The sequence below is a fragment of the Paucibacter soli genome (assembly GCF_037482845.1).
GTDB classification, from domain to species: domain Bacteria; phylum Pseudomonadota; class Gammaproteobacteria; order Burkholderiales; family Burkholderiaceae_C; genus Paucibacter_B; species Paucibacter_B soli.
Genome location: NZ_JBBHJW010000008.1, coordinates 1 through 53,468, shown reverse-complemented (window position 1 = coordinate 53,468; position 53,468 = coordinate 1). Strand labels below are relative to the sequence as shown.

The following is a 53,468-nucleotide window of genomic DNA, read 5'->3' as shown; positions in this document are numbered from 1 at the left end:
GCGGCCGAGCCCAGGGACGACCCGGCGCTCTCGCCCGAGGGCAAAGAACGCGCGGCCTTGCTGGCCGAGCTGCTGGCCGCTGCCGATGTGCGCACCATCCTCACCACGCCCTACCGGCGCACCCGCGAGACCGCCGCCGCGCTGGCCCAGCGCCTGGGAATAGAGCCTACCGTGATCGCGACGCGGCCGGTCGACAACACCGCCCATATCGCCGCGGTCGCGGCGCAGGCGCGCCAGGCCTCCGGCGCGGTGCTGGTGGTGGGCCACAGCAATACCGTCGCGGGCATTGTCGCGGCGCTGTCCGGCAGCCAGCCGATGCCGCTGTGCGATACCAGCTATTCGAACCTGTTCATCGTCACGCCCGCCGCGCCGCTGCTGCCTGCGATCCAGCTAAAGTTTGGCCGGCCCGATCCGGCGGGAACGGCGCACTGCCAGTAAGTGAGTGGCCGGGCGCGTGGCGGGCGCAGTACCGTCGCCCGCGCCCCTACACTGCGCCGATGGACTCAGCCGCCACCACCGCCCCGCCCATCGCCGCCAGCAAACCCCAGGAACGCCCCAAGGGCAGCCCCAAGGCGCTTTCGGGCCTGCTGCCCTTTCTGCGCCCCTACCGCTTGCGCATCGCGCTGGCCGGTTTGTTCCTGCTGCTGGCCGCGCTCAGCACGCTGGCATTGCCGCTGGCCCTGAAGGTGCTGATCGACCAGGGCATCGTCGCCGCCGACCCGGGTGCGCGCGTGATGGCGCTGCGCGAGCATTTCCTGGCGCTGTTCGGCGTGGGCGTGGCGCTGGGGGTGTTCTCGGCCGCGCGCTTCTACATGGTGACCTGGCTGGGCGAGCGCGTCACCGCCGACCTGCGCAATGCCGTCTACCGCCATGTGCTGAAGCAGAGCCCCGAGTTCTTCGAGACCACCCAGACCGGCGAGGTGCTCAGCCGCCTCACCACCGACACCACGGTGGTGCAGACGGTGGTGGGCTCCAGCCTCTCGATGGGGCTGCGCAATATCGTGATGGGCCTGGGCGCGCTCATCATGCTGGTGGTCACCAACCCCTATGTGATGACCCAGGTGCTGGGCATTCTGGTGCTGGTGGTGCTGCCGGCGCTGTACTTTGGCCGGCGCGTGCGGCGCCTCTCGCGCGCCAGCCAGGACCGGGTGGCCGATACCAGCGCGATCGCCGCCGAGGTGCTGAACGCCGTCACCGTGGTGCAGAGCTACACGCAAGAAGGCGCGGAGGCGGGGCGCTTCAGCGCCGCCAGCGAGGCCGCCTTCGACACCGCGCGCCGCCGCACCAAGCTGCGCTCGGGCATGGTGGCCTTCATCATCAGCGCCACCTTCGGCGCGCTGCTGTGGGGCCTCTACCAGGGCACACAGGCGGTGCTGGCCGGCCGCATCACGCCCGGCCACCTGGGCCAGACCGTCGTCTACGTGACCCTCTTGGTGGGCAGCGTGGCGGTGCTGGCCGAGGTCTGGGGCGATGTGCTGCGCGCCGCCGGCGCCACCGAGCGCCTGATGGAGCTGCTCTCGAGTCGCTCGCCGGTGCTGGACCCGGCGCGGCCCCAGGCGCTGGCGGCCGTCCAGGGCGGCTCCAGCCTGAGCCTGCACGGCGTGCAGTTCCACTACCCCTCGCGCCCCGACCATGCGGCGCTGGCGGATTTCGATCTGGAGCTGAAGCCCGGCGAGACGGTGGCCCTGGTGGGTCCCAGCGGCGCCGGCAAGAGCACGGTGTTCCAGCTGCTGCTGCGCTTCTACGAGCCCCAGGCCGGCGAGATCCGCCTGGACGGCCAGCCGCTGCCGCAACTGGCCCTGCAGGCGCTGCGCCAGCGCATCGGCCTGGTGCCGCAGGACAGCGTGATCTTCTCCAACAACGCGCTCGAAAACATCCGCTACGGTCGCCCCGAGGCCAGCGATGCCGAGGTGATGGCCGCGGCCAAGGCCGCCTTCGCGCACGACTTCATCATGAAGCTGCCCGAGGGTTACCGCACCTTTCTGGGCGAGCGCGGCGTGCGGCTCTCGGGCGGGCAGCGCCAGCGCATCAGCATCGCGCGCGCCATCCTCAAGAACCCGCCGCTGCTGCTGCTGGACGAGGCCACCAGCGCGCTCGACGCCGAGAGCGAGCGCGTGGTGCAGGCCGCCCTGGAAGCCGCGATGCGCGACCGCAGCACCCTGGTGATCGCGCACCGCCTGGCCACCATCCAGCGCGCCGACCGCATCGTCGTGATGGAGCATGGCCGCATCGTCGAGCAGGGCAAACATGCCGAGCTGCTGAAGCGCGGCGGGCTGTATGCGCGCCTGGCGGCGCTGCAGTTCGAGGCCTGAGCGCCGGGCCGGCTCGTTCAGCGCGCCGCCGCCAGCTTCTCGGCCCAACGCTGCCGGATCTGCGCCAGCAGCCCCTGCGCCTCGATGCGCTTGTAGCCGGCCAGGTAGCTCTCATGGGCCCAGCGGCCGCGCGGGTGCTTGAGGCTGAAGCCAATCGACGCCGTCAGGCGGCCGCAGCGGAACACAAAACCCAGCTCCTTGCCGACCTGGGCGGCCAGCTGCTCGCGCGGCAGCAACTCGTTGTTGATGACCATGGCGGCATCGACGCGGCCGGCCGCCAGCATGCGCAGGCTGCGCTCATGCGAGGGCGAGGCTTCGAACAGCGCGCCGCTGCGGGCCAGCTCCAGGGTCTCGGCCGGGTAGTCCTGGCCGTCCGCGATCGCCACGCGGGTGCCGGCGGGCAGGCTGCAGCCATGCTCGGGCCGGGGCAGCGGCCGCCCACGGTGCTCGTAGAGGTCGGCGTCCAGCACCACCAGCGGCGGCTCGGCCAGCACGATCAAGTCCTGGTACTCGGGCAGCCAGTCCATGCTGAAGCAGGCCGCCACCTGCCCCTCAAGAACGCTGCTGAGGCAGGTCGCGCGCGGCACGACTCTTAGCTTGAACTGCACACCCGCGGCACGCAGTGCGGCGATCACCACCTCGTTGGCATAGCCACTGCCATCGGCGTATGAAAACGGCGGCGCGGCGTCCTCCACCATGATGTCCAGCGGGGGCGGCGGCCCGGCCCATGCGGACATGGTCAGCAGCAGTAGTAGGGCGGTGGCGATGGCGTGCATGGCGTCCCTCCGGCATGGCTCCGGCCTGCGCATTCTAGAATCCGCCCCCATGAGTGACCCATCCCATTCGCGCCCGCTGCGCAGCCAGTACGAAGACCTCATGCGCCATGTGGCCGAACATGGGGTACACAAGGGCGACCGCACCGGCACCGGCACCAAGAGCGTGTTCGGCCACCAGATGCGCTTCGACCTGCGCGAGGGCTTTCCGCTCGTCACCACCAAGAAGGTACACCTCAAGTCCATCATCCTGGAGTTGCTGTGGTTCCTGCGCGGCGATTCCAATGTGCAATGGCTGCAGGAGCGCGGCTGCACGATTTGGGACGAATGGGCGCGCCCCGACGGCTCGCTGGGTCCGGTCTACGGCGTGCAATGGCGCAGCTGGCCCAAGGCCGACGGCAGCCATATCGACCAGATCGCCGAGGTCGTGAAGCAGCTCAAGCACAACCCCGATTCGCGTCGCATCATCGTGAGCGCCTGGAACGTCGCCGAGCTCGACCAGATGGCGCTGATGCCCTGCCATGCCTTCTTCCAGTTCTATGTCGCCGAAGGAAGACTCTCCTGCCAGCTCTACCAGCGCAGCGCCGACATCTTCCTGGGCGTGCCCTTCAATATCGCCAGCTACGCCCTCTTGACCCATATGCTGGCCCAGCAATGCGATCTCGAGGTGGGCGACTTCATCTGGACCGGCGGCGACTGCCATATCTACAGCAACCATGCCGAGCAGGTGCAGACCCAGCTGGCGCGCGCGCCCTTCCCCTACCCCACGCTCAAGATCAAGCGAAAACCGGCCAGCATCTTCGACTACGAGTACGAGGACTTCGAGCTGCTGGACTATCAGCACCACCCGGCCATCAAGGCGCCGGTGGCGGTATGAGTTCGCTGACGCTGATTGCCGCCGTGGCACGCGGCGGCGCCATCGGTCGTGGCAACGAGCTGCTGTGCCGCCTGCCCGAAGACATGGCGCACTTCAAGGCCCTGACCCTGGGCCACCCGGTCATCATGGGGCGCAAGACCTGGGATTCGATCCCGGCGAGGTTCCGCCCCCTGGTCGGGCGCCGCAACATCGTGCTGTCACGCCAGCCGGGTCTGACGCTGGAAGGTGCCGAGGTGTTTGCATCTCTGCAGGACGCGCTGGCGGCCTGCGCGGACGACGCCCAGGTGTTCGTGATCGGCGGTGCGCAGATCTATGCGCTGGCCCTGCCGCTTGCCGACCGGCTTGAACTGACCGAGATCGACGCCAGCTTCGAGGGCGCCGACGCCTTCTTCCCCGCCTGGCGCGCCGAAGACTTCAGCGAGGTCTCGCGCCAGACGCAGCTATCTACGCAGGGCTGGCCCTTCCATTTCGTGCGCTATCAGCGCTAAGCAATTCGAGGAGTTTTCAAGATGTCCGGACATGGTTTTCACGTTCACGGCCCGCATGACCACGAGCTGGAGCATGCGGCCCAGCACGAGCCCAAGGGCCTGGCCGGCCAGCTGGCGGTGATCACCGCCATTCTGGCCACGGTCGGCGCGATGTTCTCGTATATGGGCGGCGCCACGCAGGCGAATGCTGGCCTGTACAAGAACGATGCCGCGATCAAGAAGACCGAGGCCTCCAACCAGTGGAACTACTACCAGGCCAAGAGCAGCAAGCAAAACCTTGCCGAGCTGGCCGCGGTGCTGGTGAGCGAGGACAAGCGCGCCAAATACCTCGACGAGATCGAGCGCTACAAGAAGGAAAAGGCCGAGATCAAGGACAAGGCCGAGGCGCTTGAGAAGGAATCGGCCGAGTTCGACCACCGGAGTGCCGAGCAGATGCACCAGCACCATCGCTGGGCCCAGGCCACCACGGCGCTGCAGATCTCGATCGCGCTGGCCGCGATCGCCCTGCTGACCAAGAGGCGCTGGATGGAGGCCGCCACCATCGGCGTGGGCGTGCTGGGCGTGCTGGTGGGCGTGGCGGCCTGGTTCCATCTGTAGGAAGGCCTGCCCCGGGCGCTAGCCTCAGCGCACCGGCAGGCCATGGGCGCGCCAGGCGCCCATGCCGCCGGCCAGATTGCGCACCCGCGTATGGCCATTGTGCAGCAGGTATTGCATGGCCTGCAGGCTGCGGCCGCCGGCGGCGCAGGCCATGATGAGGTCGGCGTCGCGCGGCAGCTCGGCGTGGCGGCGCTCCAGTTCGCTCAGCGGCAGGTGGATCACCCGTTCATGGTCGTAAGCGGCGCGCGCCAGCTCATGGGCTTCGCGCACGTCCACCAGCCAGCAGCCGCCGGCCTGCAAGGCCCGCAGGGCCGCGAGTGCATCGAGTTGCAGAAGAGGGGCATGGTTCATGGTCTTTTCTTGCCGGTGGCGGTCGGCTTGCTGGCTTGGAAAAAGGCGGCACGCTCGTCGATGAGGCGCGCCGATTGCCGGGCGATCTGGCCACAAACCAGGTCGCAGAGTTCGTAGACGGTGGCGTCGGCAATGCGGTAATAGGCGCTGGTGCCGCGGCTCTCGCGCAGCACCAAGCCGTGCTGCTGCAGCATGCTGAGATGCCTCGACACATTGGCCGCGGTGGAGCCGCACAGCTCGGCAATCTCGCCCACCTTGCGCTCCTGCTGACGCAGCAGGTTGAGGATCTGCAAGCGCGTCGGCTCCGAGAGCGCCTGGAAATAGCCTGCCACCTGTTCAAGCGCGGCCGCGGGCAAGCTTTTCATCGCTGCTTGAGCGGCATCATTTGAGTTTGGGGGCATGGCTGTCACCTTGTGGACTTGCTGCAATGTCTGTTTGACTATTTGCGTGACTGGTTAAATAATACGTTAACGATATTTGGTTGTCCAGCCATCCGGCTGAGCAGGAAAGAAGCCGCACCATGAAGAGCAACGCCACCCGTCACTCGCCGCGCCAGCAGCGCTGGCTGCTGCTGGCCAGCCTGGCCACATTGAGCATCGGCGCCGCGGCCGCAGACGCGCCGCTGGCGGCCATGCCGGCGCTGCGCAGCCTGACGGTGGCCGCCGCCAGCGCGAGCCAGACGCAGAGCCTGGACGGCGTGGTCGAGGCCCTGCGCCAGACCGTGGTGGCCGCCCAGGTGGCGGGCGCGATCGTGCAACTGGAGGTGAAGGCGGGCGACCGCGTCAAGGCCGGCCAGGTGCTGATGCGCATCGATGCGCGCGCGGCCGAACAGGCGGCCAATGCCAGCGAGGCCCAGGCCCAGGCGGCGCGCGCCGCGCTGCAGCTGGCCAGCCGCGAGTTCGAGCGCCAGCAAGCGCTGCACAAGCAGCACTACATCAGCCAGGCGGCGCTGGACCAGGCCGAGGCCCAGTACAAGGCCACCCAGGCCCAGGTGAATGCGCAGCTGGCGCAGCTGGCCGTGGCGCGCACGCAGAGTGCTTTCAATACCGTGCGCAGCCCCTATGACGGCGTGGTGGCCGAGCTGCCCGTGAGCCTGGGCGACATGGCCATGCCGGGGCGTGCCCTGGTGACGGTCTACGACCCCAGCGCGCTGCGCGTCAGCGCCAATGTGCCGCAAAGCGTCGCCGCTGGCCTGAACGCAGGCGCTGCGCCAGCGCTCGAGATTCCCGGCCTGGCTGCCGGCATGCTGGCGCCCACGCGCGTGCAGCTGCTGCCCATCGTGGATGCCGCCTCGCACACCTTGCAGCTGCGCCTGGATCTGCCGCCCAGGCTGAGCGGCGCGGTGCCGGGCATGTTCGCACGCGTCTGGCTGCCGGGTGCCGCCGCTGCCGGCGCCGCTTCACCCATGGTGCCGCGCACCGCCGTGGTCAAACGCGCCGAGCTTACCGGCCTGTATGTGCTGGACGGCCAGGGCAAGCCGCTGCTGCGCCAGGTCCGGCTGGGTGCGGTGCGCGGTGATCAGGTCGAGGTGCTGAGCGGGCTGAGCGCGGGCGAGAAGATCGCGCTGGACCCGCAAGCCGCCGCGCGCATCCGTTGAGGTCTGACCATGCATGCATCGCACACCACGCCGAAGCACCTGGGCGCCTCCGGGCGCATCGCCGCCTTCTTCCAGTCGGCACAGATCACCCCCCTGCTGGCCCTGGTGGCCCTGTTGCTGGGCATCTTCGCGGTGCTGGTGACGCCGCGCGAGGAGGAGCCGCAGATCAACGTCACCATGGCCAATGTGCTGATTCCCTTCCCGGGCGCGAGTGCCCGGGACGTGGAGCAGATGGTGGCGACGCCGGCCGAGCAGGTGCTGGCACAGATTGCCGGCATCGAGCATGTGATGTCGGTATCGCGCCCCGGACTGGCGGTGCTGACGGTGCAATTCAAGGTGGGCGTGCCGCGCACCGAGGCCTTGGTGCGCCTGCACGACACCGTGGCCGCGAATGCCGACTGGCTGCCGCCAAACCTCGGCGTGCTGGCCCCCATCATCAAGCCCAAGGGCATTGACGATGTGCCCATCGTGACGCTGACCCTGTACGCCAGGCAGGCCGGCTCCGATGCCGTCGGTGCCTTCGACCTGGAGCGCGTGGCGCACAGCATGGAAGCCGAACTCAAACGCGTGCCGGGCACGCGCGAGGTCACGACCATAGGCGGCCCGGGCCGCGCGCTGCGCGTGCAGATCGACCCGGCGCGCCTGAACGGCAGCGGTCTGACGGTGGCCGAGCTGCGCCAGGCCTTGCAATCGGCCAATCTGGGCCTGCCGCTGGGCGACCTGCTGCAGAACAACCAGGCGATTGCGCTGGAGGCCGGCCCTTTTCTGCGCGATGCGCGCGATGTGGGCGAGCTGATCGTTGGCGTGCAGGGCGGCAAGCCGGTGTTCCTGCGCGAGCTCGCCACGCTGGAAGACGGGCCGCTCACGCCCAGCCGCTATGTCTGGCACGGCGAGAAGGTGGACGGCAAGGGCCAGGAATACCCGGCCGTGACCATCGCCATCACCAAGAAAGCGGGCGAGAACGCCATCGATGTGGCGAATGCGGTGATGCAGCGCGTCGAGGGCCTGCGCAACACCGTGATCCCGGCCGAGGTGTCGGTGGCCGAGACGCGCAACTACGGCGCTACCGCGAATGACAAGGCCGGCAAGCTGATCCAGAAGCTGCTGTTCGCCACCGCCTCGGTGGTGGCCCTGGTCTTCATCGCGCTGGGCCGGCGCGAGGCCGCCATCGTCGGCAGCGCGGTGATGCTGACGCTCACCGTCACCCTGTTCGCCTCCTGGGCCTGGGGCTTCACGCTGAACCGCGTCTCGCTGTTCGCGCTGATCTTCTCGATCGGCATCCTGGTGGACGACGCCATCGTGGTGGTGGAAAACATCCACCGCCACCAGCAGCTCTTCCCCGGCCGCAGCCTCAGAGACATCATTCCCGGCGCGGTGGACGAGGTGGGTGGCCCCACCATCCTGGCCACGCTGACGGTGATCGCCGCGCTGCTGCCGATGGCCTTCGTGTCGGGCCTGATGGGCCCCTATATGAGCCCCATCCCCATCAATGCCAGCATGGGCATGCTCTTGTCGCTGGCGATTGCCTTCGTGGTCACGCCCTGGCTGGCCGGAATCTGGATGAAGGCCCTGCCCGCCGCCGCCACGCAGGCCGACCCGCATGCGCTGCACGGCCTTTCGGCCAAGCTCGCGCCGCTGTTCGAGCGTGTCTTCAAGCCGCTGCTGGACGTCCAGCGTGGCGCACGCAACCGCAAGCTGCTGGGCCTGGGTATTGCCGGCCTGATCGCGCTCTCGCTGGCGCTGCCGGTGGCCGGACTGGTGCACTTGAAGATGCTGCCCTTCGACAACAAGTCCGAGTTCCAGGTGGTGCTGGACATGCCCGCCGGCACGCCGCTGGAGCAGACCGCGGCGGTGCTGCACGAGCTGGGCGCGCAGCTGGCCACGGTTCCCGAGGTGACCGACTACCAGGCCTATGCCGGCACCGCCGCGCCGATCAATTTCAACGGCCTGGTGCGCCAGTACTATCTGCGCGCCGGCAGCGAGCAGGGCGACATCCAGGTGAATCTGCTGGACAAGCATGCCCGCCATGAGCAAAGCCATGCCATCGCCACCCGGCTGCGCTCGGCGCTGCAGGAAATCGGCAAGCGCCATGGCGCCAACGTCAAGCTGGTGGAGGTGCCGCCGGGCCCGCCGGTGCTCTCGCCCATCGTGGCCGAGATCTACGGCCCCGAGGCCGAGGGCCGCCAGCAGGTGGCCAAGGCGCTGCGCGCCGTGTTCGAGCGTCAGACCGGCCTGGTCGACGTGGACGACAGCAGCATCGCCGCCGCGCCGCGCAAACTGCTGCTGGTGGACCGCCGCAAGGCCGCGCTGCTGGGCGTGCCGCAGCAGGCCATCGTCAGCACCTTGCGCACGGCCCAGGCCGGCGAGGCGGTGAGTTATCTGCACGACCAGAGCAAATACCCGGCCGCGGCCACGCTGCAGCTGGCGCCCGAGTCGCAGGGCGATCTGAACGCCCTGCTCTCACTCACGGTGCGCGCCAGCAGCGGCAAGTTGGTGCCTATCCGCGAACTGGTAACGGTGAGCGACACGCTGCGCGAGCAGCCCATTTACCACAAGGACCTGCTGCCGCTGAACATGGTGGTGGCCGACATGGCCGGCAAGATCGACAGCCCGCTCTACGGCATGTTCGGCATGCGCAGCGAGCTCGCCAAGATCAAGGCGCCCGACGGCGCCTCGCTGGCCGAGCATTTCATCAGCCAGCCGGCCGATGCCTACCGCGGCTACGCGATCAAATGGGACGGCGAATGGCAGATCACCTACGAGACCTTCCGCGACATGGGCGCGGCCTATGCGGTGGGCCTGGTGCTGATCTACCTGCTGGTGGTGGCGCAGTTCGGCTCCTACCTGACGCCGCTCATCATCATGGCGCCGATCCCGCTCACCATCATCGGCGTGATGCCCGGCCATGCCCTGCTGGGCGCGCAATACACCGCCACCAGCATGATTGGCATGATCGCGTTGGCCGGCATCATCGTGCGCAACTCCATCCTGCTGGTGGACTTCATCAACCTGCAGCTGCGTGAGGGCATGGCGTTCGAGCGCGCCATCGTCAGCTCGGCCATCACGCGCGCCCAGCCCATCATGCTGACCGGCCTGGCCGCCATGATGGGCGCCTTCTTCATCCTCGATGACCCGATCTTCAACGGCCTCGCGATCTCGCTGATCTTCGGCATCTTCGTCTCCACCATCCTGACCCTGGTGGTGATCCCGACCCTGTACTACATGGCCTACCGCAAGCGCCTGCACTTGCTGTTGCCCGCCTGATCCCGCTCTTCTTTCTCACAACCACTCAAGGAGTACACCATGAGCACTTGGCAAGTCGTCCGCATCGTCGCCGGCGCATTCATCCTGTTGTCGCTGGCCCTGGGCATTCCTGGCAGCCCGCTCTATATGTCGCAGTGGTGGCTGGCCTTCACCGCCTTCGTGGGCGTGAACCTGCTGCAAAGCGGCTTCACGCGCTGGTGCCTGATGGAAAGCATCTTCGCCAAGCTGGGTCTGAAGCGCGCCAACTGACGTCCCTCCATCCAGCGCGCCGGCTCTGCCGGCCTCAGACAGGAGACAGACATGGCCCATATCGTCATCCTCGGCGCCGGCATCGGCGGCATGCCCGCGGCCTACGAGCTGCGCGCGGCGCTCGACAAGAGTCACCGCATCACGGTGGTGAACGCACTGGACTATTTCCAGTTCGTGCCCTCCAACCCCTGGCTGGCGGTGGGCTGGCGCGAGCGCGATGGCATCAGCTTTGCGCTGCGCCCCTTTCTGGAAAAGAAGGGCATAGAGTTCGTGGCGCAGCGCGTCACGCGCATCGATGCCGAGGGTCAGGCGCTGGAACTGGCCGACGGCGAGCGCCTTGCCTACGACTATCTGGTCATCACCACCGGCCCCAAGCTGTCTTTCGACGAGGTCGAGGGCGCCGGCCCCGGCGGCCACACGCATTCGATCTGCACCATCGACCACGCCGAGCAGGCGCGCACCGACTATCTGCGCTTTCTCGACGATCCCGGCCCGGTGATCATCGGCGCCCTGCCCGGTGCCTCCTGCTTCGGCCCGGCCTACGAGTTCAGCTTCATCGTCAACACCGATCTGCGCCGGCGCAAACGGCGCCACAAGGTGCCCATGACCTTCGTGACCAGCGAGCCCTATATCGGTCACATGGGCCTGGGCGGGGTGGGCGACTCCAAGTCCATGCTGGAAAGCGAGTTCCGCAACAACGACATCAAGTGGATTTGCAATGCCAGGGTCAGCAGGATAGAGGCAGGACTCATGCATGTCAGCGAGCTCGACGAGTCCGGGCAGCTGAAGAAGGAGCACCAGCTACCCTTCAAGTTCAGCATGATGCTGCCGGCCTTCAAGGGGGTGGATGCGGTGGCCGGCGTGGAGGGCTTGTGCAATCCGCGCGGCTTCGTGCTGATCGACGAATTCCAGCGCAGCAAGAAGTACCGCAACATCTTTGCGGCCGGCGTATGCGTGGCCATACCGCCGGTGGAGGCCACGCCGGTGCCCACGGGAGCGCCCAAGACCGGCTACATGATAGAGACCATGGTTACCGCCATCGTGCACAACATTGCTGCTGAGCTGGCCGGTCAGCCCGCCGAAAGCAAGGGCAGCTGGAACGCCATCTGCCTGGCCGACATGGGTAACACCGGCGCCGCATTTGTGGCCCTGCCGCAGATCCCGCCGCGCAACGTCAACTGGTTCAAGAAGGGCAAGTGGGTGCACCTGGCCAAGATCGCCTACGAGAAGTACTTCATGTACAAGATGAAGACCGGCAGCTCCGAGCCCATCTATGAGAAGTATGTGCTGAAGATGCTGGGCATCAAGCGATTGGAAGACAAGTCATGAGCAGCGACGAGTTGATCAGCATCGAACTGCGGCAACGGCAGGACTACTGCTTCCAGGCCAGCTTTGGCGCCGGCTTGCCCGAGCTGTTATGCGACGAGCCGCCGCCCATGGGTGGCGGGCTGGGCCCCTCGCCGGTGCAGCTGCTGTGCGCGGCGGTGGCCAACTGCCTGTCCGACTCACTGCTGTTCGCCTTGCGCAAGTACAAGCAGGCAGCCGAGCCGCTGAGCTGCCGCGTCAGCGCCGAGATCGGCCGCAATGCCGAGGGGCGCTTGCGCGTGCTGGCCATGCAGGCGCGGCTGCAGCTGGGCGTGCCAGCCGCGCAGCTGCAGCATCTGGACCGCGTGCTGGCGCAATTCGAGAGCTTTTGCACCGTCACGCAGAGCGTGGGCCAGGGCTTTCCGGTGGCGGTGCAGGTCTGGGACGCCGACCAGCAGCGCCTGCAATGAAGCGAGCCCGCTGAGCCCGAGATGTACGCCGCCGCCTTCTCGCTGCATCGTCAAGGCCGCACGCATCCGCAGGCGCTGGCCTGCGCGAGCTGCGAGCTGCGGCGCCTGGCGCTGTTCGGCACGCTGACCGAGCAGGCACTGGACTGCATCCATGTGCATATCGCCGCGCAGCGCCTGGAAGCCGGTCAGACCCTGTACGACATCGGCCAGCATGCCGAAGCGCTCTTCACCGTGCGCGCGGGCGTGGTGCGGCTGGAACGTGTCAATGCCAGCGGCGAACGCCGGGTCGTGAGGCTGGCCGGGCGCGGCGATCTGATCGGGCTGGAGGCATTGCTCAAGCAGCCCTATGGCAGCAGCGCACTGGCCAGCACAGCGCTGGAGGTCTGCCGCATTCCGCGCGGCCTGGTGGCCGAGTTGAGCCAGTCGCACGTCGGCCTGGCGACCGAACTGATGCAGCGCTGGCAGCAAGCATTGGCCCAAGCGGAGGAATGGCTGGCGGAGCTGTCGATGGGCCCGGCGCGCCGCCGTGTCCTGCGGCTGGTGCACAAGCTGAGCCAATACGCGCAGAGCGAGGAGCCGCAACCCTGGATCTGGTTGCCCACGCGTGGCGATATCGGAGCCATGCTCAATATGAGCATGGAGACCGCCAGCCGCGCCATCAGCGCGCTCCGGCGCCAGGGCGTGCTGCTGCAGGTCGAGCCGCAGCGCGCGCGTCTGGATCTGGCGGCGCTGCGGGCCAGGCTGCGCAGCGATGAGTGACGGCGCAGCGGCTCAGCGCGCCGCTGCCGGCATCAGCCGTTCCTTGAGCTCGATCTCGGCGGCCGGGTCGAGTTCGATCGCCACCTGGGTGCAGACGGCGCGGCACAGCGCGGCGACGCGCTCGCTCTGTAGCCGGTAGTAGATCTGCGTGCCCTCGCGGCGCTTGGACAGCACGCCGCTGCGGTAGAGCGTGGAGAGATGCTGCGACATATTGGGCTGGGTGGTCGCGATCGCTTCCAGCAGTTCCGACACGTTCTTCTCGCCATGGCAGACCGCGCTGATGATCTTCAGCCGGATCGGCGTGGACAGGAGCGAGAACAGTTCGGCGACGGATTCGAAAACCTTGTCTTCGGGCGGACGGTCTTCCATGGCGGCAGCTTGATGAATGAAGTGGGCTGCGCCGATTGTATTCGCAAGAACGGATATTGCCGCCCAGGCGGCACTTCGCTGCCAAGAGCGGCCTCACTTGAACTTGTAATGCTCCTTGTTGAGCACCGCCGCCACCGCGCTTACCTCTTCCGGGAACATGCCCAGATTGAGTTCGGTATTGCATTGCTCGACCATGCCGCGCAAGGCGCCGGCCGTCTTGACCCGCTCCAGCGGCCGGTAGACCGCCGAGCCATCGCCGCCGAACTTGCGTGCATGGCATGCGGCGCAGCGATGCTCCTGGATCAGCTTCTGGCCCAACGCCAGGTCGGCATCCTTGAAGAGCGTGCCGGCGTCGTCGGCGGCCTGCGCCGCGGCGCTACAAAGGGCCACGCACAGGGCAATGGTGCTGATCTTCATGGCAGGCTCCCGGTCGGTGACGCTGGGCGCCCATGGTAGGACGCTTACCTGGCGCCGCCAAGCACCCAGCTCGCCAGGGTCTTGGCGTCGGCATCGCTCAGCGCCGCCTGGGCAGGCATGGGCACGGGGCCCCATTTGCCGGAGCCGCCGGCCTTGATATTGGCGCTCAGCTTGTCTGCAGCGTCGGCCTGGCCGGCATACTTCTTGGCCACCTCGGCATAGGCAGGACCCACCAGCTTCTTGTCCACCGCATGGCAGGCCATGCAGGCGTTCTTTTGCGCCAGCGCCAGATTGGCATGCGCCGACTGGCTGGCCAGCAGGGCGGCCAGGCTCACAAGAACAGCGGCGATTTTGTGCGTCATCGGATGCTCCAGATCAAGATCAATTCATTTATTCGTACACAATGATATTGCATCTGCGCAGGGCTTGACTCAGGGCAAGCCCGGATAAGGGCCCGTCGTCAGCGGTAGCGCGGCAGCATCGCCTCCAAGGGCAGCGGGCGCAGCCGCTGTGCCTGGCCGGCGCAGCCGAAGGCCTCGAAGCGCAGCTCGCACAGGCCGCGCGCGGCGGCGCGGGCGGCTGCGAAGGCCTTGCGCGGGTCGAACTCGGCGGGCTGCTGGCTCATCAGCTGGCGCATCGCACCGAACATGGCCAGGCGGATGTCGGTGTCGATATTGATCTTGCGCACGCCGCTGGCGATGCCGCGCCGGATCTCCTCCACCGGCACACCATAGGTTTCGCGGATCTCGCCGCCGAAGCGGCGGATGATGTCCAGCCATTCCTGCGGCACGCTGGACGATCCATGCATGACCAGATGGGTGTGCGGCACGGCGGCGTGGATCTCGGCGATGCGCGCCATGGCCAGCGTCTCGCCGGTGGGCGCGCGGCTGAACTTGTAGGCGCCATGGCTGGTGCCGATGGCGATGGCCAGCGCGTCGACACCGGTGGCGGCCACGAACTCGCGCGCCTGGGCCGGGTCGGTGAGCAGCTGCGCATGGCTGAGCCTGCCGGCCGCGCCCACGCCGTCCTCCTCGCCGGCCTCACCGGTCTCCAGCGAACCCAGGCAGCCCAGCTCGCCCTCGACGCTGACACCCACCGCGTGCGCCAGCTCGCAGGCGCGCCGCGTCACCTCGACGTTATAGGGATAGGATGCTGGTGTCCTGGCGTCCTCCAGCAACGAGCCGTCCATCATCACGCTGGTGAAACCCGAGCGTATCGCCTGCACGCACACCGCCACCGAGGCGCCATGGTCCTGGTGCAGCACCACCGGGATGTCGGGGTGGGACTCCACGGCCGCCAGCACCAGATGGCGCAGATAGGCCTCGCCCGCGTATTTGCGCGCACCGGCGGAGGCCTGCAGGATCACCGGCGCCTGCCGCGCCTCGGCGGCCTCCATGATGGCCTGCACCTGTTCCATATTGTTGACGTTGAAGGCGGGCACGCCATAGCCATGCTCGGCGGCATGGTCCAGCAGTTGGCGCAAAGAGATCAGGGCCATCAGGCGCTCCTTGTTTGAATGATTGCGGGCTCCAGCACATGGCTGGCCAGTTCTTGCAGGTCGGCGAAGATGCGCTGCGGCCCGGCCTGGGCGATCGGCATGCCGCCGTTGTAGCCATAGGGCACGGCCCAGGCGGCCAGACCGGCATTGCGTGCCGCCTCGACATCGATCTGCGAGTCGCCCACATGGGCGCTGCGCGCCGTGCTGACGCCCAGCCGCTGGGCCACATGGCGCAGCACGCTGGCATGCGGCTTCTTGTGCGCCAGGCTGTCGCCGCCTATCAGCAGGTCGAACTCGTCTTCCAGGCGGGTGGCGCGCAGCAGCGCACGCGCATGGCGCAGCTCCTTGTTGCTGACGCAGGCGGTCTTCACGCCGGCCGCGCGCAGGCGGCGCAAGGCCTCGCGTGCGCCGGCATAGACCATCGCCGAGCTGCCGCTGGTGAGCGCGTAATGCCGGTCCAGGCTGGCCAGCACCGCGTCGACCTGCACGCGCTCGCTCAAGTCGGGCCGCTCGTGGAAGATGCGTGCCAGCAGCCTGAGCATCAGCTCGCGCGTGCCGGCACCGATCAGCAGCGTGATCTCGGCCAGCGGCCGGCGCGCCAGGCCATGCTCTTGCAGCGCCCGGTTGACGCCTTCGGCGATCTCGCCGGCGGTATCGACCAGGGTGCCGTCGAGGTCGAAGCAGATCAGTTCATAGTGCTGCATGACGAAGCCTCCTCGGCAAGGGTGCCGCGCACCAGGGCGGCGAGGTTTTCCGCCGTGAAGCCGAATTGGTCGAACAGCACCCCGGCGGGCGCCGATTCGCCAAAGCGGTCCAGCCCCAGCGCCGCGCTGCAGCCGTAATGGCCCCAGCCGCGCGTGCTGCCGGCCTCCACGCCGATGCGCGGCAGGCTGCGTGGCCCCAGCACCGCGCTGCGGTAGGCGGCGTCCTGGCGGTCGAAGCGGGTGGCGGACGGCAGCGACACCACCCGCACCGCGATGCCCTCCCCGTCCAGCAAGGCCTGCGCGGCGAGCGCCAGCTGCAGCTCGGAACCGCTGGCGAGCAGCACCGCACGCGGCGCCGGCCGGTCGGCGAGCACATAGCCGCCGCGTGCGATCGCCACCACCTGCTCGGGCGTGCGTGCCTGCGCCGGCAGGGGCTGGCGGCTCAGCAGCAAGGCGCTGGGGCGCTCGCGCTCCTGCAGCGCGGCGATCCAGGCCGCCGCCGTTTCGGTGGCATCGCCGGGCCGCCAGACCTCCAGACCCGGGATCAGGCGCAGGCTCTCGGCCTGCTCCACCGGCTGGTGGGTGGGCCCGTCCTCGCCCAGACCGATGGAGTCGTGCGTGAACACATGGATGAGCTGCTGCTTCATCAGCGCGGCCATGCGGATGGCGTTGCGGCTGTAGTCGCTGAACGCCAGAAAGGTGCCGCCATAGGGGATCAGCCCACCGTGCAGGGCCAGGCCGTTCATCACGGCGGCCATGCCGAACTCGCGCACGCCATAGCTGAGATGGCGGCCGCCGAAATCGCCCGGCCGCAGGCTGCCGCAGGCAGGGAAGTCGGTCAGGTTGCTGGCGGTGAGGTCGGCGCTGCCGCCGAACAGCTCGGGCAGCTGCGGCGCCAGCGCAGCGAGCAGCTGCTGCGAGGCCTTGCGCGTGGCCACCGCGTCCTGGCGTTGCGCGGTGGCCGCCAGGGTCTTGAAGGCCAGCAGCTCGAAACCCGCTGGCAGCTCGCGCCTGAGCACGCGGCGCTCGAACTCGGCCGCGAGCTGCGGATGCGCGCCGCGGTAGGCGGCGAAGCGGCGCTGCCAGTCGCGCTCCAGCGCGGCGCCGCGCGCGCGCGCGTCCCAGGCCTGGCGCACCGTCTCGGGGATCTCGAAGGGCGCATGCGGCCAGCCCATGGCCGCGCGCGTGGCGGCGATCTCGGCCGCACCCAGCGGCTCGCCATGCACCTTGGCGCTGCCGGCGCGGCCGGGCGAGCCCTGGCCTATGGTGGTGCGGCAGATGATCAGCGTGGGTCTGTCTTCGTTGGCACGGGCTTGCGCGAGCGCCTGCTCCAGGGCCTGCGCCACCGCCGCCACGGCATGGCCATCCAGCGGCCCCAGCACCCGCCAGCCATAGGCCTCGAAGCGCGCCGCCGTGTCGTCGGCAAACCAGCCCTCGATCTTGCCGTCGATCGAGATGCCGTTGGCGTCGTAGAGCGCGATCAGCTTGCCGAGCTTGAGCGTGCCGGCCAGCGAGCAAGCCTCGTGGCTGATGCCTTCCATCAGGCAGCCATCGCCCAGGAACACATAGCTGTGGTGATCGACCACGCGGTGGCCCGGCCGGTTGAACTGCGCCGCCAGCAGGCGTTCGGCCAGCGCGAAGCCGACCGCGTTGGCCAGGCCCTGGCCCAAGGGTCCGGTGCTGGTTTCCACACCCGGGGTCAGGCCTTGCTCGGGGTGGCCGGGCGTCTGGCTGTGCAGCTGGCGGAAGCGCTTGAGCTCGTCCAGCGGCAGCGCATAGCCGCTCAGATGCAGCAGCGCATACAGCAGCATCGAGGCATGGCCGTTGGAGAGCACAAAGCGGTCGCGATCCGGCCAGGCCGGGTTGGCGGGGTTGTGGCGCAGCGGCCCGCCCCAAAGCGCCAGCGCCATCTCGGCCATGCCCATGGGGGCGCCGGGATGGCCCGAATTGGCGGCCTGCACCGCATCCATGGCCAGCGCGCGCAGCGCATTGGCCTGGTCTTTCTGCATCGAGGTATTAGGCATCGCGGGCTCCCGGTTCACAGTGAGAGCGCGCGCTGACGCCGCTCCATCATGCGCCAGATGAAGGGCGTGAAGATCAGCTGCATGGCCAGCTCCATCTTGCCGCCCGGCACCACGATGGTGTTGGCGCGCGACATGAAGGAGTCGTGGATCATGTTCAGCAGGTACTGGAAGTCGATGCCCTTGGGCTGCGCAAAGCGGATCACCACCATGCTCTCGTCCGGCGAGGGAATGTCGCGCGCGATGAAGGGGTTGGAGGTATCCACCATGGGCACGCGCTGGAAGTTCACATGGGTGTGGGCGAACTGCGGGCAGATGTAGTGCACATAGTCGGGCATGCGGCGCAGGATGGTGTCGGTGACCGCCTCGGCCGAGTAGCCGCGCACGTTCTTGTCGCGCCAGAGCTTTTGTATCCATTCAAGGTTGATGACCGGCACCACGCCGATCAGCAGGTCGGGGTAGCGCGCGATGTCGATCTGCTCGGTCACCACCGCGCCATGCAGGCCCTCGTAGAACAGCATGTCGGTGTCGGGGGCCAGATCCTCCCAGGCGGTGAAGGTGCCCGGCGGCTGTGCGTAGGGCGCGGCCTCCAGCGGGTCGTGCAGATAGCGGCGGCGCCGGCCCGTGCCGCTTTCGCCATAGCTGCGGAACAGCTGTTCGAGCTCCGGGAACAGGTTGTTCTCCGGCCCGAAATGGCTGAAATGCTCGTTGCCGGCGGCCTCGGCGGCAGACTGGCGCTCGCGCATCTCCTGGCGGTCGTAGCGATGGAAGCTGTCGCCCTCGATAACGGCGGCCCTGACCTGCTCGCGCCGGAAGATGTTTTCAAAGGTACGCGTCACCGAGGAGGTGCCGGCGCCCGAGCTGCCGGTGATGGCGATGATGGGGTGTCGTTCTGACATGGCGGGGGGCTTTCTAGTCTCGGAACAGGCTGCGCGGCGCGAACAGCGGCGCGGGTGCGGCATCGGGGGCGGGCTCGTGGTGGTAGCGCTCGATGCGCTCGACCTCGTCGCGCGAGCCGAATACCAGCGGGATGCGCTGGTGCAGCTCGCTGGGTTTCACGCCCAGCATGGGCTGGCGGCCGGTGCTGGCGCGCCCGCCGGCCTGCTCCATCAGCAGCGCGATCGGGTTGGCCTCGTAGAGCAGGCGCAGGCGGCCGGGCTTGCTCGCGTCCTTGCTGTCGCGCGGATAGAGGAACACGCCGCCGCGCATCAGGATGCGGTGCGCCTCGGCCACCATGGAGGCGATCCAGCGCATATTGAAATCCTTGCCGCGCGCGCCGGCCTTGCCGGCCAGGCATTCGTCCACATAACGCGTCACCGGCGGCTCCCAGAAGCGGCTGTTGGAGCTGTTGATGGCGAACTCGCGCGTCTGCTCGGGCACCTGCAGGCGTTCATGCGTGAGCAGGAACTCGCCCAGCTCGGGGTCCAGCGTGAAGCCCACCGTGCCCTCGCCCACCGTCAGCACCAGCATGGTGGCGGGCCCATAGATCGCATAGCCGGCCGCCACCTGGGCCGCGCCGGGCTGCAGGAAATCGGCCTCCTGCAGCTCGCGCGCGCCCGCGGCCAGCTCGGCCGGCGCGCGCAGGATGGAGAAAATGCTGCCCACCGCCACGTTGACGTCGATGTTGGACGAGCCATCGAGCGGGTCGAACACCAAGAGGTATTTGCCGCGTGGGTAGGTCTCGGGAATGGTCTGCGGCAGCGCCATCTCCTCGGAGGCCAGCCCGGCCAGATGGCCGCTCCACTCGTTCATGCGCAGGAACAAGTCGTTGGAGAGGATGTCCAGCGGCTTTTGTTCCTCGCCCTGCACATTGGTCTGGCCGGCTCCCGGAATGGACTCTGGGGTGGCGGCCAGTGCGCCGCGCGCAACGATGCGGGCGATCGCCTTGCAGGCCAGCGCGATGTCGAGGATCAGCGCGTTCAGGTCGCCGCTGGCGCCGGGAAAGCGGCGGCGCTGTTCGATCAGGTAGCGCGTCAGGGTCCAGCGCGGCAGGTGCTCGTGGCTCATGGGATGGCGATGCAGTTGAGGGATTCGGAATGCCAGGCGTTCAGTCGCTCCGGCGTGAGGCCCTGCAGCGACACCAGCACGCGCAGCGCGCCGCCGAAGTCGTGTCGGGCCGTGAAGGCGGTGGGCGTGACGAGCGTGGCAAGACCTGCCCCCCGGGCGGCGCGCAGACCGTTGCCGGAGTCCTCGAAGGCCAGGCAGGCGGCTGCCGGCAGGCCGAGGCGCGCGAGCGTCTGCAGATAGACCTGGGGATGCGGCTTCTTGAGCGGCGCCGTCGACGCGTCCTCGATCACGGCGAATCGCAGCCGCCAGTCCGGGCCCAAGGTCTGGCGCAGCAGCGCGGCGATGTTGACCGGCGAGGTGGTGGTGGCAATGGCCAGCACCAGGCCGGCGCGGCCCGCGAGCTCGATCAGGGCCTGCACGCCGGAGCGCAGCCGCAAGGCGCCCTGCTGAATGCGGCGCTCGTAGGCTGCGGTCTTCAGCTCATGCAGGCGCTCGACGGTGGCTTCCAGCGCCAGTGCATCGAGCGCACGCAGGCCCGGCTGCATGCGCTGCCAGAAGGCGCGGATGCGCTCCTTGCCGCCCGAGATCTCCAGCAGCCCGGTGTAGAGCGCCGGGCTCCAGTGCCAGTCCAGCCCCTCCTCGGCAAAGGCCTCGTTGAAGGCCTGACGGTGCAGTTCCTCGGTGTCGGCCAGGGTGCCGTCGACGTCGAAGATCAAGGCCTGCAGGCGGCACGTCATGGCTGGGGCTCCTGCGCAAGGAAGACGCGGCTGGCGCGGATGTCGGCCGGCTCCAGCGTGGCCAGGGTGTCGGCGTCGAGCACGCGCTCGCGCTGGGCGTAGAGGCGGCCGGCCTGGCGCAGGCGGGCGCGCTCCAGCGCATTGCGCACGCTGCGCGCATTGGCGAAATGCGGCTGGCGCAGGCGCCGGCCCAGATAGTCCTCGAAGGCCTCGCGCGCGCCAGGGCCGAAGCGGTAGTGGCTCTGGGCCAGCATCTGCTCGGCGATCTGCAGCAGCTCGGGCCCCGCGTAGTCGGGGAACTCGATGTGGTGGGCGATGCGCGAGCTCAGCCCGGGGTTGGACTGGAAGAAGGTGTCCATCCGGTCCGCATAGCCGGCCAGTATCACCACCAGATCGTCGCGCTGGTTCTCCATCACCTGCAGCAGGATCTCGATCGCCTCCTGGCCGTAGTCGCGCTCGTTCTCGGGCCGGTAGAGGTAGTAGGCCTCGTCGATGAAGAGCACGCCACCCATGGCCTTCTTGAGCAATTCCTTGGTCTTGGGCGCGGTGTGGCCGATGTACTGGCCCACCAGGTCGTCGCGTGTCACCGCCACCAGATGGCCTTTGCGCACATAGCCCAGGGCGTGCAGGATCTCGGCCATGCGCATGGCCACGGTGGTCTTGCCGGTGCCGGGGTTGCCGGTGAAGCACATATGCAAGGTGGGGCTGCTGGCCGCCAGGCCATGGGCGGCGCGCAAGCGGTCTATCACCAGCAGCGCGGCGATCTCGCGGATGCGCTGCTTCACCGGCGCCAGCCCGACCAACTCGGCATCGAGCTTGGCCAGCACCGCCTCGACCTGGCTCTCGGCCAGCACTTCGGCGACCGTGCAGGGCGTATGCATTTCAGTACCGCCCGGCCGTTCCGAAGGTACTGGGCGCCCCCTCGGGGGGCAGCGAACAACGTGAGCGTGGGGGCCTCATATCAATACCGCTCGCCTTCGGGCTTGGCGGCGGCATAGCCGGCGATGGTGGTGCGCAGCGTGCGGCCGTTGACCTCCTGGCGCTGCAGCATGAAGCCGGGCTCGGCGGCCGGGCGGTTGACGATGAAGCTCATCGCGATCGACTCGATGCCGCGTGTCGAGTCGAAGGCCATCAGGCGGATGTAGTGCCGCGGGAAGGCCGCGCGGCAGGCCTGCAGCTCCAGCATCACGCCGGCGGCGTCGCGCAGGTCGAACATGGGCATGCCGTGCATCTCCCAGTAGGTGTTGCGCGGATGCGGGTCGTCGGTGTACTCGACGCTCCAGGCATAGCCCTTGGCCAGGCCGTAGTCGATCTGGGCACGGATCTCCGCGTCGCTCAGCGCCGGCAGGAAGCTGAACTGGCCCTGGGTGATGCGGCCGGTGGGGTTGCTCATCATGGTTGCTTGCTCCTGGCTCAGGCCACCGAGGGGGTGGTGGCGAAATCGCTGGTATCGGTAGAGGCGTAGTTGAAGGACACGTCCTTCCAGGTCTCCAGGGCCTGACGCAAGGGGCCGCAGAACTGGGCCGCCTGCTGCAGGATCTGTGGGCCTTCGTTCTTGATGTCGCGGCCCTCGTTGCGCGCCTTGACCATGGCTTCCAGCGCCACGCGGTTGGCCACCGCGCCGGCCTGGATGCCATCCGGGTGGCCGATGGTGCCGCCGCCGAACTGCAGGATCACGTCGTCGCCGAACAGGTCCAGCAGCTGGTGCATCTGGCCGGCATGGATGCCGCCCGAGGCCACCGGCATGACCTTGCGCATATCGCACCAGTCCTGCTCGTAGAACAGGCCGCGTGCCAGGTCTTGCCTGGTGTAGCTGTCGCGGCAGACCTTGTAGTAGCCCTGCACCGTCATCGGATCGCCCTCGAGCTTGCCGACGGCCGTGCCGGTGTGCAGATGGTCCACGCCCGCCAGGCGCAGCCACTTGGCGATGACGCGGAAACTCACGCCGTGGTTCTTCTGCCGCGTGTAGGTGCCGTGGCCAGCGCGGTGCATGTGCACGATCATGTCGTGCTTGCGCGCCCAGTTGGCAATGCTCTGGATCGCGCTCCAGCCGATGATCAGGTCGACCATGATCACCACCGAGCCCAGTTCCTTGGCGAACTCTGCGCGCTCGTAGATGTCCTCCATGGTGGCGCCGGTCACATTCAGGTAGCTGCCCTTGACCTCGCCGGTGGCGGCGGCCGCCTTGTTGACGCCATCCATCACGTAGAGAAAGCGGTCGCGCCAATGCATGAAGGGCTGCGAGTTGATGTTCTCGTCGTCCTTCATGAAATCCAGTCCGCCCTTCAGGCCCTCGTAGATCACGCGGCCGTAGTTGCGGCCCGAGAGGCCCAGCTTGGGCTTGGTGGTGGCGCCCAGCAGCGGGCGGCCGAATTTGTCGAGCCGTTCGCGCTCCACCACCAGGCCGCAGGGGGGGCCCTTGAAGGTCTTCACCAGGGCCACCGGCATGCGGATGTCTTCCAGCCGCGCCGCCTTCAAGGGCTTGAAGCTGAACACATTGCCGATCAGGCTGGCGGTAATGTTGGCGATCGAGCCTTCCTCGAACAGGATGATGTCGTAGGCCACCCAGGCGAAATACTGGCCTGGAATGCCGGGCACCGGATCGACCCGGTAGGCCTTGGCGCGGTAGCTGTCGCAGGCGGTGAGGCGGTCGGTCCAGACCACCGTCCAGGTGGCGGTGCTGGACTCGCCGGCCACCGCCGCGGCGGCCTCGATGGGATCGACGCCGTCCTGCGGCGTGATGCGGAACAGGCACAGCACGTCGGTGTCCTTGGGCTGGTAGTCGGCATCCCAATAGCCCATCTGGCGGTATTTCAGCACCCCGGCGCTGTAGCGCTTCTTGGCGTCGGTGATCACGCCCTCTTCCACCGGCTTGTTCATCGCTTGCTCCATGTCTGTGTGTCGATGGCGCAATTTAAGTCGTCACTTAAATAAAGAGAATTCAGATATTCTTCGCGTTCACTTCATGAATTGCTTAAGGCTATGCTGAACGCCACCTTTCGCCAGCTGCGCGTGTTTTGCGAGGTCGCCAAGGGTCTGAGCTTTGCGCGCGCGGCCGAAGCCCTGCACCTGACGCCGCCGGCCGTCACCATGCAAGTCAAGGAGCTGGAATCGCAGCTGGGCCTCGCGCTGTTCGAACGCCAGGGGCGCCAGGTCTCGCTCACCACCGCGGGCGAGTACTTCCTGGTCTACGCGCGCCGCCTGCTGGCCACGCTCAAGGAGGCCGACGACGCGATGGCGCGCTTCAAGAGCGCAGAAAGCGGCCTGCTCTCGGTCGGCCTGGTCAGCACCGCCAAGTACTTCGTGCCGGCCTTGCTGGCGCGCTTTCACGACGAGCATCCGGGCGTGGACGTGAGGCTGTCGGTGTGCCAGAACCGCGCGCAGCTGGTGGACCTGCTGCAGTCGGGCGAGGTGGACCTGGCGGTGATGGGGCGCCCGCCCAAGGAGCTGGCCACCCGGGCCGAGCCCTTCGCCGCGCATCCGCAGGTCTTCGTGGCCGCGCCCGGCCATGCGCTGGCGGCGCTCGACCATGTGCCGCTGGATGCCTTGGCGAACCAGCGCTTCATTGCGCGCGAGGCAGGCTCGGGTACGCGCAAGGTGATGGACGATTTCCTGCGCGAGCACCAGCTGGCGCCGCGCATCGCGATGGAGATGCCCAGCAACGAGACCATCAAGCAGGCGGTGATGGCCGGCATGGGCGTGAGCTTTTTGTCGCTGCACACGCTGGGGCTGGAGCTGCGCGCCGGCGCGCTCAAGCTGCTGGACGTCGAGCACACGCCGGTGATGCGCACCTGGAACCTGGTGCGCATGCAGAGCAAGCTGCTCTCGCCCGCCGCCGAGGCTTTCCGCTACTTCATGCTGGAACATGCCGAACCGCATCTGCTGGCGCATGACGCCGGACTGCTGCAAGCCTGAGCCCCGCGCACAGCTTGCAGGGACTTTGCCCTGGCTCAAGGCGGATGCTGCAGCGGTGCGCGACTATATGCGCCTACGCTTATTTTTTGGCCCATCGCCATGCCCAACAAGTCCTATCGCAACATCACAGCCGAGGTCTCGGCATCGCTGGCCAAGCTGCGCGCCGACATTCCCGACACCACGCGCGGCTTCTCGGCCCTGGCCCAGGCCGCCACGCGCGCCGGCGCGCTCGACAAGAAGACCAAGGAGCTGATCGCGATGGCGCTCTCGGTGGCGGCGCGCTGCGACCCCTGCGTGGGCTTCCACGCCGAGGCCCTGGTGAAGCTGGGCTGCAGTCGCGCCGAGTTCGAGGACATGCTGGGCATGTGCATCTATATGGGTGGCGGGCCCTCGCTGATGTATGCCGCCCATGCCCTGCAGGCCTTCGAGGAATTCGGCGGCGGCGCCGCCGAGGTCGAGGCGGTGCAGGCGGTCAAGGCCGCCTGAAGCCCGCCACCGCGGCCACCAATTGGTCGGCTTGGTCGCGCAGGCTGGCCGCAGCGGCAGCGCTCTGCTCCACCAGGGCGGCGTTCTGTTGGGTGGCATGGTCCATCTGGGTGATGGAGTTGCCCACCAGGGCCACGCCCTCGCTCTGCTCCTTGCTGGCGACGCTGATCGCACCGACGATGTCGCTGACGCGCCGGATCGCTGCCACCACCTCCTGCATGGTGCTACCGGCACGGTTGACCTGCAGGCTGCCATGGTCGACATGCTCGACGCTGGCGCTGATCAACTGCTTGATCTCGCGCGCCGCCTCGGCGCTACGCTGCGCCAGGCTGCGCACTTCCGCGGCCACCACCGCAAAGCCGCGCCCCTGCTCGCCGGCGCGCGCCGCCTCCACCGCCGCGTTGAGCGCCAGGATATTGGTCTGGAAGGCGATCGAATCGATCACGCCGATGATGTCTGAAATCTTGCGGCTGCTGTCGTTGATGCCCTTCATGGTCTGCACCACCAGCCCCACCACCGTGCCGCCACGTTCGGCCACCTCGCTCGCCCCCTTGGCCAGCTGATCGGCCTGCACGGCGTTGTCGGCATTCTGGCGCACCGTCTGGCTCAGCTCGTCGGTGGTGCCGGCGGTCTGCTGCAGATGGCCAGCCGTCTGTTCGGTGCGGTTGGACAGGTCCATATTCCCGGCCGCCACCTCGGTGGCCGCGACCTGCACGCCCTCGGCCGCATGGCGCACCTCGCGTATCAGGCTCAGCAGACGCTCACGCATGGTGTGCATATTGCCCAGCAGCTGGCCGATCTCGTCGGCGCCGTCGGCGCGCGTGTCCAGCGTCAGATCGCCGGCCGCGATCGCGCTGGAGATCTCGTCGGCCTTGGCAAAGCCGCCACGGATGCGGCCCAGCAGGCTGACAAACATCCAGGTCGCCGGCAAGCCCACCAGCACGGCCAGCGCGATGAACACCCAGGTCACAAGCGTGGCAACGCGCTGCGCATGCTGCGCCGTCAACTTGACCTGTTCGTTCTGATGCGCCAACAGCTTTTCCAGGGCCGCGAACATGGCCTGGCCCTCGTTGCGCCCGGCCGCCAGAAAGGCCGCCATCGCCTGGTCCGAGTAGTCCTGCTTGCCGATCGCCGCCATTGCGCTGCCGATGCGCTCGGTCCAAAGCTGGCACTTGGCGTAGGCGTCCTCAAGCAGGAGTCTGGCCAGCGCGTCGGCGCTGGCATCGGCGCGCAACTGGCTCCAGGCCGCGTCATTGCTGGCGCGGTACTGCTCGATCGCGTCCAGATGCAGGCGCGTCGGATGGTCGTGGATACCCGCCAGCGCGCTGCCGGGCGCATGCTGGAAGGCCAGCAGAATCTCCATGCGATTGGCCTGGTTCAACTTGATCAACTCGTGGATGCTGTTAACCGTGCCGAAGCGCTGCCTGGCCACCTCGTCCTGACCGTTCGCGCCGGCCATCAGCCCCCAGATGGCCAGCACCGCCAGCAAGAGAAAGGTCAGCCAGTACATCGCCATGATGGCGACGAAGCGCTGTGTGATGCGGAATTGATTGAACATGGTCACCTTCATGCCGCTCTACTGCTGCCGCAGCCGCAGATAGCCCAGCACATCGTCCTCGAACATCTCGCCCGGCACCGCCTCGACGAAGCGCCCCTGCCGGTCCACCGCCACGGTCATGGGCACGCTGCGGCGGCGGCTCAGCACGGCGGCCAGCGCATCGGCGTCCAGGCTGTTGGGAAAACTCCAGCCGCGCGCGGCTGCATGGCGGGCCACGGCCGCCGCGTCGCTGGCGCGCACCACGCCCAACACCGTCAGCCCGCGGCCCTGCGCGGCGCGCCAGAGCTTTTCCACATGGGCGTTGTGGCGCTCGCAATAGGCGCAGCCTAGCGACCAGAACACCAGCAGCACGGCGCGGCCCTGCGGGCCCTCCCAGGGCTGGCCATCCAGCAGGCGCACGGCGGGCCATGGCACCGGCTCCCCACGCGCGGCCGGCAGGGCCCGGGCCGTCGGCGTTGCCCATGTCCCGGCCGCCAGCAGGCCGAGCAGGCAGGTGCGCCGCCTCATCGGCCTTCCTGCTCCATCAGCAGATAGGTGTTGTAGGCATTGATGCGATTGGCGGCGGCAAACAGCGGCAGCCTGGCGAAGCGCGACCAGTCGGTGCGCGCGTAGGCGTCCTCGAAGGGCTCCATATTGCGCGCCGCCTCGCCCATGGTCTGGCGCAGATAGGCGAGATAGTCGCGCGTCATCTGCAGGTCCTCGCGCGCGGTGCTCGACACCGGGCCATGGCCGGGCACGATCACCTGGGTGTCGAAGGCCAGCAGCTTGTCCAGCGCACCTATCCAGCGCCCGCTGTCGGCCTGGCCCACAAAGGGCACGCGGCCGCGGAACACGATGTCGCCGGCCAGCAGCAGCTTGAGCTGCGGCACATAGACCACCAGGTCTTCGGGCGTGTGCGCCGGGCCCACCGGTTGCAGCTGGAAATCCAGCCCGCCCATGCGCAGCGTCAGCGGGCCCTTGATCCAGCGATCGGCCGGCAACAGCTCGGTCTTTTCGTCGATCCAGGGGAACAGTTCCTCGCGGCTGGCCTTGAGGCGCAGGGCGGCGGTGTCGGAGTGCAGGTAGGTCTGCCCGTCTTGCTGTGCGATCACCTGGGCGCCGGCGGCCTTGAGCGCCTGCAGGCCGTAGACATGGTCGGCGTGGTAATGACTCAGCACCACGTATTTGATCGGTGCCGGCGTGATCCTGCGGATCTCCTGCACCAGCTCCTGTGCCAGTGCCGGCGAACCCAGCGCGTCGACCACCAGCACGCCCTCGGGCGTGACGACGAAGGCGGCGTTGGAGATGAAATTGCGATTGGCGCTGGAACCCAGCGCCGATTCGCCCTGCACCATCCAGGTCTGCGGCGCTACCTGCACGGCGTGCAAGACCTGGGCCTGGCTCAAACTCGCGCCCAGGGCGGCCAGCAGCACGCCCAGGCGAGCAGTCAAACTGTGTATTCGCATATGCTGATATTACAAGCTTAAGCCCTTGCTGTCGACATCATGGTTAGTCCCGATGGGCCTGGGGCGCGCTTGTCGGGATGCTGACAGGTCCGGCGCAGCTGAGCGCTGGCGCCCATCCACACAGGAGATGCTCATGATGCCTTCAAGAGTACGCGGCGCATGGCCGCTGAGCCTGGCCTTGCTGGCCGGCGCGAGCTGGGCGCAGGACGCCACCAAGGCCGACCCTCTTCTGGCGCGCAATCTGGCGGCCACCTGCGCCAACTGCCATGGCACGGCCGGCGTGGCCAAGGGCGAGATGAAGACGCTCGCCGGTCGCAAGGAGGACGAGCTGCTCAAGCTGCTGGCCGACTTTCGCAGCGGTGCCCAGCCGGCCACCATCATGCACCAGATCGCCAAGGGCTATAGCGAGGAACAGCTCAAGCTGGTCGTGAAGCACTTCGCCGCCCTGCCGGCCAAACCCTGAGGAGCGGACCATGCATCAATCCGAACTGCAACGTCGCCAGCTGCTGCTGGCTGGTTTGAGCGGCCTGGCGCTGGCGGGCTGCGCGAGCATGGCCACGGGCCCCTCGATCGGCCGGGTGGTGGTGGTGGGCGGCGGCTTTGGCGGCGCCACCGCGGCGCGCTATCTGCGCCTGTGGGGCGGCAATGTGGACGTGACCCTGGTGGAGCGCCAGGCCAGCTTCGTCTCCTGCCCGATCTCCAACCTGGTGCTGGGCGGCCACAAGCAGATGAGCGAGATTACGCGCGGCTACGAGGGTCTCAAGGCCCTGGGCGTGAAGCTGGTGCAGGGCGAGGTGCTGGCGATCGACTCGGTGGCCAAGTCGCTGCGCCTGGCCGATGGCAGCGCCTTGGCCTACGACCGCCTGGTGCTCTCGCCCGGCATCGATTTCATGAGCGATCAGATCGGTGGCCTGCAGGCAGCGCTGGCCAGCGGCCAGGTGCTGCACAGCTGGAAGGCAGGCCCGCAGACCGTGGCGCTGCGCCAGCAGCTGACCGACATGGCCGATGGCGGCGTGGTGGCGATGAGCATTCCCAAGGCACCCTACCGCTGCCCGCCCGGGCCCTATGAGCGGGCCTGCATGATCGCCAGCTACCTGAAGACGGCCAAGCCCAGGTCCAAGTTGCTGGTGCTGGATGCCAACCCCGAGATCCAGTCCAAGAAGGCGCTGTTCGAGAAGGCCTTCAAGCAGCACTATGAGGGCATCCTGGAGTACCGGCCCAATGCCGAACTGAAGGAGGTCGCCAATGCTGGCAAGCTGGCACGCCTGGAGTTCGAGGACGTCAAGACCGATGTGCTGAACGTGATACCGCCGCAGCGTGCCGCCGACCTGGCGCTGCAAGCCGGTGTGGTGAACGTCAACCAACGCTGGGCCGGCGTGCAATGGCTGAGCATGGAATCCACCGCCCTGCCCGGCGTGCATGTGCTGGGCGACAGCGTCTTCCCCGGCCCGGGCATGCCCAAGTCCGGCCATATGGCCAACCAGCAGGCCAAGCTGGCAGCCGCGGCCATCATCCAGCTGCTCAAGGGCGAGGCGGTGAACGCCACGCCGGTGCTGATGAACACTTGCTACAGCTTCGTGACCGCACGCGACGTGGTGCATGTGGCCTCGGTGCACCAGTACGACGCCGCCGACAAGGCCTTCAAGCCGGTGCCTGGCGCGGGTGGTGTCTCGGCTGCCGCCAACCAGGTCGAGGGGCGCTACGCGCTCTCCTGGGCCGAGAACATCTGGAGCGACATGCTGGGGTAGGCCTTAGTTCAATCCACTGATGTAGACCGACACGGCCTTCAGCTCCAGCTCGCTGAGCTTGCTGGCGATGGCATGCATCACCGCGTTGTCGTTGCTGCGTTCGCGCCTGCTGAACAGGCGCAGCTGGTTCTCGGTGTACTGGGCATGCTGGCCGGCCAGGCGTGGCAGCTGGGGCGTGCCATGGCCCTTGGGGCCGTGGCAGCCGGCGCAGGCGGCCACGCCGCTATAGGGATTGCCGCGCAGGAAGACAAAGCGGCCCACCTGCGCGAGTTCGCTGTCGTCCACCGCATGCGCCAGCGGCTGGCGCGACTCGAAGTAGCGGCCCAGTGCGGCGAAGTCCTCGGCATTCAGGTCTTCCACCATGGGCTGCATGGTGCTGCTCTTGCGCCTGCCGGCCTGGTAGTCGGCCAGTTGGCGCGCCACATAAGCGCCATGCTGGCCGGCCAGACGCGGAAACACCGGGCTGGAGCTCTCGCCATCGACGCCATGACAGATGAAGCATTTGCCCTGCACGATCTCCTCGGCGCGGGTGAGTTGCTTGTCCTGGGCCCAGGCGGCTTGACTCAGCAGCAGCAGGCTGAGCAGCCAGAGGGACGAACGGTGCTTGGCGCCTTGCATGGGCTTACTCTAAACGCTATTGCAGCGTCCTTATTGCAAGGGTATGGCGCCCTCGACCGGGCGCTTCTCCAGCGTCCACTGGTGCATGGAGCCGTCATACAGGCGCGCATTCCTGTAGCCCAGCAGCTCGGACATCACGAACCAGGGGCCGGAGGCCAGGTGACCGCTGTTGCAGTAGGCGATGCTGGGCCGGTCGGCCTCGACGCCGCTGGCCGCGGCAAGACCGCGGTAGGTGGCCAGGCTTTGCAGCTTCACCGCACCGCCGGCCACCGGCTTGGTCAGCAACTCGGGGGGCAGCGCGCGCGCGCCTGGAATATGGCCGGCCGCGTAGACGTAATCGCGCTTGGACAAGCCGTGGAAGGAGCGCAGATCGCGTCCGTCGATCAGGGTGGCCGACTGGTTGGCCACCGCGGCGGCCACGGCCTCGCTGTCGGCGCCATACTGCGCGCTGCGGTCGGCCAGGGCACGCCAGCTGCCCTGCTTGGCGGCAGGCGCCTCGCTGCTGTGCGGGCGGCCCTCCAGCAGCCAATTGGCCATGCCACCGTCCAGCACGGCGATGCGGTCTTCGCCGTAGACCTTGAGCTGCCAGTAGGCGCGCAGGGCGTCATCCAGATCGGCGACCTCCACACCCAGCGGCACCAGCACGATGGGCTTGTCGGCGTCCATGCCGATGGCCTGCATCAGTTTCTCGAAAACAGCCTGCTCGGGCAGCATGTACTTGACCGTCAGATCGCCGATCTTGCGGTCGGTGCGCAGCGGCTTGGTGTCCATCAGGCGCGCGCCGGGAATATGCCCGCCCACCTCGAGCAATGTCTTCCTGCCACTCTTGGCATCGGTCTCGAACTCCGGCGTGCCGGTGAAGCTCTTCACATTGGCGCGCACCTCGTACACCTGGACCTCATCCAGATGGGCGGCCAGCCAGCTGGCATCGACCACCGGGCCGGGCAGCTTGGCGGCCGCGGCGGCCAGCGGGGCCCACATGGCGCCAGCGCTCAGCAGCGCGGCGCCCAGCAGGCAGCGTCGGGTCAGGGTCATCAGTGGATTCATGGTCGGGTCTCCGTCATGTCAGTGGGGTCAGGTCTTGCAGGCGCTGCGCCAGCCTGATCTCGCGCTGGCTCAGCAGTTGAAGCTGGCGGTCCTGCAGCAAGGCGTCCAGGCTGCGACCGCGCGCCGCACGCGCCAGCGCCGCGTCACGCTGCCGCAGCAAGCGGGCGAGCTCGGCGGCATGCAGCCTCACAAGGGACTGCAACCAGCGCGCCAGCGGTGCCAGCCTGCCGCGCTGCACCAGGGTGTAGCGCGGCAGCAGCTCGCACAGCGCGCTGGCAGGCAGCCACTGCTCGCCGGTCACCCAGGCATTGGTGGTGAACCAGCGCAGCGGCCGGCCCAGGGCGTCGATGGACAGCGCCACCAGGTGATGGAAGGCGGCGCTGCCCGGCTGTGCCGCGCGCTGGAACAGGTGGAAATGCCCATGCTCGCCCTTGCAGCGCGGCTGCGCGTGGGCATGAAAGTAGAACTGGCTGCCATGCTGTGCGTCGCGCGCATCGGTTGCAGGGTAATGGCGCCACTGCTCGAAGCGCGCCGCACCGCACAGGGCCAGCTGCGCCATGCTGCGGCCGCGTTGCGCCTGTCGCAGTGGGATCTGCACGGCGTCCCATGCGGCCTCGGCCAGCAGGATCTGATGCTGCTGCACGGGCACGCTGCCTACTTCTTCGCCGGGCCACAGGGATTGGCGGGCCCGCAGGGGTTGTCGCCGCTGCCGCTCTTCTTGCGCTTCTTCTTGGCCGGGCCACAGGGATTCTCGGGGCCGCAGGGATTCGCCGGCTTGTCGGCTTTGGCCGCGCTGGCGCTGGAGGCCGCGGGCTTGGCAGGCTCGGCAGCCTGGGCCGGCTGCAACATCGCCAGCGCCATCGCCATCGCCAACGCCGGCAGGGCCTGCGCGACGGTGGCGGCGTTGCCGCGCAGTTTCTTGCTATCTGTCTTTCGCATCACGTCACTGCCTTTCTTTGATTCTTCATTCGTCCGCACCAGCGCCCCGCACGGCCTCGACGGCCGTGACCGGGCCGCGGCCGCGGCGCTCCAAGCGGCCACCCAGCCAATAGACAGCCAGCAGGGCCAGCGCCAGCGCGCCCACCGCCCAGGCGTCCGGAATGCCGAAGGCCTCCTGCAGCGTGTCGCCGCTGTCGAGCTCGCCCGCCAGGGTCCAGGCCTCCAGGCCGCTGCTCCAGCCCCAGGCGAACAGGCCCGTGCCCAAGAGCAGCCCGAGCAGGAACACCAGTGCATCCAGGCGTCCCGACATCAGGCCCACCACCGAGGTGCCGGGGCAGTAACCGCCCACGGCAAAGCCGGCGCCCACCAGTGCGCCGCCAATCGCCGCCGCCCCCAGATAGGCGCTGGGCACGAACAGGGCATCGGCCTGCAGCCAGCCCAGCGCGCGCAGCAGCGCCAGTCCGCCGGCGGCCACCACGATGGCGGTGAACATGACCTTGAGCACCGACCAGTCGGTGAAGCGGAATTGCGCCGTCAGCTTGCAGGGGCTGCCGAAGCCGGCGCGCTCGAGCACAAAGCCGAACAGCAGGCCGCAGACCAGGGCCGACCACATGCCGGCGTCGTTGAGTGGCAATGTCATCATCATCATGCTCAGACTCCGCGCATCACACGGCTGGCGAGCACGCCTACCGCAAAGAACAGGGCCAGGAATACAAAGGCCGCCACCCCCAGGGTCGCCGCACCCGACAGGCCCAGGCCGCTGGTGCAACCCGCCGCCACGCGCGCGCCAAAGCCGGCCAACACGCCGCCACCCAGGGCGCTGAGCAGGCGCCGCCCGCGGCCGACGCTGTGCTCGCCATCCAGCTGCACGCGCAGACGGCCTGCCTGCCAGGCCGCCGTCAGGGCGCCGAGTGCCACGCCCAGCACCTGCCAGCTGATCCAGGACGCGAGCGGATTGCCATGCTTGAGGAGCGGGCCCAGATAGCCATTCGCCGCGGTGGCCGCCGGCGCCACGCCATGGGCCAGGGCAGCGGTCAGGCGTGTGCTGGCGCCGGTGGCGCCCAGGCCGTGACCGGTCCATACAAAGGTCAGCAAGAGCACCAGGCCCAGGGCGATACCGGCTAGCCAGCTGGGCCAGAAGGGGCGCGGTGTTGCGGGGCAGGATGGAAAGAAGGACATGGCAGGACTCGGTGTCATCGGGGGAAGGAGCGTGAGAACTGGGGCACGGCCTGATCCAGCGCCGCCGCCGGCTGCGTGGACTGGCGCTCGGCCCGGCGGTCGAGCCAATGGTCGGTGAGCGCTGCTGCGGCCCACATGCAGGACAGCGTGATCCAGGAGGTGATGGTGAACACCGCCGCGCCCGACAGGCCGGCGCCCACCGCACAACCTCCGGCCAGCATGCCGCCAAAGCCCATCAGCACCGCGCCGATCAGGTAGCGGCGCATGCTGGCGCCGCCGGCAAAGCCCTCCAGCTTCAGTTCACGGAACAGCGCGGCGGCCACGAAGGAGCCCAGGAACACGCCGGGCACCAGGCCCAGGTCAAAGGTGGGCGGCTTGTCGGGCGCGAACAGCACGCGTGTCAGCACCTCGGCCGAGGGGCCGGTGAAACTCAGCGCCTGCACGGGCGCGGCCTCGGCGTCCAAGCCCAGCAGGGCCACCAAGGACGTGTACCACCAGGCGGCGCTGATCGCCAAGCCCACCATGATGGCGCCGGCCCAGCCCCAGAAGGGCACGCGCTGGTGCCAGGCCCAGCGCATGGCTGCCAGCAGCCAGACGGCAGCGAACAGCAGCGCACCACCGCGGCCGATGCCGGTGATGGCGATGAGGTCGCGCGCCGCGCCGCCCTCCACCGTCCACCAGGCCGACATCTGTTCGCGCAGCGGCGCCAGCACGCCGGTCCAGGCGGCTTGCGCGGTCACCGCGAACACCAGGCCCGACAGCACCGAGCGCAGATTGCCCTGCGCCGCCAGCACCAGCAGGCGGCTGGAACAGCCGCGCGCCAGAATCATGCCGATGCCGAACAGTGCGCCACCGATGGCCGCACCCGAGAGACTGCCACGCGCCGCTAGCTGGCGCGCCGAGCCAACGTCGGCATGGCCCAGCGCGATCAAGGCCTGGGTGGCCAGCAAGGCGGTTGCGAAGGCGAACAACCAGACCGTCAGCTTGCCGCCCGGCGCGCCGCGCGAAAACTCGATCGTGGCCGAGCGCAGGCAGAAGCGCGAGCGCTGGGCGAAGAAACCGAAGGCAAAGCCGATCGCGAGCCCGCCCCAGGCCAGGGCCTTGGCCTGGCCAAGAGACTCGATGATCGCTTCCAGCTGCATGATGGCGGACTTTTGCTTGGGCTATGCGCGTTTGCCCCAGATCAATTCGGGGCGATTTGTCTTTAAATCGTAATATGCGCAGCTGGTGATGTACAGCCCAGATCAACCCTGAAGGAGTGAGTCATGTCATTACAACGTCGATTCCTTGGTCCCGCCGTGCTGGCCCTGGCCATGGGCATCGCCCTGCCCGCGGTGGCCGCGGATGCCGCCATCAAGACCGTCTACCACCTCAGCGAGGGCGTGGCCCAGGCGGCACGCGCTGTCGGCAATATCCGCAACCACCTGGCGGCCGACCCCACGGCCAAGATCGTGGTCGTGACCCATGGCGCGGGCATCGACTTCCTGCTTGATGGCGCCAGCACGCCGCAAGGCCAGCCCTTTGCGGGCGCCATCGGCGACCTGGCGGGCCAGGGCGTGGAGTTCAGGGTCTGCAACAACACGCTGGTCGCGCGCAATATCTCGCCCGACCGAGTGGCGATGGAAGCCAAGGTCGTGCCCTCGGGCGTGGCCGAGGTGGCCAAGCTGCAGGCGCGCGAGGGCTACGCGTACCTGCACCCCTGAGGCGCGGCCAAGTCCGCGGGGGCTCGCGCGGCCTCAGCCAGTCCGTGCGGGACACGGCCCGGCCCTCGGACGGCCAGTTCCGACCTCAGCCAGTCCGTGCGGGACACGGCCTGGCCTTCGGGCGGCGTCGCGAAGCCCATTGGGGCTTCGCTCGGTCCGACCTCAGAACTCGCCGCGTGAGCCCTTCTCCATCATTTGCCAGATCGCCTCGCGCACCTTCAGCGCATCGGCCTTCAGATCCGGCGGCAGCTTGCGGCCCATCCTGATCATCATGTCCATATTGAGCGTGTACATCCACAGGCCGTCGGCTTGCTCGACGACGCTGATGCGGCAAGGCAGGTAGGCCGCCATATGCGGTGAGAAGTCCACCATCTTACGGGCGGTCTGCGGGTTGCAGTAGTTGTAGACCTTGAGCAGCTTCTGCGGTTTGCCCGAGCGTGCCTCCAGCTCCTTGGACAAGGGCAGTTCGCCGACCGGGCGGATATTGGATTCGGTCGAGACGCTGGCCAGGGCCTGTTCGATCTGCTCCAGCGTGACGCCCGGCTTGACCTTGCGCTCCCAGGTGGTGGCCACGGCGATGTCACCGCCGCTGGCGACCCAGCGGTCCCACATCTTGCCGGCCTCGGCGCCGGCGCCGTCCTCCAGCTTGCCCAGGGTGGCGATGCTGCCGCAGCCGCTCAGGCCGGCCGCCAGCGCGGCCAATGCTGCGCCGCGCAGCATCAAGGTTATCAATTGCTTCATGACTATGTCCTGATATTAAAGGGTTTAAAAAGAGGAGAGCGACTCAAAAGCGCAGGCTGAACATCAGCTGGGCATTCAACTGGCCATGGCTGATGCTCACGCCGGAGCCGGACTGCACGACGCTGGCGGGCGCCTTGCTCACTGCCATATGGACGTCAGACTGCGCGCCGGTGGCAAGGCTGAGACCGGCGCTGTAGTGATGCCGCACCGTGGCGGGGAACAGCGGCAGTATCGTGGCGCCAGGAACTGGGTTGGCTGCGGCGTTGTAACCCGCGCGCAAGATCAGAGCGGGCGTGGCATTCCAGGCCACGCCCAGCGCCGTCACGGTCTGGTTGCGCCATTGCTGGGGCAGCGTGAAGCTGACCGTGCCGCCCATGCTGCCGCTCTCGTAACGCATGCGCACGGCCTGCATCACCGGCGCCCATTGCACACGCTTGACGTCGGCCGCAAGCACTAGCGTGGGGCTGGCTTGCCAGGCCGCACCGAGCGCAAGCTGCGCCGGCATCTGGAAGTCCAACACGGTCATGCGGCCGTTGTCGACAAAGCCCCCTGCGGCACTCAGCGACGCGGCGCCCTGCCCGGTCTTCATATCGCGCAAGGCAGTCTTGCTGTGCCAACTGGCCCCCACCGTCAGGCCGGGCGTAAGCTGGTAGACCAGTCCCAGCTTGGCGGCCCAGCCCAGGGCCACGGCCTCACCCGAGAACTTGCTCTGGTCGCTGAAGTCAACGCGCGCCCAGGGCGCGCCACCCAGGGCCGGCAGCGCCGCGGCCAGGTTGCCGCTGGCGCCGCTGACCATCTGCCCCAATTGCGCGCCGCTGGCCGCCATGCGGATGTCGAGCGTGGACCAGACCAGGTCCAAGGAGCCGCCTACCGAAAGCTTCTCACTGAGTTTCCAGGCCAGCGGTGCGATCATGCGGCCGACCCCCAGCTCCGAGCGCACGTCGCGGCCCGAGCCCATGGCGAGAAAACTGTCGGCGCCATACTCGGTGCCCATGCCGCCCTGGGCAAACATGGCCAGGCCGTAGACCAGATCACCGCTGCGGCGCGCATAGCCAAAGGCAGGCATTTCATAGGCGGTGCCGCCGGATTGGGACCTCAGCGGGCCGGCGCTGGCGCTGACCCGAGGTCCGAGGTGGCCGATCGCCAGATCCAGGCGCGCCTGCTCGCCCATCAGCCCCAGCGTGGCGGGGTTGGTGGCCGCGGCGGCCATGCCGTGGCCCAGCGCCGTGGCGGCGCCCCCCATGCCAGCGGAAATCGGGCCGTAGCCTTCCAGCAGCATGCCATTGGTGGCGTGCGCGAGCATCGGCAGGGCGAGCAAGGCCCCCGCGACGCCTTGATAGCGTTTCGTCGTCATGTCGTCTCCTGATGGTGCGGCAGGCGCTCTGCCCCATGCAGGGCCTGCCTTTATGTCCCGCTGGACTCAGCGGGCCTGAGCCGGGCTCAAGAAGGGGGCTTGCCTGCGCGCCGTTGCGGCTGCGGAATTTCACAGCCAGCGCTGCGTGCGCAGAACAGCTCGTAGAGGGTGGCAATGGTGGCCAGCGCCGCCGGGCTGCTGACGCTGTAGTAGGCGAAGCGGCCGTCGCGACGGCAGCTCACCATGGCCTGATCGCGCAGCACCGTCAGCTGCTGCGACAAGGTGGGCTGGTGGATCTGCGTGCGCTGCTCCAACTCGCCCACCGACAGCTCGCCCTGGCTCAGGGTGCACAGGATGAGCAGCCTATCCTCGTTGCCCAGGGCCTTCAGCAGCGCCGTGGCCTCGCGCGCATGCTCGCGCATTGGCGAGACGTCGTCGGTGGCGGGCGGGAGCTTGCTGCGCATGATGATCCTGAAAGATTGATATCAAACTTTCGATACTGTCGGATCATGGTAGGGCGCAGGTCCCGCGCCGACAAGGGCCGCGGCACGGGGACTTTCCCTTGATGTGGCGCAAACAAAGCGCTTGCGCCCGCTCACTCAGAGCACCAGGCCGGGATTGCCCTGCACGCCCAGCAATCTTGGCGTGTTGAGCTTGCGCGTGCCGACGCGACCCTGGCTCCGCAGCCACTGCTCGACCACATCCCACACCATGCGGGTGCCGGGCAGGCTGGCAGCCTCTTCGGCCACCGGGGCCCAGCCGGCCACCTTGTAGGTCTTGTCGGCCTCGATCGGCTTGCCGTGCAGGCGCAGGTCCTGGATGCGCCTGCCCATCGGCGCGCCGGGCTCGCAGCTATAGCTCAAGCCGCCCACGCGCACCATGTCGCCGCCCTGCTGGTAGTAGGGGTCGGGGTTGAAGAGGTTGTCGCACACGTCTTCCAGCACCGTCTTGATCGTGGTGCCGCTCATGGGCGTGACGGTGGCGTAGGAATAGGTGGTGGCGAGCTGGTCCATCATCAGCTCGCGCGTGATCACATCGCCCGGCAGCAGCGTCGTGCCCCAGCGGAAACCGGGCGAAAAGGCCATGTCGGCGCCCTGCACCTCGATCAGCGCGTCGACGATCAGCTGGTCCCAACTGCCGTTGAAATTGCCGCGGCGGTACAGCAGGCCGTCGCTCACCGCCAGCTGCTCGCTCAGCTTGGCCTCGTAGGGCTTGCGGATCTTGGCGATCAAGGCCTCCATCTCGGGATCGGCCTTGAGCATATTGGAGAAGATCGGCAGCAGCTTGTAGCGGAAGTCGGCCACGCGCCCATCCTTGACCTCGAAGTCCAGCACGCCCAGGAACTTGCCATTGCTGCCCGCATTCGTCACCAGGGTGCTGCCGCCGGCGTTTTTCACCTGCACCGGCACGGGCACGCCGTCGTGCGTATGCCCGCCCAGGATGGCGTCGATGCCGCGCACCTTCGATGCCATCTTCAGGTCCACGTCCATGCCGTTGTGCGAGAGCACCACCACCACCTTGGCGCCCTTGGCGCGCACCTCGTCGACCATGGCCTGCATGTTCTCGTCCTGGATGCCGAAGGCCCAGTCGGCCACCATATAGCGCGGGTTGGCGATCGGCGTATAGGGGAAGGCCTGGCCAATGATGGCGCATTTGATGCCATTCATCTCGCGCAACACATAGGGCGCAAACACCGCATCGCCGAAGTCATTGGTCTTGACGTTCTGCGCCACGAAGTCGAGCTTGCCCTTGAAGTCCTTGTCGAGGATCTCCTTGACCCGCTCCATGCCATAGGTGAACTCCCAGTGGCCGGTCATCACGTCGACGCCCAGCAGCTTGCAGGCGTCAACCATGTCCTGGGCGTTCGTCCACAGCGAGGTGGCCGAGCCCTGCCAGGTGTCGCCGCCGTCCAGCAGCAAGGCGCCAGGGCGGCTGGCCTTCATGCGCTTGACCAGGGTGCTGAGGTGGGCAAAGCCGCCCACCTTGCCGTAACGGCGTGCGGCGCGCTCGAAGTCCAGGTAGGTGTAGGCATGAGCCAGCGCCGTGCCTGGCCGCACACCAGCCGCCTTCAACAGGCCCTCGCCCACCACATGGGGGCTTTGGCCGCGCATGGCACCTAGCCCCAGGTTCACATTCGGCTCGCGGAAGTAGATCGGCTTGAGCTGCGCATGGCAGTCGGTCATGTGCAGGAACGACACCTGGCCGAAGCGCGGCAGCTCGTAGAGCCCCTGCTCTGCGGTGGCCGCATCGGCGTCGGCATAACGACCCAGACCCATGCCCGCCACCGAGGCCGCGGACATCACTTGGAGGAATTCACGTTTGCTGAGGCTCATGGTAAGTATTCGTATTCACTGATGTTTTGGATCGAAGAAAGCCCGTCGGGGCCGGGGCTCGGACGGGCTCGCTCGTGCGGCTGGGCTGCGGCCTACTGGTTCACCGGCGAGCGCGGGTCGAGGATCAGCGCCATCACATGGCGCAGCTGCTCCTCATTGAGCAAGCCGGCATGGCCGAAGCGCGGCATATTGGAGCAGGCGTTGTAGGCCTTGGAGTTCCACAGCTTGCCCCAGGTGTATTGCACGATGGCGGCACTGGCCGGGTCGGCCGGGTCCTGCACGCCACGGATCTTGCCGTAGTTGTACAGGCTGGGGCCTATGGTGCCGAAGGAGACCTCCTGCTTGCTGATCTGATGGCAGTTGTAGCAATTGGCACCGTTGGCCTCGGGCGCCGCGGACTTGTCGGTCCAGGTCATGCCACGCCCGTTCTGTGCCAGCTTCTCGCCCTCGCGCCAGTCGCCCAGATACCGTCCGCCGGTCGGCCATTTGATCGAGGCCAGCGCCTCGTCCTCGACGCGCTTGGCCACGCCTTCGGGCGGCGCGGTCTCGGCCGAGCAGGCCTGCTGACCGAGATCCTGCTCCAGGCGCTTGGTGGTGGCAATGCCCTCGTCGCGGAACGAGGCCTTCAGCATCGCCAGGGCCTGGGCGTCCAGCTCGGCCGCCGTGGGCTGGCTGGGCAGGCTGGCGCAACCCGCTGCCCCCAGCGCCAAGGCAGCCACCACACCCCAAACAAAGCGTTGGTTCATTTGCATCTCCTTCAGCGCTTGATGGCCGGTGCGATGGACTCCGCACCCTTGGCATTCACACCCATGTACACGGCCAGGGCGATGGTGACATCCGAGCCATAGCCCGGATAGGGGAAGCGCTGCTGGCGGTAGCAGTCGTTCAGCCGCCGTTGCATGCCCCACAGCTCGCCGCTGGAAACGCGGTAGGCCGGCCAGGCCGCGAAGCCCACGCCATCGCCCGGGTTCGTGGTGAGCTTGGGCAGGTCCTGCAGGCGGATGCGCTTGCCTTCCTCGCCATGGCAGGTGGCGCAGGAGAAATCCATCGGTCCGCCGCGGAAGAAGAAGGCGCGCTTGCCGAGTTCGTACATGCGCTGCTCGGCCGCATGGGCCTGCGGCAGCTGCATGCGCTGACCGCGCGATTCGGCCGAGATCCAGGCCACCAGGGCCTCCATGGTCAGCTGCTCGCCCTTGCCGAAGGGCGTCTTGGCAATCGCCTCGCTGTCCAAGCCCTGCAGCGTGCTCATGCAGGTCAGCAGGCGCGACTCCAGGTCCTGCACACGCTGCGTGTCGGCGAACCAACGCGGCAGGCGCACAAAGGCGCCCTTCACGACGCCGGCGCCCTGGCCCAGATCGCAGCGCTCCAGCGTCGCGTTCTTGGGGCCGCGCTTGGTCTTCCACAGCTCCTCGCCCTTGGCTTCGAAAAGCTCCGCCGGGTTGCCATCGGCCAGCAGGGCGCGGTATTCGGCGATCGCGTCTGAAGCCGTTTTCTGCGCCGCGGCAAGGCCGGCAAGCAGGCCGAGGGCCGTGCCGGCAAGCAATTTCCAATGCGTCATGCTCTTGTCTCCTTGCCTTGTCGTCCAGGCCGATTCCTGGCGCCAGCAACTGTAGGGCGGCCCCGCGCCGCAGCCGCTAGGTATCAACACGGGGTCAGGACACCGTCGCTTCGTCGCTGCGCTTGTCGCCCTTGTTGTCGGTCCAGGATACCTGCACCTTGTCGCCGGCCTTGGCGCCCTTGATGACGAATTGCAGGAAGGGGTTCTTCGAGACAGAAGGACCCCACTCGGCGGTCAGCACCACCTTGCCGTTCAGCGCGGCGCTCACTTCATTGATGTACCAGGCCGGGATGGTCTTGCCGGCCGCGTCCTTGCGCTGACCGCTTTCCATCTCATGAGCCATCAACACGCGCACGGTGGCCTTGTCGCCAGCGGCTTGCGCACGGATTCGCATCGGATCTGCCATGTCTTGCTCCTGTTAGCTAATTCAGAAAATGCGCGGTCGTGGTTTCAACCGCCACAGCCACCCAAGGTAACCTTGACTTCCTTGAGCGCGTACAGCACCTTGTTGTCATTCGTCACCGCCACCGCGTAGACGTTGGAGGACTGCCCCATCTTCACGCGCGTCGAGAAGCTGGCCTCGACCTCCGGGCTGACGTTGAACAACGCAGCCAGCACCGAGGGGTTCTTCTCCACCAGCAACATCATCTGCTTGACGCCGGCCGCGGTGGTGGCCGCACCCAGCGGCACGACGGCGCCGTTCTCGGCAATGTCGGGCGCCGTGATGCTCACGTCCTTGCTTTCGGTGGGCGCACCATAGCCCAGCGCCTTGACCAGTTCGGCCAGACTCTTGGCGTCGAAGGCACCCTTGCCGGCGGCGTCGCCGGCGGCGTGGGCAAAGCTGCCGAACATGCCGGTGGCGAGCATCAGCGACGCCACCTTGGCACTGCTGGCCATGATCTCTCTGCGATTCATCTCGATCATCTTGGGTCTCCTTGATCCTTGCATGCTAATAAGGGGATGTGCCGGCCGACTCCGTGTCATCACCCAGGGGAACTTGAAAATCAGCGCGGAGCGCCGCTCTTGAGCCATTGCGCGATGCTCGCGGCATCGGCCTCGCTGAGCGTCTGCGCTGGCATCGGGATCTGGCCCCAGACACCGACGCCGCCGGAGCGAATCTTGCCCGAAAGATAGCTGACCGCGTCGCCGCGCTCGCCATGTTTCTTGGCAATTTCCTGGAACGATGGGCCCACCAGTTTGCCGGCCACCGCATGGCAGGCGGTGCAGCTGCTTTTGTTCAGCAAGGCCATGGGCGCGCCTGGCGCCTTGGCCGCGGGCTCCACCGCGCGCTGCAGCGGCGTGCCCGATGGCTTGCTGGTGTCGGCGCCATGCTGGGGTCCGACGCTGCGGTTCTGCTCGGCCAGATTGCCATGGGCATTGCGGGCATGTTCGGGCAGGAAGGAGCTGATCTTGGCCTCCACCGGGCAGTCCTTCATGCAGGCCACATTGCGGGTGTCCGCCGCCTTGCCCGTGCTCAGCCCCTTGCCGGGCCACAGCGCATGGTCGAGCGTCATGCCATGACGATTCGGCATGCGCTGCTGCACCTCGGCGATGTTGCGGTCCGACAGCTCGAAGTTCTCGGGCACGATGCCGCCCAGATTGAGCAAAAAAGCGGTCACGCTGTAGACCTCGTCGGTGCTCAGCGACTTCGGTGCCGTCCAGGGCATGGCGCGGTTGATGTAGTCCCACAGCGTCGAGACGGTGGCCACCTTCATCAAGGTGCTGCGGCCGGGAAAGCCGCGGTCATTCAGGCGCGCCACATGGCCGGTCCGGATGTCGTCCGGCGTGGTGCCGCCCACCAGCGGCGAAAACACCTCGCCGCTTTCGCCAAAGATGCCATGGCATTGGGCGCATTTGCCTTCCCAGACTTCCTGGCCCCTGGCCACCGTGCCGCTGCCTTTGGGCAGGCCCTTGAAGTCTGGCCGCACATCGATGTCCCAGGCGGCGATTTCCTTGGGCGTGGCGGCGCGGCCGATGCCGGGCATGTCCTTGGCCGACTGGGCCTGCACGGCGCCGGCCAACAACAAGGCGCTGCACAGGCCGATCAGCAAATGCTTAGGAGAGCTGGACATTCTTCACCTCCCCATCTTCCTGGACCAACCAGGTCTGCACGGCGTTGTTGTGATAGATAGAGCGGGTGCTGCGCACCTCGCGCAACTGCTTGTAGCTGGGCTGCACATAGCCGGTCTCGTCCATGGCGCGGCTCTGGATCAGGGCCGGCTTGCCGTCCCAGACCCAGTCGATATTGAAACGGGTCAGGCACTTGGGCAGCACCGCGCCCTCCAGGCGGGCGCTGCGCCAGTTGCGGCCACCGTCCACCGACACGTCCACCCGCTTGATGCGGCCACGCCCCGACCAGGCCAGGCCGCTGATGTTGTAGAAACCCTTGTCGAGCAGCACCTGGCCGCCCGAGGGCGTGGTCACCACGCTCTTGCATTCCTGGATGCTGCTGTACTGCCGATGCTGGCCGCCCGGCATCAGGTCGATGTAGTGGATCGCCTCGTCCTTGGCCGCGTAGGGTTTGTCGCCCACCTCGATGCGGCGCAGGTATTTCACCCAGCTGACCCCCTGCACGCCCGGCACCACCAGGCGCAGCGGGTAGCCCTGCTCGGGGCGCAGCATCTCGCCGTTCTGGCCATAGGCCACCAGCACCTCGCCGCTCTCCACCATCTCCATCGGGATGGTGCGCGTCATCGAGGAACCGTCGGCGCCCTCGGCCAGCACATAGCGGGCCTTTTTGTAGTCCACGCCGGCCAGGTCCAGCAGGGTGCGCAGCGGCACGCCGGTGAACTCGCTGCAGCTCAGCATGCCGTGCGAGTACTGCACCGTGGGCACCGCCACATTGCCCCATTCCATGCCGGTATTGGCGCCGCATTCGATGAAGTGGAAGCGCGACACCGAGGGCAGACGCATCAGCTCGTCCATGGTGAAGACCATGGCCTTCTTCAGCATGCCCGCATCGGAGCCGTTCAGCATCAGGCGATGCTTGGAGGGGTCGATGTCCCACCAGCCCTGGTGATGGCGCTCGAAATGCAGGCCGCTGGGCGTGACGATGCCAAACAGCGACTGCAGGGGCGCGAACGATACCGAGGCCTGCGCCGTCTGGGTCAGGCCCGGGCTCTGGCGGCGCTGCACATTGGCCTCGTACTTGGACGGCTTGCCATAGCCCTCGGTCGCCACCGGCTGACCCAGGCCCTTGCTGTGCTCGGGCAGAGTGAGGATGTTGGGATCACCCTCGCCGGCCTGCACCGGATTCGAGCTGGCAAGCGCCACCGGGGCGGCCGCAGCTGCACCTGCCGCCGCAAAGGCCTTGCGCATGAAGTCGCGCCGCCCCTTCTTGGCCTCGGCGAAGACCTGGCGTATGCCCGCCGGGTCCAGGAAGTTCTCGGGCGCCTTGATCAGCCGGCCCGATGGCTTGTCGTCAGAATTCACAGCCACTCCTTTGGTTCAAGCAGGCCGGCCTGTGCCTCGGCGCCGGCCACGTCGGCCGCACGCTCCGCCACACCCAAGCCCTGAAAAATCTCACACAGCGCTTCCACCCTTTGCTGCGCCAAGCGGTAATACACCTTGGCCCCGTCACGGCGCCTGCTGACCACGCCCGCCTGGAATAGCGCACGCAGGTGGTGCGACAGATTCGGCTGGCTGCCGCCTACAACCATCAGCAACTCGCCCACATTGCGCTCGCTCCGGCAAAGCTCGCACACAATGCGGATCCGGCAGGGAGCGGCCAGCACGGCAAACAACTCCGCGGCGTTGTCGAACACCCGATCTCGCAGCTCATCGTTGATGCCAGTATTCATGCGTACATCACTATGCCCGAATATTATCGCCAAATGAATTACGGATATTAGGTATTTCCACCGACGGCCAGGGCTGCGTTGCCAGTGCGGTGAGATTGCACGGCCACAGTTAACATCCGGGCTCCGACCCTTCTCCCGCACCCATGAAACTCGCCACCTGGAACGTCAACTCCCTGGCCGTGCGCCTGCCGCAGCTGCTCGACTGGCTGGCCGCCAACCCGGTCGATGCCCTGGTGCTGCAGGAAACCAAGCTCAGCGACGACAAGTTCCCGACACTCGAGATCGGCGCTGCCGGCTACCAGGTGCAATGGTTCGGCCAAAAGACCTACAACGGCGTGGCCCTGATCAGCAAGGCACCGGCCAGCGCGGTGGTGAAGAACATTCCCGGCTTTGCCGACGAGCAGGCGCGCGTGATCGCCGGCACGGTGGCCGGCGTGCGCGTGGTGGGCGCCTATTTCCCCAACGGCCAGGCGCCCGACAGCGACAAGTTCCGCTACAAGATGGGCTGGCTGCAGGCCCTGCAGGACTGGCTGCGCCAGGAGCTGCAGAGCCACGACAAGCTGGTGCTGATGGGCGACTTCAACATCGCCCCCGAGGACCGCGATGTCTACGATCCGGTGGCCTGGGCCGGCCAGATCCATTGCACGCCAGAGGAGCGCGCGCATTTCCAGGCCTTGCTGGAGCTGGGCCTGAGCGATGCCTTCCGGCTCTTCGAACAGCCAGCCAAGAGCTGGAGCTGGTGGGACTACCGCAACCTCGCCTTCCGCAAGAACCAGGGCCTGCGCATCGACCATATCCTGGTCAGCGCGGCGCTCAAGGGCGCGGTGAAGTCCTGCGTGATCGACAAGCTGCCGCGCAAGAACGAGCGCCCCAGCGACCATGCGCCGGTGGTGGTGGAGCTAGCGCTGGGCTGAGTTTGAAGCTGCCATGTCGCGCAGCATGTCCCTGAGTTCGGCCCAGCTGTAGCGCGCCTGCGCCGCCAGCAGGCCGAGGCGGCCGAACACCGGTGTCAGCCCGTAGCGCGCCAGCGCCTGCGGCAGGGCTGCGCGGCCGCTGATGGCGTCGGCCAGCAACTCGCCGGCCACCGTGGTGGGCGCCACACCATGGCCACCGAAGGACTGGGCAAACCACAGGCCGGGCGCCAGCTGACCCAGCTGCGGCATCTGGTGACGTGCATAGCTCATCAGCCCGCCCCAGGCGAAATCGATGCGGGTGCCGCGCAGCTGCGGATAGACCTTGAGCATATCGGCGCTCAGCAGCGCCGCAATGCGCCGGGGCTCACGCTCCAGGATGGAGATGCGGCCACCCCAGAGCAGGCGCCGGTCGGCCAGGCGGCGGTAGTAGTCGAAGGCAAAGCGGGTGTCGTAGACCGCCGCCGGCGTGCGCACCGGGCAGGTGCGCTCGTCCAGAGGCTCGGTCACCATCACATAGGTGGCGATCGGCAGGCGGCTGTGTCGCAGCCTGCGTATGCTGCTGCCCTTGCCTTGCAGATAGCCGCCACCGGCCACCAGCACCTGGGCCGCGCGCAGGCTGGCGCCCGCGGCCGTGTGCAGGCGCCAGCCGCCACCGGCCAGGGGCTCCAGACGCTGCAGCGCACTGTGCTCATACAGCTGCGCACCTTCGGCCTGCAGCAGGCGCGCCAGGCCCTGGGCGTATTTGAGCGGATGGAAATGAAAGGCGTCGCGCTCCAGCAGGCCGGCACTGTAGCGCTCGGTATGCAGCAGCTCGCGCAGTTCGGCGCCGCCCACCTCGTCCCAGACCACGCCCAATTCGCGCCGCAGGAACTGCGCCTGCGCACGCAGCGCCGCGCTGGCGCGCGGGCCGTGGAACCAATCGGCCAGCAGGGCGCCACCCTCGCAGCGCTCGCAGGCGATGCCATGGCTGTCGATGCGCTCGCGTATCAGCGCCACCGCCTCGCGCGTCAGCCCGTAGAGCGAACGTGCCGCCTGCCGCCCCAGCTCGCGCCACAGCAGCCTGGCGTCGCGGCTGTAGCCGCCGAACACGAAACCGCCGTTGCGGCCCGATGCGCCATGGCCGATCTCATGCGCCTCCAGCAGGGCCAGGCTGCGCATGCCGCGTTCCTGCAGGCCGCGCGCCGTGGCCAGGCCGGCAAAGCCGCCGCCGACGATGGCCACCTCCACCGCCGGCTCCGGCCCGCCGAGCGCCGGCAGGCCCAGCGGCCGCGTGCTCGCCCGGTAGTAGTTGCTCTCCTCTTGCTGCGTCACGCCATGCGCGCCTGCAGCGCTTCGAAAAAGCGGCCCACATGCAGGCCGTCCATCAGGGCGTGGTGCACCTCCAGATGCACCGGCATCCACAGCCGGCCGCTGCCGGGCTCGGGCTCGTAGCGGCCCAGCGCAAACTTGGGGATGGCGTCGCCACTGCCCAGCTGGCGCGGATGCGAGAAGCTCGTGAAGCTGAGCCAGGGGATCACGGTGGTGTGGATCAGGTCCTGGCGCGCTGCCTTGGCCGTGGCGACGATGGCAGCGGGGTCCGAGCCGCGCGCCGCCGCCAGGCTAGCCTGCCCCTCGCGCACGAAGCGGCTGAAGTCGGCGTGATAGGCCAGATCGGCAAAGGCCAGGCTCTCGTCGCTGCGCAGCACCGTGGTGCTGGCGTCGACCTGCTCGAACTCGATCACCTGGCCGTCGACGATGCGCTGGCGCAAGCAGTCAAATTCATTCGCCGTGGCCAACAAGACATGGTGGTAGGCCAGAAACGGCGTCGCGCCCGGCACGGCCTTGGCGCGTGCCAGCAGGCCGCTCAATTCCACGCGGGTGCAAAGGCTGAAGTAAGGCTGGTTGAGCTGGCGGAAGAACTCGAAGCTGTGGCGGCGTGGCCAGCTGGGCAGGTCGATGACGCGTGGCATCGGCTCATGCTATCAGCTGCGCATCAGCGCCAGGCACTCGTCCAAGAGTGCGTGCAGTTGCTCGATCTTGTCGTCGCCCAGGCGTTGGTTGAGCGAGAGCTGGGCGCGCTTCCAGCTGTTCTTCATGGCCTGGCGCTTGGCGCGGCCGGCCTCGGTCAGCTGCAGCCGATGGCTGCGCGCATCGTCGCCCTCCAGCTGCTCCACCAGGCCCGCGGCCACCAGACCCTGGACGTTGCGCGAGAGCGTCGAGACGTCGAGATCCATGCGCCGAGCCAACTCGCTGGGCTGCACCGGTCCGAGATGATCGAGGTGGGCCAGCAGCGAATACTGCGTGGTCTTGAGCCCGGTGTCGGCGAAATGGCTTTCGCAATGCTGCGACACCAGCCGCGTCAGCTGGCGCAGCTTGAAGTTGGTGCAGCCCTGCGGACCTTGCTTCTCCAAGGCCTTTGCGACCGTCGCGGGCTTGCTTGACATACTGGCATTGTAGTGACGATGATTGCAACTGCAATAGTTGCAGCTACAAGCATTGGACCAAGCATGGACGCACGCACCACCCCCAAGCCGAGCACCACAGCCGACGAACTGCTGGCCCAATGGCAGGCCGACGAGGCCATGGTGCGCGCACGCCTGCGCCACGAGCATGGGCTGGCGCGGCCCGAGCAGCTGGCGGGCCTGAGCGGCCTGCAGCAGATGCAGGCCATGCTGAACGGCGAGTTCCCGCCGCCGCCGATTGCGCACACGCTGGACTTCTGCCTCATCGAGGTGGCGCATGGCCGCGCGGTGTTCCAGGGCCGGCCGCAGCGCAAGCATTACAACCCGCTGGGCACGGTGCACGGCGGCTGGTTCGCCACCCTGCTGGATTCGGCGCTGGGCTGCGCGGTGCACACCAGCCTGGAGCCCGGGCGCGCCTACACCACGCTGGAATTCAAGGTGAATCTGGTGCGGGCGCTGTCAGAGCGCGTGCCGCTGGTGCGCGCGATCGGCGAGCTCACGCATGGCGGGCGCCAGGTGGCCACCGCCGAGGCGCGCCTGGTGGGGCATGACGGCAAGCTCTATGCCCATGCCAGCACCACCTGCCTGATCTTCGATCAGCGCTAACGCCCACCCCCTACCGGCTGCGCCGGCCCCCTCAAGGGGGCGCGCCCGCAGGCCCGGCAATGCCGGATCCTCGGACGCTGCCGGGCTCGATCGTTCCTTGTGTCAGGGTGTGCCGAGCATTCGCCTCGGGCAATTGGGGAGCATTTAGCCCCGCAAGGCGTGCGTGGCCTGGGCCAGGCGCGTGATGCGGGCCCAGTCGCCGGCCGCGATGGCATCGGCCGGCGTCAGCCAGGAGCCGCCGCAGACCTTCACATTCGGCAGGCCCAGGAATTGCGGCGCGGTCTCGGGCGTGATGCCGCCGGTGGGGCAGAAGGCCACGTCCGGGAAGGGGCCGGCCAGGGCCTTGAGCAGGTTCACGCCACCCACTGCGGTGGCCGGGAAGAGCTTGAGAAAGCCATAGCCCGCGGCATTCGCCTGCATCACCTCGCTGGCGGTGGATACGCCGGGCAAGAGGGGCAGGTCTTGCGCCTGGCAGGCCGCGGCGATCGCATCGGTGAAGCCGGGGCTGACGCCGAACTGGCAGCCGGCATTCTTCGCCGCCTGCACGTCGGCCGGGCTGCGCAGGGTGCCGGCGCCAACGATGGCCTCGGGCACGGCGCGCGCCATCGCCTCCATTGCCGCCAGCGCCACCGGCGTGCGCAGCGTCACCTCCAGCACGCGCACCCCACCGGCCACCAGGGCCTGGGCCAGCGGTACGGCGTCTTCGAGGCGCTGGATCACGATCACCGGAATTACCGGGCCATGCGCGGCCAGGCTGAGGGTTCTTGCGTCGCTCATATGGTTTCCTAGGGTCAGAGCCAAGAAATGGCGCCCTCTTCGGCGCTCTTGACGTTGCGGCGCAGGCCGGCAAACAGCTCGCGGCCGAGGCCGGCACCGTTCTCGGCCTGCTGCTCGGGCGTGATGGTGGCGATTTCGCGCTGCGCCCATTCGGCCTCGGGTACCAGGGCCTGCAGCGCGCCGCTGACGGCGTCCATGCGCACCAGATCGCCATCGCGCAGCCTGGCCAGCGGGCCGCCGGCCAGCGCCTCGGGGCTCACATGGATGGCGGCCGGCACCTTGCCGGAGGCGCCGCTCATGCGGCCGTCGGTCACCAGCGCGACCTTGAAACCCTTGCCCTGGAGCACCGCCAGCGGCGGGGTGAGCTTGTGCAGTTCGGGCATGCCATTGGCCTGCGGACCCTGGAAGCGCACCACCACCACCACGTCGCGGTCCAGCTCGCCGGCCTTGAAGGCCGCCTGCATGGATTCCTGGTCGGTGAAGATGCGCGCCGGCGCCTCGATCACATGACGATCTTCCGGCACCGCCGAGACCTTGATGACGGCGCGGCCCAGATTGCCGGCCAACAGCTTCAGGCCGCCGCTGGCACTGAAGGGGGCGGCCGCGGTGCGCAACACGCTCTCGTCGCTGCTGCCCTCGGGCAGCGCCTGCCATTGCGGCTGGCCATCGGCAGCCAGGCTGGGCACGCGGCCATAAGCCTGCAGGCTGGGGCCGCAGACGGTCAGCACCTCCTCGTGCATCAGGCCGGCCTGTAGCAGCTCGCGGATCACGAAGCCGGGGCCGCCGGCGGCCTGGAACTGGTTCACATCGGCGCTGCCGTTCGGATAGACGCGCGCCAGCAGCGGCACGGCGGCGGACAGGTCCGAGAAGTCGGTCCAGTCGATCAGGATGCCGGCCGAGCGCGCCACCGCCACCCAATGGATCAGGTGGTTGGTGGAACCGCCGGTGGCGAGCAGCGCGACCATGGCGTTGACGATGCAGCGCTCGTCCACCAGGCGGCCGATCGGGGTGTAATTGCCCTTGGCTGCCGTGATGCTGAGCGCCTGGCGCACCGCGGCGCGGCTGAGCTGCTCACGCAAGTCGTCATGCGGATGCGCAAAGGCCGCACCGGGCAGGTGCAGGCCCATGGCCTCCAGCAGCATCTGGTTGCTGTTGGCCGTGCCGTAGAAGGTGCAGGTGCCGGCGCCATGGTAGGCGGCCGATTCGCTCTGCAGCAGCTCATCGCGCCCCACCTTGCCTTGTGCGTAAAGCTCGCGCACCTTGGCCTTCTCGCTGTTGGAGATGCCGCTGCTCATCGGGCCGGCAGGCACGAACACACAGGGCAGATGGCCGAAATGCAGCGCGCCGATCAAGAGGCCCGGCACGATCTTGTCGCAGATGCCCAGGAGCAGCGCGGCGTCGAAGACATCGTGGCTGAGCGCGATGGCGGTGCTCATGGCGATGTTGTCGCGCGAGAACAGGCTCAGCTCCATGCCGGGCAGGCCCTGCGTGACGCCATCGCACATCGCCGGCGTGCCGCCCGCCACCTGCACCGTGGCGCCCTGGGCATGGGCCTCGGCGCGTATCAGCTCGGGGTAATGCTCGTAGGGCTGGTGGGCCGAGAGCATGTCGTTATAGGCGGTGACGATGCCCAGATGCGGCGCCTTCTCGGCCACGATGCGCAGCTTGTCGTTGGCCGGCATGGCGGCAAAGGCATGCGCCACATTCGCGCAGCCCATGCGTTCGACGCCGCGCTTGCGGCCGGCCAGCTGCGCCACCTGGGCCAGATAGCGCTCACGGCTAGCGGCGCTGCGCGCCTGGATGCGCGCGGTGACCTCGCCGAGGATAGAGCGAGCGGTCTTACTTGTCATATGGTCAGCCCCAGCGCCGATGTAACTCGGCCGGATTGAAATTGGTAACCATATTACAAGATCGGGGCCGGCTTGCGGTTACAAGCGAGGTACGGAACAGGGGCCTCGGGCCGATGGACCACAGCTCCTCAGTTGCCTTCCTGCTTGGGTAGCACGCGAGCCAGCGACCGCAATTTCTGCCACAAGAGCGCCTTTGGAAGGCTCATCGCCATGGCAAGCATGCAGCGCTCCAGGCGGCCTGGCCGGGTCTGCAACGCATGCAAGGCCTTGCCGAGGTCGGCCAATATTGCTTGGCCATAGGCTGCCTCGGCCTTCGCGACCGCGCGTCGGAGCAGGGGCAAGGGCGGCCCCATCATGGCCAGGTCGATGACATCCCGGCTGAACACGCCGTCATCGCTCCAGCGATCCGAGTTGGCCAACAACTTGCTGGTGGCCATATCCAATGGCGTGAGTGTGGCCACACCGCATACTTCGTCCAGTGGCCCGGGAGCCTCCAAAGCGATGCGGCCTTCCAGCACGATTTCGAACTTGATGTGCTGACCGTCAAGCGCCAGCAGCGTACGAACACCATACTGGTCGGCCCTGACCTCCTTGGCTTGCACGAGTGGCGCCGCATCTGCGCGGACCAATGTCGCAATGCCTTGCGCACTGGTCATCCACTGGCGCAGCAAGCGATAACCCGCAATATCGGACACGAGGAAGTCGATGTCCACCGACTCGCGGTACTCGCCATAGCGCAGCGCCATCACGGTGCCACCCGCGAAAAGGCAAGCCGTGGACCTGAGCTTGGGCCCGTCCAATGCCGTCAGCACCTGGGCAATCGCGCGGTGATGAGGGCGCTCAAACACCCGGCCCCCTCGGGCCCAGCGCGGTGCGCAAGGCCTCCATCAGGTCCCGCTCCCCTTCGTCCAGGCTGCTGACATCAAGGTGGCGTGCATTGCGCTCGTAGATGTCGCGCGCCTCGACAGGCGTCAAGCTATCGGTGCCGTGCACCTGCCAGGCCAGGCGCTTGAGCTGCGGATAGTCCGCAAGTCGTATCCGCACCGGAATCCAGGCTCGTTTGTCCAGCGCCTGAGGCGCCGATGCGGCCTCCGGCGCGGGACTCAGAATGCCCAGTTCCAGGCCCATTGCTGCCGCCGCATTCATGTAGGCAGCCATGGTGACCGTGGGCTCACCATGCTCGATGCGATGCAGGGTCACACGCGACATGCCCGCCGCCTGCGCCGCGGCCGTGGCGCTCACACGCAGGGCTTTGCGCTGCGCTCGAATCCGCTGCCCGAGCGCGTGCAAGCTGCTCGCCAGGCGCTCGGAGAAAAGGGGTTGGCTGGCCGGCATAGTGTTTCTCATTCTATGCATTTGTTCCATTTTGTCCATAATGAGAAACAACTTTTCCATACCCTGAATCCGACGAGTCGCGCTGGCCGGCCGGTGCGAAGTCCATACGAGTCTTGATGGAAGCCGAGCGCAAGTGGCGACTGCACGGGTCCATCCGCCTGCCCCAAGCTTGTGGCAAGCGGTCACACACCGCCAACAAAAAGGGCATCCCCCGGAGTCACAGGGGATGCCCAAGAGGCCTGTCTGGATGAGGCCCAGGCGGCCGAGGAAGCCGCCGGATCGCTTTTTCTTCGTCGTCTACCGGTAACTCAATTCCTGCGTATCAA

Annotated in this window: 61 protein-coding genes (1 of these 61 running past the window's edge); 18 read left to right on the top strand and 43 right to left on the bottom strand. The window is 67.7% G+C overall.

The features are described 5' to 3' along the window. Positions 1-438 carry the 3' portion of a SixA phosphatase family protein gene (locus WG898_RS16645; RefSeq protein WP_339603920.1) on the top strand. 108 nt of this gene lie to the left of the window's left edge, so 438 of the gene's 546 nt are visible here — the last part of the coding sequence; its start codon lies off the left edge, out of view; the stop codon is at positions 436-438. A gap of 59 nt (positions 439-497) precedes the next feature. Next, entirely contained in the window at positions 498-2,312 is a 1,815-nt protein-coding gene (locus WG898_RS16640; RefSeq protein WP_339603919.1) for an ABC transporter transmembrane domain-containing protein, read from the top strand. 17 nt (positions 2,313-2,329) lie between these two features. Here the strand turns inward: WG898_RS16640 and WG898_RS16635 are convergent, their stop codons facing one another. Beyond that, complete coding sequence (locus WG898_RS16635; RefSeq protein WP_339603918.1) at positions 2,330-3,088, bottom strand: substrate-binding periplasmic protein; 759 nt, start codon at positions 3,086-3,088, stop codon at positions 2,330-2,332. Between the two features lie 49 nt (positions 3,089-3,137). On the opposite strand from WG898_RS16635, the gene WG898_RS16630 reads away from it, so the two are divergent. Genes WG898_RS16630 through WG898_RS16620 form a run of 3 tightly spaced genes read left to right on the top strand, consistent with a single transcriptional unit; the run spans position 3,138 to position 5,047 of the window. Beyond that, positions 3,138-3,962 (top strand): thymidylate synthase, encoded by an 825-nt coding sequence (locus WG898_RS16630; RefSeq protein WP_339603917.1) that lies wholly within the window; start codon positions 3,138-3,140, stop codon positions 3,960-3,962. Further along, entirely contained in the window at positions 3,959-4,450 is a 492-nt protein-coding gene (locus WG898_RS16625) for a dihydrofolate reductase (RefSeq protein WP_339603916.1), read from the top strand. Before WG898_RS16630 ends, WG898_RS16625 begins: the two co-directional genes overlap by 4 nt. A gap of 21 nt (positions 4,451-4,471) precedes the next feature. Then, entirely contained in the window at positions 4,472-5,047 is a 576-nt protein-coding gene (locus tag WG898_RS16620; protein ID WP_339603915.1) for a DUF4337 domain-containing protein, read from the top strand. A 24-nt stretch (positions 5,048-5,071) separates the two neighbouring features. On the opposite strand, the gene WG898_RS16615 is transcribed toward WG898_RS16620, so the two are convergent. Both WG898_RS16615 and WG898_RS16610 read right to left on the bottom strand, forming a co-directional pair. Beyond that, positions 5,072-5,398: a rhodanese-like domain-containing protein gene (locus WG898_RS16615; RefSeq protein WP_339603914.1), complete on the bottom strand. Its 327-nt coding sequence runs from the start codon at positions 5,396-5,398 to the stop codon at positions 5,072-5,074. Further along, a complete protein-coding gene (locus WG898_RS16610) occupies positions 5,395-5,763 on the bottom strand; it encodes an ArsR/SmtB family transcription factor (RefSeq protein WP_339603913.1) in 369 nt (122 codons plus the stop codon). Before WG898_RS16610 ends, WG898_RS16615 begins: the two co-directional genes overlap by 4 nt. 155 nt (positions 5,764-5,918) lie before the next feature. Between WG898_RS16610 and WG898_RS16605 the strand changes: the two genes are divergently transcribed. The 6 genes from WG898_RS16605 to WG898_RS16580 are packed head-to-tail and all read left to right on the top strand — an operon-like array spanning position 5,919 to position 13,042. Next, a complete protein-coding gene (locus WG898_RS16605) occupies positions 5,919-6,995 on the top strand; it encodes an efflux RND transporter periplasmic adaptor subunit (RefSeq protein WP_339603912.1) in 1,077 nt (358 codons plus the stop codon). A gap of 9 nt (positions 6,996-7,004) precedes the next feature. Next, complete coding sequence (locus tag WG898_RS16600; RefSeq protein ID WP_339603911.1) at positions 7,005-10,259, top strand: efflux RND transporter permease subunit; 3,255 nt, start codon at positions 7,005-7,007, stop codon at positions 10,257-10,259. 39 nt (positions 10,260-10,298) lie between these two features. After that, entirely contained in the window at positions 10,299-10,508 is a 210-nt protein-coding gene (locus WG898_RS16595) for a YgaP family membrane protein (RefSeq protein WP_339603910.1), read from the top strand. A 51-nt stretch (positions 10,509-10,559) separates the two neighbouring features. Next, entirely contained in the window at positions 10,560-11,837 is a 1,278-nt protein-coding gene (locus tag WG898_RS16590) for an NAD(P)/FAD-dependent oxidoreductase (RefSeq protein ID WP_339603909.1), read from the top strand. Further along, complete coding sequence (locus tag WG898_RS16585) at positions 11,834-12,283, top strand: OsmC family protein (RefSeq protein WP_339603908.1); 450 nt, start codon at positions 11,834-11,836, stop codon at positions 12,281-12,283. Before WG898_RS16590 ends, WG898_RS16585 begins: the two co-directional genes overlap by 4 nt. A gap of 21 nt (positions 12,284-12,304) precedes the next feature. Then, positions 12,305-13,042 (top strand): Crp/Fnr family transcriptional regulator, encoded by a 738-nt coding sequence (locus WG898_RS16580; protein ID WP_339603907.1) that lies wholly within the window; start codon positions 12,305-12,307, stop codon positions 13,040-13,042. A gap of 12 nt (positions 13,043-13,054) precedes the next feature. Here WG898_RS16580 and WG898_RS16575 read toward each other — a convergent pair whose 3' ends face one another. The 12 genes from WG898_RS16575 to WG898_RS16520 form a co-directional block, all read right to left on the bottom strand. Further along, complete coding sequence (locus WG898_RS16575) at positions 13,055-13,411, bottom strand: ArsR/SmtB family transcription factor (protein ID WP_339603906.1); 357 nt, start codon at positions 13,409-13,411, stop codon at positions 13,055-13,057. Between the two features lie 93 nt (positions 13,412-13,504). After that, positions 13,505-13,828 carry a hypothetical protein gene (locus WG898_RS16570; RefSeq protein ID WP_339603905.1) on the bottom strand — a complete coding sequence of 108 codons (324 nt, stop codon included), beginning with the start codon at positions 13,826-13,828 and terminating at the stop codon, positions 13,505-13,507. Between the two features lie 44 nt (positions 13,829-13,872). Next, on the bottom strand, positions 13,873-14,190 hold the full coding sequence (locus WG898_RS16565) for a c-type cytochrome (RefSeq protein ID WP_339603904.1): 318 nt from the start codon (positions 14,188-14,190) through the stop codon (positions 13,873-13,875). A gap of 98 nt (positions 14,191-14,288) precedes the next feature. Next, complete coding sequence (gene fba, locus WG898_RS16560) at positions 14,289-15,326, bottom strand: class II fructose-bisphosphate aldolase (protein ID WP_339603903.1); 1,038 nt, start codon at positions 15,324-15,326, stop codon at positions 14,289-14,291. Next, positions 15,326-16,030, bottom strand: coding sequence for a phosphoglycolate phosphatase (gene gph / locus WG898_RS16555; RefSeq protein ID WP_339603902.1), 705 nt, complete (start codon positions 16,028-16,030; stop codon positions 15,326-15,328). Before gph ends, fba begins: the two co-directional genes overlap by 1 nt. Then, positions 16,012-18,054 (bottom strand): transketolase, encoded by a 2,043-nt coding sequence (tkt, locus tag WG898_RS16550; protein WP_339603901.1) that lies wholly within the window; start codon positions 18,052-18,054, stop codon positions 16,012-16,014. The genes gph and tkt overlap by 19 nt, the downstream gene beginning before the upstream one ends. Before the next feature lie 14 nt (positions 18,055-18,068). Beyond that, positions 18,069-18,950, bottom strand: coding sequence for a phosphoribulokinase (locus WG898_RS16545; protein WP_339603900.1), 882 nt, complete (start codon positions 18,948-18,950; stop codon positions 18,069-18,071). Positions 18,951-18,963: 13 nt separating this feature from the next. Further along, positions 18,964-20,058 (bottom strand): class 1 fructose-bisphosphatase, encoded by a 1,095-nt coding sequence (locus WG898_RS16540; protein WP_339603899.1) that lies wholly within the window; start codon positions 20,056-20,058, stop codon positions 18,964-18,966. After that, the gene (locus WG898_RS16535; RefSeq protein ID WP_444718967.1) at positions 20,055-20,783 is read right to left on the bottom strand and encodes an HAD-IA family hydrolase; all 729 of its coding nucleotides are present in this window, start codon (positions 20,781-20,783) and stop codon (positions 20,055-20,057) included. Before WG898_RS16535 ends, WG898_RS16540 begins: the two co-directional genes overlap by 4 nt. An 8-nt stretch (positions 20,784-20,791) precedes the next feature. After that, complete coding sequence (gene cbbX, locus WG898_RS16530; protein ID WP_339603897.1) at positions 20,792-21,676, bottom strand: CbbX protein; 885 nt, start codon at positions 21,674-21,676, stop codon at positions 20,792-20,794. 80 nt (positions 21,677-21,756) lie between these two features. Continuing rightward, positions 21,757-22,191, bottom strand: coding sequence for a ribulose bisphosphate carboxylase small subunit (locus tag WG898_RS16525; RefSeq protein ID WP_339603896.1), 435 nt, complete (start codon positions 22,189-22,191; stop codon positions 21,757-21,759). A 17-nt stretch (positions 22,192-22,208) separates the two neighbouring features. Then, complete coding sequence (locus WG898_RS16520; RefSeq protein WP_339603895.1) at positions 22,209-23,675, bottom strand: form I ribulose bisphosphate carboxylase large subunit; 1,467 nt, start codon at positions 23,673-23,675, stop codon at positions 22,209-22,211. A 102-nt stretch (positions 23,676-23,777) separates the two neighbouring features. Here WG898_RS16520 and WG898_RS16515 point away from each other — a divergent pair, with 102 nt between their 5' ends. Beyond that, positions 23,778-24,710: a LysR family transcriptional regulator gene (locus WG898_RS16515; protein WP_339603894.1), complete on the top strand. Its 933-nt coding sequence runs from the start codon at positions 23,778-23,780 to the stop codon at positions 24,708-24,710. Between the two features lie 93 nt (positions 24,711-24,803). Further along, on the top strand, positions 24,804-25,196 hold the full coding sequence (locus tag WG898_RS16510) for a carboxymuconolactone decarboxylase family protein (protein ID WP_339604144.1): 393 nt from the start codon (positions 24,804-24,806) through the stop codon (positions 25,194-25,196). Here WG898_RS16510 and WG898_RS16505 read toward each other — a convergent pair. The 3 genes from WG898_RS16505 to WG898_RS16495 are packed head-to-tail and all read right to left on the bottom strand — an operon-like array spanning position 25,183 to position 28,184. Then, a complete protein-coding gene (locus WG898_RS16505) occupies positions 25,183-26,754 on the bottom strand; it encodes a methyl-accepting chemotaxis protein (protein ID WP_339603893.1) in 1,572 nt (523 codons plus the stop codon). The genes WG898_RS16510 and WG898_RS16505 overlap by 14 nt on opposite strands. An 18-nt stretch (positions 26,755-26,772) precedes the next feature. After that, the gene (locus WG898_RS16500) at positions 26,773-27,261 is read right to left on the bottom strand and encodes a TlpA family protein disulfide reductase (protein WP_339603892.1); all 489 of its coding nucleotides are present in this window, start codon (positions 27,259-27,261) and stop codon (positions 26,773-26,775) included. Further along, positions 27,258-28,184, bottom strand: a complete 927-nt coding sequence (locus tag WG898_RS16495) for an MBL fold metallo-hydrolase (protein ID WP_444718963.1) — start codon at positions 28,182-28,184, stop codon at positions 27,258-27,260. The genes WG898_RS16500 and WG898_RS16495 overlap by 4 nt, the downstream gene beginning before the upstream one ends. Before the next feature lie 148 nt (positions 28,185-28,332). Here WG898_RS16495 and WG898_RS16490 point away from each other — a divergent pair, with 148 nt between their 5' ends. Both WG898_RS16490 and WG898_RS16485 read left to right on the top strand, forming a co-directional pair. Further along, positions 28,333-28,662 carry a c-type cytochrome gene (locus WG898_RS16490; RefSeq protein WP_339603891.1) on the top strand — a complete coding sequence of 110 codons (330 nt, stop codon included), beginning with the start codon at positions 28,333-28,335 and terminating at the stop codon, positions 28,660-28,662. Between the two features lie 10 nt (positions 28,663-28,672). Then, positions 28,673-29,947: an FCSD flavin-binding domain-containing protein gene (locus WG898_RS16485; RefSeq protein ID WP_339603890.1), complete on the top strand. Its 1,275-nt coding sequence runs from the start codon at positions 28,673-28,675 to the stop codon at positions 29,945-29,947. A gap of 3 nt (positions 29,948-29,950) precedes the next feature. On the opposite strand, the gene WG898_RS16480 is transcribed toward WG898_RS16485, so the two are convergent. The 7 genes from WG898_RS16480 to WG898_RS16450 are packed head-to-tail and all read right to left on the bottom strand — an operon-like array spanning position 29,951 to position 34,872. After that, positions 29,951-30,565, bottom strand: coding sequence for a c-type cytochrome (locus WG898_RS16480; RefSeq protein ID WP_339603889.1), 615 nt, complete (start codon positions 30,563-30,565; stop codon positions 29,951-29,953). Positions 30,566-30,595: 30 nt separating this feature from the next. Next, positions 30,596-31,612: a sulfurtransferase gene (locus WG898_RS16475; RefSeq protein ID WP_339603888.1), complete on the bottom strand. Its 1,017-nt coding sequence runs from the start codon at positions 31,610-31,612 to the stop codon at positions 30,596-30,598. A 13-nt stretch (positions 31,613-31,625) separates the two neighbouring features. Beyond that, on the bottom strand, positions 31,626-32,261 hold the full coding sequence (locus tag WG898_RS16470) for a DUF6969 family protein (protein ID WP_339603887.1): 636 nt from the start codon (positions 32,259-32,261) through the stop codon (positions 31,626-31,628). Positions 32,262-32,266: 5 nt separating this feature from the next. Continuing rightward, entirely contained in the window at positions 32,267-32,551 is a 285-nt protein-coding gene (locus WG898_RS16465) for a hypothetical protein (protein ID WP_339603886.1), read from the bottom strand. A gap of 25 nt (positions 32,552-32,576) precedes the next feature. Beyond that, positions 32,577-33,200 (bottom strand): DUF6691 family protein, encoded by a 624-nt coding sequence (locus WG898_RS16460; protein ID WP_339603885.1) that lies wholly within the window; start codon positions 33,198-33,200, stop codon positions 32,577-32,579. A gap of 2 nt (positions 33,201-33,202) precedes the next feature. Next, positions 33,203-33,730, bottom strand: coding sequence for a YeeE/YedE thiosulfate transporter family protein (locus WG898_RS16455; protein ID WP_339603884.1), 528 nt, complete (start codon positions 33,728-33,730; stop codon positions 33,203-33,205). Positions 33,731-33,744: 14 nt separating this feature from the next. Next, positions 33,745-34,872, bottom strand: coding sequence for a YeeE/YedE family protein (locus WG898_RS16450; protein WP_339603883.1), 1,128 nt, complete (start codon positions 34,870-34,872; stop codon positions 33,745-33,747). A 123-nt stretch (positions 34,873-34,995) separates the two neighbouring features. On the opposite strand from WG898_RS16450, the gene WG898_RS16445 reads away from it, so the two are divergent. After that, on the top strand, positions 34,996-35,433 hold the full coding sequence (locus tag WG898_RS16445) for a DsrE family protein (protein ID WP_444718962.1): 438 nt from the start codon (positions 34,996-34,998) through the stop codon (positions 35,431-35,433). A 162-nt stretch (positions 35,434-35,595) separates the two neighbouring features. Here the strand turns inward: WG898_RS16445 and WG898_RS16440 are convergent, their stop codons facing one another. From WG898_RS16440 to WG898_RS16390, 11 genes are all read right to left on the bottom strand, one after another. Further along, positions 35,596-36,174 carry a DUF302 domain-containing protein gene (locus WG898_RS16440; RefSeq protein ID WP_339603882.1) on the bottom strand — a complete coding sequence of 193 codons (579 nt, stop codon included), beginning with the start codon at positions 36,172-36,174 and terminating at the stop codon, positions 35,596-35,598. A 43-nt stretch (positions 36,175-36,217) separates the two neighbouring features. Continuing rightward, complete coding sequence (locus WG898_RS16435) at positions 36,218-37,528, bottom strand: OmpP1/FadL family transporter (RefSeq protein ID WP_339603881.1); 1,311 nt, start codon at positions 37,526-37,528, stop codon at positions 36,218-36,220. Between the two features lie 86 nt (positions 37,529-37,614). Beyond that, complete coding sequence (locus WG898_RS16430; RefSeq protein ID WP_339603880.1) at positions 37,615-37,992, bottom strand: metalloregulator ArsR/SmtB family transcription factor; 378 nt, start codon at positions 37,990-37,992, stop codon at positions 37,615-37,617. 135 nt (positions 37,993-38,127) lie between these two features. After that, positions 38,128-39,861 carry a thiosulfohydrolase SoxB gene (gene soxB / locus WG898_RS16425; RefSeq protein WP_339603879.1) on the bottom strand — a complete coding sequence of 578 codons (1,734 nt, stop codon included), beginning with the start codon at positions 39,859-39,861 and terminating at the stop codon, positions 38,128-38,130. A 92-nt stretch (positions 39,862-39,953) separates the two neighbouring features. Then, positions 39,954-40,613 (bottom strand): sulfur oxidation c-type cytochrome SoxX, encoded by a 660-nt coding sequence (gene soxX / locus WG898_RS16420; protein ID WP_444718961.1) that lies wholly within the window; start codon positions 40,611-40,613, stop codon positions 39,954-39,956. 5 nt (positions 40,614-40,618) lie between these two features. Then, positions 40,619-41,419, bottom strand: a complete 801-nt coding sequence (soxA, locus tag WG898_RS16415) for a sulfur oxidation c-type cytochrome SoxA (protein ID WP_339603877.1) — start codon at positions 41,417-41,419, stop codon at positions 40,619-40,621. Between the two features lie 94 nt (positions 41,420-41,513). Next, on the bottom strand, positions 41,514-41,825 hold the full coding sequence (soxZ, locus tag WG898_RS16410) for a thiosulfate oxidation carrier complex protein SoxZ (RefSeq protein WP_285232128.1): 312 nt from the start codon (positions 41,823-41,825) through the stop codon (positions 41,514-41,516). Positions 41,826-41,869: 44 nt separating this feature from the next. Continuing rightward, a complete protein-coding gene (gene soxY, locus WG898_RS16405) occupies positions 41,870-42,334 on the bottom strand; it encodes a thiosulfate oxidation carrier protein SoxY (RefSeq protein WP_339604141.1) in 465 nt (154 codons plus the stop codon). Between the two features lie 89 nt (positions 42,335-42,423). After that, a complete protein-coding gene (locus tag WG898_RS16400) occupies positions 42,424-43,491 on the bottom strand; it encodes a c-type cytochrome (protein ID WP_339603876.1) in 1,068 nt (355 codons plus the stop codon). Further along, positions 43,475-44,851 (bottom strand): sulfite dehydrogenase, encoded by a 1,377-nt coding sequence (gene soxC / locus WG898_RS16395; protein WP_339603875.1) that lies wholly within the window; start codon positions 44,849-44,851, stop codon positions 43,475-43,477. The genes WG898_RS16400 and soxC overlap by 17 nt, the downstream gene beginning before the upstream one ends. After that, positions 44,848-45,219 (bottom strand): ArsR/SmtB family transcription factor, encoded by a 372-nt coding sequence (locus WG898_RS16390; RefSeq protein ID WP_339603874.1) that lies wholly within the window; start codon positions 45,217-45,219, stop codon positions 44,848-44,850. Before WG898_RS16390 ends, soxC begins: the two co-directional genes overlap by 4 nt. Positions 45,220-45,362: 143 nt before the next feature. On the opposite strand from WG898_RS16390, the gene xth reads away from it, so the two are divergent. Beyond that, complete coding sequence (gene xth, locus WG898_RS16385; protein ID WP_339603873.1) at positions 45,363-46,133, top strand: exodeoxyribonuclease III; 771 nt, start codon at positions 45,363-45,365, stop codon at positions 46,131-46,133. Here xth and WG898_RS16380 read toward each other — a convergent pair. Genes WG898_RS16380 through WG898_RS16370 form a run of 3 tightly spaced genes read right to left on the bottom strand, consistent with a single transcriptional unit; the run spans position 46,119 to position 48,556 of the window. Next, positions 46,119-47,444, bottom strand: coding sequence for an NAD(P)/FAD-dependent oxidoreductase (locus tag WG898_RS16380; protein WP_339603872.1), 1,326 nt, complete (start codon positions 47,442-47,444; stop codon positions 46,119-46,121). The two genes, xth and WG898_RS16380, sit on opposite strands and share 15 nt — an antisense overlap. After that, entirely contained in the window at positions 47,441-48,082 is a 642-nt protein-coding gene (locus WG898_RS16375; RefSeq protein WP_339603871.1) for a CatA-like O-acetyltransferase, read from the bottom strand. Before WG898_RS16375 ends, WG898_RS16380 begins: the two co-directional genes overlap by 4 nt. Before the next feature lie 12 nt (positions 48,083-48,094). Further along, on the bottom strand, positions 48,095-48,556 hold the full coding sequence (locus WG898_RS16370) for a MarR family winged helix-turn-helix transcriptional regulator (RefSeq protein WP_339603870.1): 462 nt from the start codon (positions 48,554-48,556) through the stop codon (positions 48,095-48,097). 63 nt (positions 48,557-48,619) lie between these two features. Here WG898_RS16370 and WG898_RS16365 point away from each other — a divergent pair, with 63 nt between their 5' ends. Continuing rightward, positions 48,620-49,180, top strand: a complete 561-nt coding sequence (locus tag WG898_RS16365) for a PaaI family thioesterase (RefSeq protein ID WP_444718960.1) — start codon at positions 48,620-48,622, stop codon at positions 49,178-49,180. 144 nt (positions 49,181-49,324) lie between these two features. Here the strand turns inward: WG898_RS16365 and WG898_RS16360 are convergent, their stop codons facing one another. From WG898_RS16360 to WG898_RS16345, 4 genes are all read right to left on the bottom strand, one after another. Then, positions 49,325-49,957, bottom strand: coding sequence for a bifunctional 4-hydroxy-2-oxoglutarate aldolase/2-dehydro-3-deoxy-phosphogluconate aldolase (locus WG898_RS16360; protein WP_339603869.1), 633 nt, complete (start codon positions 49,955-49,957; stop codon positions 49,325-49,327). Between the two features lie 14 nt (positions 49,958-49,971). After that, complete coding sequence (gene edd / locus WG898_RS16355) at positions 49,972-51,807, bottom strand: phosphogluconate dehydratase (protein ID WP_339603868.1); 1,836 nt, start codon at positions 51,805-51,807, stop codon at positions 49,972-49,974. 128 nt (positions 51,808-51,935) lie between these two features. Continuing rightward, positions 51,936-52,655 (bottom strand): nucleotidyl transferase AbiEii/AbiGii toxin family protein, encoded by a 720-nt coding sequence (locus WG898_RS16350; RefSeq protein ID WP_339603867.1) that lies wholly within the window; start codon positions 52,653-52,655, stop codon positions 51,936-51,938. Next, positions 52,648-53,202, bottom strand: a complete 555-nt coding sequence (locus tag WG898_RS16345) for a helix-turn-helix domain-containing protein (protein ID WP_339603866.1) — start codon at positions 53,200-53,202, stop codon at positions 52,648-52,650. Before WG898_RS16345 ends, WG898_RS16350 begins: the two co-directional genes overlap by 8 nt. Positions 53,203-53,468 lie beyond the last annotated feature (266 nt).

What these genes read in the sequence shown, in the direction of transcription:
- WG898_RS16430 (WP_339603880.1), bottom strand. Translation starts at nt 37,992, where the DNA reads ATGCGCAGCAAGCTCCCGCCCGCCACCGACGACGTCTCGCCAATGCGC.
- WG898_RS16565 (WP_339603904.1), bottom strand. Translation starts at nt 14,190, where the DNA reads ATGACGCACAAAATCGCCGCTGTTCTTGTGAGCCTGGCCGCCCTGCTG.
- WG898_RS16460 (WP_339603885.1), bottom strand. Translation starts at nt 33,200, where the DNA reads ATGATGATGATGACATTGCCACTCAACGACGCCGGCATGTGGTCGGCC.
- WG898_RS16370 (WP_339603870.1), bottom strand. Translation starts at nt 48,556, where the DNA reads ATGTCAAGCAAGCCCGCGACGGTCGCAAAGGCCTTGGAGAAGCAAGGT.
- WG898_RS16610 (WP_339603913.1), bottom strand. Translation starts at nt 5,763, where the DNA reads ATGAAAAGCTTGCCCGCGGCCGCGCTTGAACAGGTGGCAGGCTATTTC.
- WG898_RS16515 (WP_339603894.1), top strand. Translation starts at nt 23,778, where the DNA reads ATGCTGAACGCCACCTTTCGCCAGCTGCGCGTGTTTTGCGAGGTCGCC.
- WG898_RS16450 (WP_339603883.1), bottom strand. Translation starts at nt 34,872, where the DNA reads ATGCAGCTGGAAGCGATCATCGAGTCTCTTGGCCAGGCCAAGGCCCTG.
- edd (WP_339603868.1), bottom strand. Translation starts at nt 51,807, where the DNA reads ATGACAAGTAAGACCGCTCGCTCTATCCTCGGCGAGGTCACCGCGCGC.
- WG898_RS16365 (WP_444718960.1), top strand. Translation starts at nt 48,620, where the DNA reads ATGGACGCACGCACCACCCCCAAGCCGAGCACCACAGCCGACGAACTG.
- WG898_RS16640 (WP_339603919.1), top strand. Translation starts at nt 498, where the DNA reads ATGGACTCAGCCGCCACCACCGCCCCGCCCATCGCCGCCAGCAAACCC.
- WG898_RS16540 (WP_339603899.1), bottom strand. Translation starts at nt 20,058, where the DNA reads ATGAGCCACGAGCACCTGCCGCGCTGGACCCTGACGCGCTACCTGATC.
- WG898_RS16445 (WP_444718962.1), top strand. Translation starts at nt 34,996, where the DNA reads ATGTCATTACAACGTCGATTCCTTGGTCCCGCCGTGCTGGCCCTGGCC.
- WG898_RS16545 (WP_339603900.1), bottom strand. Translation starts at nt 18,950, where the DNA reads ATGTCAGAACGACACCCCATCATCGCCATCACCGGCAGCTCGGGCGCC.
- WG898_RS16505 (WP_339603893.1), bottom strand. Translation starts at nt 26,754, where the DNA reads ATGTTCAATCAATTCCGCATCACACAGCGCTTCGTCGCCATCATGGCG.
- WG898_RS16575 (WP_339603906.1), bottom strand. Translation starts at nt 13,411, where the DNA reads ATGGAAGACCGTCCGCCCGAAGACAAGGTTTTCGAATCCGTCGCCGAA.
- cbbX (WP_339603897.1), bottom strand. Translation starts at nt 21,676, where the DNA reads ATGCATACGCCCTGCACGGTCGCCGAAGTGCTGGCCGAGAGCCAGGTC.
- WG898_RS16345 (WP_339603866.1), bottom strand. Translation starts at nt 53,202, where the DNA reads ATGGAAAAGTTGTTTCTCATTATGGACAAAATGGAACAAATGCATAGA.
- WG898_RS16390 (WP_339603874.1), bottom strand. Translation starts at nt 45,219, where the DNA reads ATGAATACTGGCATCAACGATGAGCTGCGAGATCGGGTGTTCGACAAC.
- WG898_RS16455 (WP_339603884.1), bottom strand. Translation starts at nt 33,730, where the DNA reads ATGTCCTTCTTTCCATCCTGCCCCGCAACACCGCGCCCCTTCTGGCCC.
- WG898_RS16485 (WP_339603890.1), top strand. Translation starts at nt 28,673, where the DNA reads ATGCATCAATCCGAACTGCAACGTCGCCAGCTGCTGCTGGCTGGTTTG.
- WG898_RS16615 (WP_339603914.1), bottom strand. Translation starts at nt 5,398, where the DNA reads ATGAACCATGCCCCTCTTCTGCAACTCGATGCACTCGCGGCCCTGCGG.
- soxZ (WP_285232128.1), bottom strand. Translation starts at nt 41,825, where the DNA reads ATGGCAGATCCGATGCGAATCCGTGCGCAAGCCGCTGGCGACAAGGCC.
- gph (WP_339603902.1), bottom strand. Translation starts at nt 16,030, where the DNA reads ATGCAGCACTATGAACTGATCTGCTTCGACCTCGACGGCACCCTGGTC.
- WG898_RS16465 (WP_339603886.1), bottom strand. Translation starts at nt 32,551, where the DNA reads ATGCGAAAGACAGATAGCAAGAAACTGCGCGGCAACGCCGCCACCGTC.
- WG898_RS16375 (WP_339603871.1), bottom strand. Translation starts at nt 48,082, where the DNA reads ATGCCACGCGTCATCGACCTGCCCAGCTGGCCACGCCGCCACAGCTTC.
- WG898_RS16480 (WP_339603889.1), bottom strand. Translation starts at nt 30,565, where the DNA reads ATGCAAGGCGCCAAGCACCGTTCGTCCCTCTGGCTGCTCAGCCTGCTG.
- WG898_RS16625 (WP_339603916.1), top strand. Translation starts at nt 3,959, where the DNA reads ATGAGTTCGCTGACGCTGATTGCCGCCGTGGCACGCGGCGGCGCCATC.
- WG898_RS16440 (WP_339603882.1), bottom strand. Translation starts at nt 36,174, where the DNA reads ATGAAGCAATTGATAACCTTGATGCTGCGCGGCGCAGCATTGGCCGCG.
- WG898_RS16520 (WP_339603895.1), bottom strand. Translation starts at nt 23,675, where the DNA reads ATGAACAAGCCGGTGGAAGAGGGCGTGATCACCGACGCCAAGAAGCGC.
- WG898_RS16360 (WP_339603869.1), bottom strand. Translation starts at nt 49,957, where the DNA reads ATGAGCGACGCAAGAACCCTCAGCCTGGCCGCGCATGGCCCGGTAATT.
- WG898_RS16400 (WP_339603876.1), bottom strand. Translation starts at nt 43,491, where the DNA reads ATGTCCAGCTCTCCTAAGCATTTGCTGATCGGCCTGTGCAGCGCCTTG.
- WG898_RS16580 (WP_339603907.1), top strand. Translation starts at nt 12,305, where the DNA reads ATGTACGCCGCCGCCTTCTCGCTGCATCGTCAAGGCCGCACGCATCCG.
- WG898_RS16600 (WP_339603911.1), top strand. Translation starts at nt 7,005, where the DNA reads ATGCATGCATCGCACACCACGCCGAAGCACCTGGGCGCCTCCGGGCGC.
- WG898_RS16635 (WP_339603918.1), bottom strand. Translation starts at nt 3,088, where the DNA reads ATGCACGCCATCGCCACCGCCCTACTACTGCTGCTGACCATGTCCGCA.
- tkt (WP_339603901.1), bottom strand. Translation starts at nt 18,054, where the DNA reads ATGCCTAATACCTCGATGCAGAAAGACCAGGCCAATGCGCTGCGCGCG.
- WG898_RS16490 (WP_339603891.1), top strand. Translation starts at nt 28,333, where the DNA reads ATGATGCCTTCAAGAGTACGCGGCGCATGGCCGCTGAGCCTGGCCTTG.
- WG898_RS16435 (WP_339603881.1), bottom strand. Translation starts at nt 37,528, where the DNA reads ATGACGACGAAACGCTATCAAGGCGTCGCGGGGGCCTTGCTCGCCCTG.
- WG898_RS16585 (WP_339603908.1), top strand. Translation starts at nt 11,834, where the DNA reads ATGAGCAGCGACGAGTTGATCAGCATCGAACTGCGGCAACGGCAGGAC.
- soxB (WP_339603879.1), bottom strand. Translation starts at nt 39,861, where the DNA reads ATGAGCCTCAGCAAACGTGAATTCCTCCAAGTGATGTCCGCGGCCTCG.
- WG898_RS16475 (WP_339603888.1), bottom strand. Translation starts at nt 31,612, where the DNA reads ATGAATCCACTGATGACCCTGACCCGACGCTGCCTGCTGGGCGCCGCG.
- soxY (WP_339604141.1), bottom strand. Translation starts at nt 42,334, where the DNA reads ATGAATCGCAGAGAGATCATGGCCAGCAGTGCCAAGGTGGCGTCGCTG.
- WG898_RS16570 (WP_339603905.1), bottom strand. Translation starts at nt 13,828, where the DNA reads ATGAAGATCAGCACCATTGCCCTGTGCGTGGCCCTTTGTAGCGCCGCG.
- soxA (WP_339603877.1), bottom strand. Translation starts at nt 41,419, where the DNA reads ATGACGCATTGGAAATTGCTTGCCGGCACGGCCCTCGGCCTGCTTGCC.
- WG898_RS16620 (WP_339603915.1), top strand. Translation starts at nt 4,472, where the DNA reads ATGTCCGGACATGGTTTTCACGTTCACGGCCCGCATGACCACGAGCTG.
- WG898_RS16605 (WP_339603912.1), top strand. Translation starts at nt 5,919, where the DNA reads ATGAAGAGCAACGCCACCCGTCACTCGCCGCGCCAGCAGCGCTGGCTG.
- WG898_RS16500 (WP_339603892.1), bottom strand. Translation starts at nt 27,261, where the DNA reads ATGAGGCGGCGCACCTGCCTGCTCGGCCTGCTGGCGGCCGGGACATGG.
- xth (WP_339603873.1), top strand. Translation starts at nt 45,363, where the DNA reads ATGAAACTCGCCACCTGGAACGTCAACTCCCTGGCCGTGCGCCTGCCG.
- WG898_RS16595 (WP_339603910.1), top strand. Translation starts at nt 10,299, where the DNA reads ATGAGCACTTGGCAAGTCGTCCGCATCGTCGCCGGCGCATTCATCCTG.
- soxX (WP_444718961.1), bottom strand. Translation starts at nt 40,613, where the DNA reads ATGCAAATGAACCAACGCTTTGTTTGGGGTGTGGTGGCTGCCTTGGCG.
- WG898_RS16630 (WP_339603917.1), top strand. Translation starts at nt 3,138, where the DNA reads ATGAGTGACCCATCCCATTCGCGCCCGCTGCGCAGCCAGTACGAAGAC.
- WG898_RS16525 (WP_339603896.1), bottom strand. Translation starts at nt 22,191, where the DNA reads ATGATGAGCAACCCCACCGGCCGCATCACCCAGGGCCAGTTCAGCTTC.
- fba (WP_339603903.1), bottom strand. Translation starts at nt 15,326, where the DNA reads ATGGCCCTGATCTCTTTGCGCCAACTGCTGGACCATGCCGCCGAGCAT.
- WG898_RS16590 (WP_339603909.1), top strand. Translation starts at nt 10,560, where the DNA reads ATGGCCCATATCGTCATCCTCGGCGCCGGCATCGGCGGCATGCCCGCG.